Annotated in this window: 43 protein-coding genes and 2 riboswitches (1 of these 45 running past the window's edge); of the genes, 32 read left to right on the top strand and 11 right to left on the bottom strand. The window is 60.6% G+C overall.

All coding sequences use genetic code 11. From position 1 onward, the window contains the following. From tssB to tssH, 11 genes are all read left to right on the top strand, one after another. A protein-coding gene (gene tssB, locus ACNA0I_RS00215; RefSeq protein WP_415804052.1) for a type VI secretion system contractile sheath small subunit crosses the window boundary here: on the top strand, positions 1-5 show its end. It extends 553 nt beyond the left edge of the window; the window shows 5 of its 558 coding nt (coding positions 554-558); the start codon falls outside the window, past its left edge; its stop codon occupies positions 3-5. An 18-nt stretch (positions 6-23) separates the two neighbouring features. Continuing rightward, positions 24-1526: a type VI secretion system contractile sheath large subunit gene (gene tssC / locus ACNA0I_RS00210; RefSeq protein ID WP_415804051.1), complete on the top strand. Its 1503-nt coding sequence runs from the start codon at positions 24-26 to the stop codon at positions 1524-1526. A gap of 56 nt (positions 1527-1582) precedes the next feature. Next, positions 1583-2068 (top strand): Hcp family type VI secretion system effector, encoded by a 486-nt coding sequence (locus ACNA0I_RS00205; RefSeq protein WP_415804050.1) that lies wholly within the window; start codon positions 1583-1585, stop codon positions 2066-2068. 173 nt (positions 2069-2241) lie between these two features. Beyond that, entirely contained in the window at positions 2242-3057 is an 816-nt protein-coding gene (locus tag ACNA0I_RS00200; protein ID WP_415804049.1) for a type VI secretion system accessory protein TagJ, read from the top strand. Beyond that, positions 3057-3620, top strand: a complete 564-nt coding sequence (gene tssE / locus ACNA0I_RS00195; RefSeq protein ID WP_415804048.1) for a type VI secretion system baseplate subunit TssE — start codon at positions 3057-3059, stop codon at positions 3618-3620. The genes ACNA0I_RS00200 and tssE overlap by 1 nt, the downstream gene beginning before the upstream one ends. Next, entirely contained in the window at positions 3620-5524 is a 1905-nt protein-coding gene (gene tssF / locus ACNA0I_RS00190) for a type VI secretion system baseplate subunit TssF (protein WP_415804047.1), read from the top strand. Before tssE ends, tssF begins: the two co-directional genes overlap by 1 nt. A 32-nt stretch (positions 5525-5556) precedes the next feature. Then, positions 5557-6213 (top strand): DUF3540 domain-containing protein, encoded by a 657-nt coding sequence (locus tag ACNA0I_RS00185; RefSeq protein WP_415804046.1) that lies wholly within the window; start codon positions 5557-5559, stop codon positions 6211-6213. A gap of 51 nt (positions 6214-6264) precedes the next feature. Further along, on the top strand, positions 6265-7404 hold the full coding sequence (gene tssG / locus ACNA0I_RS00180) for a type VI secretion system baseplate subunit TssG (protein ID WP_415804813.1): 1140 nt from the start codon (positions 6265-6267) through the stop codon (positions 7402-7404). Continuing rightward, positions 7401-7925 carry a DUF2778 domain-containing protein gene (locus ACNA0I_RS00175; protein WP_415804045.1) on the top strand — a complete coding sequence of 175 codons (525 nt, stop codon included), beginning with the start codon at positions 7401-7403 and terminating at the stop codon, positions 7923-7925. Before tssG ends, ACNA0I_RS00175 begins: the two co-directional genes overlap by 4 nt. Next, the gene (locus ACNA0I_RS00170; protein ID WP_415804044.1) at positions 7915-8301 is read left to right on the top strand and encodes a DUF2195 family protein; all 387 of its coding nucleotides are present in this window, start codon (positions 7915-7917) and stop codon (positions 8299-8301) included. Before ACNA0I_RS00175 ends, ACNA0I_RS00170 begins: the two co-directional genes overlap by 11 nt. Before the next feature lie 98 nt (positions 8302-8399). Continuing rightward, positions 8400-11168, top strand: a complete 2769-nt coding sequence (tssH, locus tag ACNA0I_RS00165) for a type VI secretion system ATPase TssH (RefSeq protein WP_415804043.1) — start codon at positions 8400-8402, stop codon at positions 11166-11168. Positions 11169-11203: 35 nt separating this feature from the next. Here tssH and ACNA0I_RS00160 read toward each other — a convergent pair whose 3' ends face one another. Further along, positions 11204-12571: an FHA domain-containing protein gene (locus ACNA0I_RS00160; RefSeq protein ID WP_415804042.1), complete on the bottom strand. Its 1368-nt coding sequence runs from the start codon at positions 12569-12571 to the stop codon at positions 11204-11206. Between the two features lie 201 nt (positions 12572-12772). Between ACNA0I_RS00160 and tssJ the strand changes: the two genes are divergently transcribed. The 6 genes from tssJ to ACNA0I_RS00130 are packed head-to-tail and all read left to right on the top strand — an operon-like array spanning position 12773 to position 22116. Further along, positions 12773-13327 (top strand): type VI secretion system lipoprotein TssJ, encoded by a 555-nt coding sequence (gene tssJ, locus ACNA0I_RS00155; protein WP_415804041.1) that lies wholly within the window; start codon positions 12773-12775, stop codon positions 13325-13327. Positions 13328-13383: 56 nt separating this feature from the next. Beyond that, a complete protein-coding gene (gene tssK / locus ACNA0I_RS00150) occupies positions 13384-14718 on the top strand; it encodes a type VI secretion system baseplate subunit TssK (RefSeq protein WP_415804040.1) in 1335 nt (444 codons plus the stop codon). A gap of 20 nt (positions 14719-14738) precedes the next feature. Continuing rightward, positions 14739-16022 (top strand): DotU family type VI secretion system protein, encoded by a 1284-nt coding sequence (locus ACNA0I_RS00145; protein WP_415804039.1) that lies wholly within the window; start codon positions 14739-14741, stop codon positions 16020-16022. Then, positions 16019-19627 (top strand): type VI secretion system membrane subunit TssM, encoded by a 3609-nt coding sequence (gene tssM / locus ACNA0I_RS00140; RefSeq protein ID WP_415804038.1) that lies wholly within the window; start codon positions 16019-16021, stop codon positions 19625-19627. Before ACNA0I_RS00145 ends, tssM begins: the two co-directional genes overlap by 4 nt. 12 nt (positions 19628-19639) lie before the next feature. After that, positions 19640-20344, top strand: coding sequence for a type VI secretion system-associated protein TagF (gene tagF, locus ACNA0I_RS00135; RefSeq protein ID WP_415804037.1), 705 nt, complete (start codon positions 19640-19642; stop codon positions 20342-20344). 29 nt (positions 20345-20373) lie between these two features. Next, entirely contained in the window at positions 20374-22116 is a 1743-nt protein-coding gene (locus ACNA0I_RS00130; RefSeq protein WP_415804036.1) for a serine/threonine-protein kinase, read from the top strand. Between the two features lie 76 nt (positions 22117-22192). Here ACNA0I_RS00130 and ACNA0I_RS00125 read toward each other — a convergent pair whose 3' ends face one another. Continuing rightward, positions 22193-23023 carry a winged helix-turn-helix domain-containing protein gene (locus tag ACNA0I_RS00125; RefSeq protein ID WP_415804035.1) on the bottom strand — a complete coding sequence of 277 codons (831 nt, stop codon included), beginning with the start codon at positions 23021-23023 and terminating at the stop codon, positions 22193-22195. Between the two features lie 282 nt (positions 23024-23305). On the opposite strand from ACNA0I_RS00125, the gene ACNA0I_RS00120 reads away from it, so the two are divergent. Both ACNA0I_RS00120 and ACNA0I_RS00115 read left to right on the top strand, forming a co-directional pair. Then, complete coding sequence (locus ACNA0I_RS00120) at positions 23306-23833, top strand: META domain-containing protein (RefSeq protein WP_415804034.1); 528 nt, start codon at positions 23306-23308, stop codon at positions 23831-23833. 88 nt (positions 23834-23921) lie between these two features. Then, on the top strand, positions 23922-24677 hold the full coding sequence (locus ACNA0I_RS00115) for a sulfurtransferase (RefSeq protein WP_415804033.1): 756 nt from the start codon (positions 23922-23924) through the stop codon (positions 24675-24677). Between the two features lie 49 nt (positions 24678-24726). Here ACNA0I_RS00115 and metG read toward each other — a convergent pair whose 3' ends face one another. Both metG and ACNA0I_RS00105 read right to left on the bottom strand, forming a co-directional pair. Further along, positions 24727-26802 (bottom strand): methionine--tRNA ligase, encoded by a 2076-nt coding sequence (gene metG / locus ACNA0I_RS00110; protein ID WP_415804032.1) that lies wholly within the window; start codon positions 26800-26802, stop codon positions 24727-24729. A 218-nt stretch (positions 26803-27020) separates the two neighbouring features. Further along, positions 27021-27323 (bottom strand): hypothetical protein, encoded by a 303-nt coding sequence (locus ACNA0I_RS00105; RefSeq protein WP_415804031.1) that lies wholly within the window; start codon positions 27321-27323, stop codon positions 27021-27023. Between the two features lie 98 nt (positions 27324-27421). On the opposite strand from ACNA0I_RS00105, the gene apbC reads away from it, so the two are divergent. The 13 genes from apbC (at position 27422) to gcvP (ending at position 46456) form a co-directional block, all read left to right on the top strand. Continuing rightward, positions 27422-28528, top strand: coding sequence for an iron-sulfur cluster carrier protein ApbC (gene apbC / locus ACNA0I_RS00100; RefSeq protein WP_415804030.1), 1107 nt, complete (start codon positions 27422-27424; stop codon positions 28526-28528). Between the two features lie 3 nt (positions 28529-28531). Further along, complete coding sequence (locus ACNA0I_RS00095) at positions 28532-30397, top strand: autotransporter assembly complex protein TamA (protein WP_415804029.1); 1866 nt, start codon at positions 28532-28534, stop codon at positions 30395-30397. After that, positions 30394-34257, top strand: coding sequence for a translocation/assembly module TamB domain-containing protein (locus ACNA0I_RS00090; RefSeq protein ID WP_415804028.1), 3864 nt, complete (start codon positions 30394-30396; stop codon positions 34255-34257). Before ACNA0I_RS00095 ends, ACNA0I_RS00090 begins: the two co-directional genes overlap by 4 nt. 42 nt (positions 34258-34299) lie before the next feature. Beyond that, entirely contained in the window at positions 34300-34863 is a 564-nt protein-coding gene (gene dcd / locus ACNA0I_RS00085) for a dCTP deaminase (RefSeq protein ID WP_415804027.1), read from the top strand. 113 nt (positions 34864-34976) lie between these two features. Beyond that, complete coding sequence (locus ACNA0I_RS00080; RefSeq protein WP_415804026.1) at positions 34977-35423, top strand: hypothetical protein; 447 nt, start codon at positions 34977-34979, stop codon at positions 35421-35423. Positions 35424-35547: 124 nt separating this feature from the next. Continuing rightward, the gene (locus ACNA0I_RS00075; RefSeq protein WP_415804025.1) at positions 35548-37809 is read left to right on the top strand and encodes an Orn/Lys/Arg family decarboxylase; all 2262 of its coding nucleotides are present in this window, start codon (positions 35548-35550) and stop codon (positions 37807-37809) included. 130 nt (positions 37810-37939) lie between these two features. After that, entirely contained in the window at positions 37940-39169 is a 1230-nt protein-coding gene (locus ACNA0I_RS00070) for a BaiN/RdsA family NAD(P)/FAD-dependent oxidoreductase (protein WP_415804812.1), read from the top strand. Between the two features lie 196 nt (positions 39170-39365). Continuing rightward, the gene (locus ACNA0I_RS00065; protein ID WP_415804024.1) at positions 39366-39842 is read left to right on the top strand and encodes a DUF2753 family protein; all 477 of its coding nucleotides are present in this window, start codon (positions 39366-39368) and stop codon (positions 39840-39842) included. Positions 39843-39960: 118 nt separating this feature from the next. Continuing rightward, the gene (locus tag ACNA0I_RS00060; RefSeq protein WP_415804023.1) at positions 39961-40575 is read left to right on the top strand and encodes a superoxide dismutase; all 615 of its coding nucleotides are present in this window, start codon (positions 39961-39963) and stop codon (positions 40573-40575) included. Between the two features lie 37 nt (positions 40576-40612). Next, positions 40613-41506, top strand: a complete 894-nt coding sequence (locus ACNA0I_RS00055; RefSeq protein WP_415804022.1) for a ZIP family metal transporter — start codon at positions 40613-40615, stop codon at positions 41504-41506. Between the two features lie 140 nt (positions 41507-41646). Then, a riboswitch (glycine riboswitch) is annotated at positions 41647-41749 on the top strand. Between the two features lie 35 nt (positions 41750-41784). After that, a riboswitch (glycine riboswitch) is annotated at positions 41785-41898 on the top strand. A gap of 83 nt (positions 41899-41981) precedes the next feature. Next, a complete protein-coding gene (gcvT, locus tag ACNA0I_RS00050; RefSeq protein WP_415804021.1) occupies positions 41982-43082 on the top strand; it encodes a glycine cleavage system aminomethyltransferase GcvT in 1101 nt (366 codons plus the stop codon). Positions 43083-43143: 61 nt separating this feature from the next. Next, on the top strand, positions 43144-43521 hold the full coding sequence (gene gcvH / locus ACNA0I_RS00045) for a glycine cleavage system protein GcvH (RefSeq protein ID WP_415804020.1): 378 nt from the start codon (positions 43144-43146) through the stop codon (positions 43519-43521). Between the two features lie 61 nt (positions 43522-43582). Beyond that, positions 43583-46456, top strand: coding sequence for an aminomethyl-transferring glycine dehydrogenase (gcvP, locus tag ACNA0I_RS00040; RefSeq protein WP_415804019.1), 2874 nt, complete (start codon positions 43583-43585; stop codon positions 46454-46456). A gap of 119 nt (positions 46457-46575) precedes the next feature. Here gcvP and ACNA0I_RS00035 read toward each other — a convergent pair whose 3' ends face one another. The 7 genes from ACNA0I_RS00035 to ACNA0I_RS00005 all read right to left on the bottom strand — a co-directional run bounded on the left by ACNA0I_RS00035 (position 46576) and on the right by ACNA0I_RS00005 (position 57307). Continuing rightward, complete coding sequence (locus ACNA0I_RS00035) at positions 46576-48693, bottom strand: DUF945 family protein (RefSeq protein WP_415804018.1); 2118 nt, start codon at positions 48691-48693, stop codon at positions 46576-46578. 357 nt (positions 48694-49050) lie between these two features. Beyond that, complete coding sequence (locus ACNA0I_RS00030) at positions 49051-50529, bottom strand: M81 family metallopeptidase (protein WP_415804017.1); 1479 nt, start codon at positions 50527-50529, stop codon at positions 49051-49053. Between the two features lie 94 nt (positions 50530-50623). Further along, positions 50624-52285: an ABC transporter ATP-binding protein gene (locus ACNA0I_RS00025; protein WP_415804016.1), complete on the bottom strand. Its 1662-nt coding sequence runs from the start codon at positions 52283-52285 to the stop codon at positions 50624-50626. A gap of 4 nt (positions 52286-52289) precedes the next feature. Beyond that, a complete protein-coding gene (locus tag ACNA0I_RS00020; RefSeq protein ID WP_415804015.1) occupies positions 52290-53189 on the bottom strand; it encodes an ABC transporter permease in 900 nt (299 codons plus the stop codon). Between the two features lie 2 nt (positions 53190-53191). Beyond that, positions 53192-54133 carry an ABC transporter permease gene (locus ACNA0I_RS00015; protein WP_094823282.1) on the bottom strand — a complete coding sequence of 314 codons (942 nt, stop codon included), beginning with the start codon at positions 54131-54133 and terminating at the stop codon, positions 53192-53194. A gap of 15 nt (positions 54134-54148) precedes the next feature. Continuing rightward, the gene (locus ACNA0I_RS00010) at positions 54149-55714 is read right to left on the bottom strand and encodes an ABC transporter substrate-binding protein (protein ID WP_415804014.1); all 1566 of its coding nucleotides are present in this window, start codon (positions 55712-55714) and stop codon (positions 54149-54151) included. Positions 55715-55795: 81 nt separating this feature from the next. After that, the gene (locus tag ACNA0I_RS00005; RefSeq protein ID WP_415804013.1) at positions 55796-57307 is read right to left on the bottom strand and encodes a M81 family metallopeptidase; all 1512 of its coding nucleotides are present in this window, start codon (positions 57305-57307) and stop codon (positions 55796-55798) included. Between the last annotated feature and the right edge of the window lie 364 nt (positions 57308-57671).

Here is a 57671-nt window from a genome sequence, read left to right as displayed (position 1 = left end):
AATAAACGATAACGGAGATCGCGATGACTGCAGTAGCCAAACACGCAGATGCCCGCAGTACCGAAACGCTGGAGGCCGATGGCCTGTCCGCGTTGCTGAAGAAAGAATTCAAACCCAAGACCGAACAGGCCCGCGAAGCCGTCGAACACGCTGTTCGTACGCTGGCGCATCAAGCGCTGGAAAACAGCGGTGTGGCGGTGTCCGCCGATGCTTATCGAACGATTCAGGCCATCATCGCCGAGATCGACCGCAAGCTGTCGGATCAGATCAATCTGGTGATGCACCATGCTGATTTCCAGCAACTGGAAGGGGCGTGGCGTGGTTTGCATTATCTGGTGACCAACACCGAAACGGACGAGCTGCTGAAGATCCGGGTGATGTGCATTTCGAAAAAAGAACTGGGCCGGACCCTGAAGCGCCACAAAGGGGTGGGTTGGGATCAAAGCCCGATCTTCAAGCGTGTGTACGAAGAGGAATACGGTCAGTTTGGCGGCGAGCCGATCGGCTGCCTGGTAGGCGATTACCATTTTGATCACAGCCCTCCCGATGTGGAGCTGCTGAGCGAAATAGCGAGGATCTCTGCTGCTGCGCATTGCCCGTTCATCGCAGGCGCATCGCCCAATGTAATGCAGATGGATTCCTGGCAAGAGCTGGCGAATCCGCGCGATTTGACCAAGATCTTTACGAACACGGAATACGCAGCATGGCGCAGCCTGCGCGAGTCGGAAGATTCGCGTTATATCGGCTTGGCAATGCCGCGATTCTTGGCGCGCCTGCCCTACGGCGCGCGTACGAACCCCGTCGATGAGTTCGACTTCGAGGAAGACACCGACGGCGCGAATCACGATCGTTATGCGTGGGCGAACTCGGCGTATGCCATGGCCGCCAATATCAACCGTTCGTTCAAGTTGTACGGTTGGTGCACGTCGATTCGCGGCGTGGAATCGGGCGGCGCCGTGGAGAATCTACCGTGCCATACGTTCCCGACTGATGACGGTGGCGTCGATATGAAGTGCCCCACCGAGATCGCGATCAGCGATCGCCGCGAAGCCGAGTTGGCCAAGAATGGCTTCATGCCGCTCGTGCATCGCAAAAACTCTGACTTTGCGGCGTTCATCGGCGCACAGTCTCTGCAAAAGCCGCACGAATACTACGATGCCGATGCCTCGGCCAACGCCAAGCTGTCGGCACGCCTGCCGTATTTGTTTGCCTGCTGCCGTTTTGCGCACTATCTGAAGTGCATCGTGCGCGACAAGATCGGTTCGTTCCGTGAGCGTGATGATATGGAACGCTGGCTCAATGACTGGATCATGAATTACGTCGATGGTGATCCTGCGAACTCGTCCCAAGAGACCAAAGCGCGCAAACCGCTCGCGGCTGCCGAGGTCCAGGTGCAAGAGATCGAGGACAACCCCGGCTATTACTCCGCGAAGTTTTTCTTGCGGCCTCACTATCAGTTGGAAGGGCTGACAGTGTCGCTGCGTCTTGTGTCCAAGCTGCCATCGTTGAAAAAGAATGATGGTTGAGATGGGCATTTTTTTCAGGGCACTTCGTGCCGTGACAGCAACTTAGGGAGAGAGAAGTGTCTGTTGACATGTTCATGAAGATCGACGGTGCCAACGGCGAGTCGAAAGATGCCAATCACAAGAATTGGACCGATATCGTTTCGTTCTCGTGGGGTGCCACACAGCCCGGCAACATGGCTAGCGGTGGAGGCCTGGGTGCTGGAAAAGCCAGCTTTAACGACCTGCATGTCGTGGCGCGTATTGACAAAGCCGCTCCGGCTGTCATGAAGCATTGCGCCAGCGGCAAACACCTGAGCATGATTGAATTGTCGGTGTGCAAGGCCGGCGGCCAGCAGATTGAATACACGAAGATCACGCTGGAAGACGTACTGGTGTCGTCCGTGCAATTGACGGGCGAAATGAACCAGGAGTCCGTGACGGTGAACTACGCATTTCAAGCCGCCAAGGTCAAACAACAATACTGGGAGCAGACGGAACAGGGCGGCAAGGGCCCGGAAAGTGTGGTTGCTTGGGATATCAAGAAGAACCAGGAAGTTGGTTAAGGCGTCGGTACGGACCTGACGTCTCCTGGCGTCCGGTCCGTTCACGTCAATTCTTGCTCCCTTGAGCTGGCGCCACTGCGGGAAGTGTGTTGTGGTGGAGTCTCTCCGTTTTATGGCGACGGGCGATTTTCGGATCGACCGTCGACTTTGTTTTTTGTCTGCGGTGCTTTCTTATGATCAGACCTGCCGTTGCGTTGCGTGAAAGCAGCTTGTCCCAGCATCTGGAGACGATCCAGTCGCAGATACGCCGTCAACCGGCGGACGCTGACTTGCGGGCACAGTTGTTCCAGTTGATGGTTGTGCAGGGTGATTGGGGACGGGCATCCGAACAATTGAAGCTGTCGGCCCAGCTTAATACACAGGCTCAGCCTACCGCCATCTTGTATGAGCAGGCGATTGCTGCCGAGCGTCAACGCGAGCGCGTGTTGCTTGGCCAGGAGCAGCCCGCCGTGTTTGGCGAGGCGCCCTCGTGGTTCGCTGATTTATGGCGGGCCTTGAGTTGCGATGTCGATGCGCCGGAAGAAGCGGCGCAATTGCGTGACCGTGCCTATGAGGCGGCCGAATCGCGAGCCGGGACATTGACGGTGTCCATGGACGATGCTGCGGCGACCTTCGAGTGGATCAGCGACGGCGACAGCCGCCTGGGCCCGGTTTTTGAATTCATGTCGGCGGGGCGTTATGGCTGGCTCCCGTTTTCGGCGTTGCGCGAGGTGCGGTTGTTGCCCCCCGAAGGATTGTGCGATGTGGTGTGGGCGCAAGCGGAAGTGACGCTTGACGAAGGCCGCACGCAGTACGGCCTGATCCCGGCGCGTTATCCGGCTCTGCCGGGACAAGTGTTCGCCGACCTGCCGGATGGCGTGAAACTCGGGCGAATGACAGATTGGCATCCCCTGCAAGGCGAGATGTATGCCGGCGTGGGACAAAAAATGTGGATGACCGATCAAGGGGAATACGCATTGCTCGATATCCGATCGCTGGAGATGCGCTGATGGCAGTATCTGAGTCGACGGCGAGCCTGCGCCCTTGGGAGCAATTGCCACGCAGTGAACGTGTGGCTCGGGACCGTTTGCAGCCGTCGCTGTTGGATCGTTTGATGGATAACGATCCATCCAAACGGCAGGAGCCTCGCGAGGCCTCGATGCTGACCCATGAAGAACTGCGCATCGCTGTACTGCGGGATCTGCGGTGGTTGCTCAATACGGTCAACTTGCAAACCACGGACGACTTGTCGTCGTACCCGTCGGTGCCCGAGTCGACATTGAATTTTGGTGTGCGCGCCATGGCGGGCAAGCGCATGTCGGAGATCGACTGGATCGATGTCGAGGATTCGATTCGTAATGCGATTGCGGCGTTTGAGCCTCGTATTCTGGATTCGTCGGTTGAGGTGCGCTGTGTGACGGACACGGGCACTTTGGAACATCACAATGTGTTGAGCCTGGAAATCAAGGGCATGTTGTGGTGTGTGCCGCATCCCATGGAATTCTTGTTCCGCACAGATATTGATCTGGAAAGCGGTCATATGGATCTGCGCGACCTGGGGGGGCTTGCCTGATGGATTCGCGCTTGCTCGACTATTACAACCGCGAGTTGGTGTACATGCGGGAAATGGGCGCCGAATTTTCCCAGATGTACCCCAAGGTGGCCGGCCGTCTGGGAATGCACGGCACCGAAGTGGCGGATCCCTATGTCGAGCGGCTGCTTGAGGGTTTCAGCTTTCTGACTGCGCGCATCCATCTGAAGATGGATGCCGAGTTTCCGCGGTTTTCGCAGCGCCTGTTGGAGGTGGTGTATCCCAATTACCTGGCGCCTACGCCTGCGATGGCGGTGGTGCAGTTCTCTCCCAGCATGAATGAGGGCACGCTGGCCCGCGGTTTCGATCTGCCGCGAGGCACCTTGTTGCGCGGACGTGTGCCGCGCGGCGAGCAGACGCCGTGCGAGTTCATGACGGGCCACGCGGTGCGTCTGTGGCCGTTGCGTGTAACGCAGGCCGAGTTCACGGGGACGCCACCGGACCTGCCATTGGCACGCCTCGGATTGGGCGGACGCAATAGCCGCGTGCTGAGCGCTTTGCGAATTCGCATTGAGGTCTGCGGCGGAGTGCGTCTGGAAGACATGGACCTGGACCAGCTCGTGTTCCATCTGGCGGGCCAGGATCTGCAGATGCAGCGCCTGCTGGAAATCCTGATGGGCCATACTGTGGCGGTGTTGGGGCACGATACGCAGCGGCCGGTCAGCTGGATCAACAAGCTGTCGCCCTCGTCGGTACGTCATGAGGGATTCGATGACGATCAGGCATTGCTGCCGGCCGATTCCCGTGTGTTTCAAGGGTATCGTTTGCTGCAGGAGTACTTTGCGTTTCCGCGGCGCTTCCTGTTTTTCAGCGTGAATGACCTGAAACGCGGCCTGCGCACGGCACCTTTATCGGGAGGCACGCGCCGAGAGACGCGCAGCTTTGACCTGACATTTTTGTTCTCCGTCGCCGCGCCGGAACTCGAAGGCGCCATTGCGGCGGAACATCTGGCATTGCATTGTGCGCCGGTCATCAATCTGTTTCCCAAGCGTGCTGATCGTATCGCAGTGACGTCGCGCACGAGCGAGTACCACCTGGTCGTGGATCGTACGCGTCCGCTGGATTACGAGGTGTTTGGCGTGACGCAGGTGTTGGGCCATGCTTCTGCAGAACGGCCCGAGCAAGAGTTCCGGCCTTTCTACGGCACCCTGGGGTCCGACCCGGATGACTACGGCGCCTACTATTCGATGCGCCGCGAGCCGCGTTTGTTATCTGAGCAGGCGAAGCGCAATGGCACGCGAACGGGTTACATCGGCAGCGAGGTGTTTGTGTCGCTGGTAGATCGGAACGAGGTGCCGTTTTCCGGCCAGCTACGTCATCTGACGCTGGATACGCTGTGCACGAATCGTGATCTGGCGATGTTGTTGCCGTTGGGAACGGATACGGATTTCACCCTGCGCGTATCGGCGCCGGTGGGTGCAGTAAAGGTGCTGCATGGTCCCACCCGTCCGCACGCGGCGTTGGCAGAGAATGCGGCGACGTGGCATCTGATCAGCCACTTGGGCTTGAATTACCTGAGCCTGATGGACCTGGATGCGGAGCAAGGCGCCCAGACGCTGCGTGAAATGTTGAACGTGTATGGCAACCTGGCCGATCCGGTAGTGCGCAAGCATATAGGCGGCGTGCGACATGTGCGTGCCGATCCGATGCACCATCGCCTGCCCGTGCCCGGTCCCATTGTGTATGGACGAGGAGTGCGCATCAGTCTGCAAGTCGATGAGGCGGCGTTTTCGGGCATCAGCCCGTATTTGTTTGGCGCCGTACTGGAACAGTTTTTTGCTCGGCACGTATCGATAAATATGATGTCGGAATTGGTGTTGTCTACATTGCAGCGTGGCGATATCGCCCGCTGGAAGCCCCGCATGGGGGCACGGCCCGCCGTATAGGGCTGTCAAGGTTGAGTGAAAGGAGTCGTGCCATGAATACCGCTGCGAAACGTCAGTATCCGGTCTACGATCCGGTGCATTTGATTGGCACGGTGTTGCATCGTGATGACGACGGCGGTTTTGTTGTCGAGTGTGATGGACACCAATGGCGCACGCGCTTGGCCGCCAGTTGCTTGCTGATGCCGCAAGCGGGCGATCATGTGTTGATCAGCGGCCCGGAAGCGTCGCGCGTATATCTGATCGCCGTCGTGGAGCAGGCAGATCCGCAGCGTACGCAGCTCGAGGCGGTGGGCGATGTCGTACTGCGATCACGCACGGGCAGCGTGTCTCTGGAGGGAGCAACTGACGTGCATGTGTCTGGACAGAATGCGGTCACGATCGAAACCGCGTCACTGGCACTGCAGGCGAAAGAAGCCAGCTTTGTCACGGAAAAGATGAAATATCTCGGTGCCGAGGTGACGGCCACGGTAGGGGCTACACGCGTGGTCGGCAAGGTCTATGAGGCAGTCATGGACCGATTGTCGTTTCTCTCGCGTGTGACGTTCCGCGCGGCGGAGGAGGTCGAGCACGTGCGCGCCGGTTCCTTGGACTATCGCGCCGACAAGAGCGCGCGATTGCATGCGTCGTACACCATGGTGACCGGCGAGAAGCTCGTGAAGGTAGACGCCAAGCAGATTCATATGGGCTGACGGATGACAGACACGATGGCGCAAGCAGGGGTACAAGCGACGGCCGACGACATGTCCGGCTCGCAACCCGCTGCGGGCGAAGCGGGCCGGCAGGCGTCTGAGACCTCGCCACCCTCTGCGGCAGGCGTCCTGCCGGGCATGCCTGCCGAGTTCTGGCGGGCGCTGTCGCAGGATCCGTATTCCCACGATCTGTTTCATACTTTGCGCTGGATCGATGCGCGGGCCGGCGCTCGTTTGCCGCTGGGGCGCGATACGGTCGCGCGTAATGAACCCGTACGCTTGAGACAGGAACCCTCGATGGCTTTTGCACCATCGACTCTGGCTTCGGTCTCGTTGGGACGCGGAAGCCGGCCGCCGGAACTCTCGATCTACAGTTTTGGCCTGTTCGGTCCGAACGGGCCGTTGCCGCTGCATTTGACCGAGTATGCGCGTGAGCGCATGTATCACTATGGCGATCGAACATTGTCGGGTTTTGCCGATGTGTTTCATCATCGGCTGATCCTGTTGTTTTATCGGGCATGGGCCGACGCGCAGAGCACGGTCAGCCTGGATCGCAAGGAAGCCCGCTTTACCCGCTATGTGGCGAGCCTGCTGCATATGGGCATGCCCTCGTTGGCCAGACGCGATGCGGTGATGGATCACGCCAAGTTTTTCATGGCGGGCCATCTGCTGCGGCAAACCCGGAATCCCGAAGGGTTAAAGCAGATCCTGCAGACTTTCTTTTCCGTGCCGGTACGTATTGCGGAGTTTGTGCCTCAGTGGATACGGTTGGATCCGTCGCAGCGGCTGGGGCTGGGCGGCGCCATGGGATTGGGGCAGGACACCATTCTGGGGGCGGCGGTGCGCGACGCGCAGCACAAGTTCCGCATCGAACTCGGCCCGTTGACGCGAGCCGATTACACCAGTTTCCTGCCTGGCGGCCGGCGCGCCAAACAATTGCTGCATTGGGTCCGAGACTACATTGGTGTCGAACTGGCGTGGGATGTTCGGCCCGTGCTAAAGCGGCAGGACGTGCGGGGCGTCAAATTGGGCGAGCCGCAGCCCCTGGGCTTGTCGTCCTGGCTGGGTAAGCGCCGGGCGGAGCAAGGGGACGCCCGCGATTTATTACTGGATTACGAAGGCCGTGACCGTGCAAAGCGTGACGCACGCCAAGCAGCCGCAACATCACAACCCGAGGAGGTGAGATCGTGACGCATGACATGTTCTACGATGGTCAGGTATTGCATTGGCCAGGCCATGGAAAATTCCGTGCGACGAGCGGCATGCGCGGCTCACAGATTCCGTCTGAATCATGCACGCCGGACGCAGGCCCGGTGCCGCCCGGCTTGTACAAGATATTCCTGGCGGATCAGGGCGCGGCGCAAGATGACGGGCGCGGCGCTTGCGCGTTGCAGCCGGCGTGGGGAATTCAGACGATCCCGCGTGGCGCTGCTGCGGGGGCTTGCGAGCCATACTGGGCTAATTGGGGCGTCAATCGTGCGCGAATGGAGCCGGCCGATACGGCCACGCGTAACCGTTGCTCTCCGGTGCGCGGCGGCTTTTACCTGCATGATTCGACCAAGGGTTTCAGTCACGGATGCATTGAGGTCGATGGCCGCATTTTCCCGCTGCTGCGTACCTATGCGCGTGGCGGTAGAGGGCGTTCGACGATGATCATCAAGGTCGATTACGTAGCCGGCCGCGAGACCAATGGAGGCACGCTTGTCGAATAATGCACGATGCCTGGCGATGCTATTGGCAGCCGCCCTGACCGGCACGGCAGCACAAGCGGCCGGGCCGATCAAAGTCGAGAACGCCCTGGCGCAATGCGTCGCGTTGCAGCCGGGAGTGCGTACGACCACCGGACAGCAGGTGGTGACGGAGGCTACTCTGACTGTCAAGAAATCGATCGGAGAGTGCGGCTGCAAGTCTGCTATTGCGACGTATACCTCGCAGGTGGAGATGGAGGGAGGATATCGCAGCTTTTTGCAGCGCGGCGCCTTGTTGGTCAAGGAGTCGGGAGTGCAGCCGCTGACATTGGCGAGCAGTGCGCAGCTGCTGGGGGATCGAGGCGTGGTGCTATCGTTGGCTTGTGCGGGACCGGATTGACGTTGCTCAAGCATGGCGCTTGATTGATTTTCCTGTTTGATCCTGCCAGATTGTGCTGGCGGGCGGGTTCGTTTTCACGCTGGGTACTACACAACGATATGTCTGATATTGGCCGCATAGATTTGTTTGGCAAGCTCAATCCGCTGCTATACCAGGCGCTGGAGGGCGCGACCTCGTTTTGCAAGCTGCGAGGTAATCCCTATGTGGAACTGGTGCACTGGATACACCAGATCGTGCACACGCAGGATAGCGATCTGCATCGTGTCGCGCGGCGGTTTAATGTCGATATGGGGATGCTGCAGGCCGATCTGACACAGGCGCTGGATCAGCTGCCGCGTGGCGCGGGGTCGGTGTCCGACTTGTCCGAGCATATTGACCATGCTGTTGAACGAGCCTGGGTGCTCGGGTCGCTGCGCTATGGCGCAGGGCGCATTCGCGGCGGGCATTTGATCGCGGGGCTGGTAAAGACCTATGCCTTGCGTAATGTGCTGCTGGGGATGTCCGACCAGTTTTCGCGCATCGTGCCGGATGTGTTGCTGGAACAGTTGGATGACATCGTACGCGGGTCGCCCGAGGATGCCACGGCGCAACCGGTGCAGACTGATGCGGAGGGTCAGGCATCAGCCGAGGGCGGCGGCTCCGCATTGGCGAAATATGCGGTCGACTTGACTGCCAAGGCGCGCGCGGGCGAAATCGACCCTGTATCCGGACGGGACGAGGAAATTCGCCAGATTGTCGATATTCTGATGCGGCGTCGGCAGAACAACCCGTTGCTGGCAGGCGAAGCCGGTGTAGGCAAGACGGCGGTGGTCGAGGGGCTGGCGCTGCGTCTGGCCAGTGGCGATGTGCCGCCTCCGCTGCGCGAGGTTTCTCTGCTGTTGTTGGATATCGGGCTGTTGCAGGCAGGCGCCGGTGTCAAGGGCGAGTTCGAGCAACGTCTGCGCAGCGTGATCGACGAAGTGCAGTCCAGCCCGCGTCCGATCGTGTTGTTTATCGATGAGATTCACACGCTGGTAGGCGCTGGCGGTGCGGCAGGGACCGGTGATGCGGCGAATCTGCTCAAACCCGCATTGGCGCGGGGCCAGTTGCGCACGATCGGCGCGACGACGTGGTCCGAGTACAAGAAATACATCGAGAAAGACCCCGCGCTGACGCGGCGTTTTCAGGTGGTGCAGATCCATGAGCCGGCAGAGCCTCGTGCGGTAGGGATGCTGCGAGGGCTGGCAGCGACACTCGAGGCACACCATCAGGTGCTGTTGCTGGACGAGGCGATCGAGGCGGCGGTGTCGTTATCGCACCGATATATTCCCGCCCGGCAATTGCCTGACAAGGCGGTTGCCTTGCTGGATACGGCGTGCGCCCGGGTTGCCGTGAGTCAACATGCGGTGCCTGCTGCACTGGAGGACGCGCGTCGCCGTATCGAGGCTCTGGAAATCGAGCAGCGTATCGCCGTGCGCGAGGCGCACTTGGGTGCGGGAGCCGCAGACCGGGTGGATCAGGTCGCAACGGACCTCGAGCAGGCGCGTGGACAAGAGCGCGAACTGGTGCAACGCTGGGAGGCCGAGCGTGAGCTGGCCGAGCGGGTATTTGCGTTGCGGCAGGCGCTGGATGCGTCGAACACGCGCGATGGTGGGTCGACAGAGGCATCGGCTGGCGGTGCGGCTGGTGCGGGTGGCGCATCGACGGCGCGTACCGTTGCCGCGACGGATGCAGAGGGAACGAGTGCAACGGCTGCGGCTGAAGCATCGGCGCAGAGCCCGGTCGCCACGGCGGACCCTGCGCAATTGCGTGCCGAGTTGGCGCAGGCACAAGAGGAGCTGGCACGCCGTCAGGGCGAGCATGCGTTGATTTATCCTGCCGTGGATGCCGCGGCAGTGGCGTCGGTCGTCGCGGATTGGACCGGTATTCCCGTGGGCCGCATGGTGCGCGATGAGGCCCATTCGGTATTGCGTTTGGCGGATACGTTGGAACAGCGGGTCATTGGCCAACGGCATGGTCTGGAGGCGATCGCACGGCGTATTCAGACTTCCCGCGCGCGTCTGACCGATCCCAACAAGCCCGTAGGCGTATTTTTGTTGTGCGGCCCCAGCGGTGTGGGCAAGACCGAGACGGCATTGACCTTGGCCGAGGCCCTGTACGGCGGTGAGCAGAATCTGATCTCGATCAACATGAGCGAGTTTCAGGAATCGCATACGGTGTCTACGCTGAAGGGCGCGCCGCCGGGCTATGTGGGGTACGGTGAGGGCGGCGTGCTGACCGAGGCTGTACGGCGGCGTCCCTATAGCGTCGTGCTGCTCGACGAGGTAGAGAAAGCCCACGCGGACGTACATGAGATTTTTTTCCAGGTCTTCGACAAAGGCTGGATGGAAGACGGTGAAGGCCGCTATATCGATTTTCGCAATACCGTCATCATCCTCACCTCGAATGTCGGTACCGAGTTGATCAGCAGCCTGTGCAAGGATCCGGATCTGATGCCGGATGCCGATGGGCTGGCCTCTGCCTTGCGAGAGCCGCTATTAAAGGCGTTTCCTGCAGCATTGCTGGGGCGTCTGGTGGCGGTGCCCTATTTGCCGCTCTCTGACGAGATGTTGGCTCGGATTGTGGATCTGCAGTTTGAGCGGGTTCGCCAACGGCTGTGGGATAACCATGGCATTACGTTGACGGTCAGCCCCGAGGCGACGGCCCTGGTGGTAGCACGTTGCACCGAGGTTGAATCGGGCGGACGCATGGTGGACGCGATTCTGACCAACACGGTGTTGCCGCAGATCAGCCGCGAACTGCTGACCGCCTCAATGGATGGGCGCCGGGTGAACGCCGTCAGTTTGCAAGCGGCTGATGGAGAGTTTCAGTACGAGTACGAGTCGTAGCCCTAGCCCTGAGCGTTCGGGGCCCTCTCCGTGCGCTATTTGCGGCGGGGAGTGTCTGGCTTGCCGTCGGCTTCGTCGGAGGTGGGAGCAGGCTGCTGCACGCGCGCCGGGCGCAGGTAGCCGCCATATTCGCGCAAATGATCGCGTGCCGCCCAGCCTTGGGTATCGTGATCCTGCTTGTTGCGCAGGGCCTCGCTGACAGGGTCCAGGCGATGCGGGGCGAGCGGATCATGTGAGGGCAGGGTCGAGGGCGTTTGATCAGAAAATACGTTGTGCACGTCCTCGCCTTCGTGAGAATCCAGCAGGTCCAGAGGATCGCGCAGGGGACCTGAAACATTGGCATCGCCGCGCGGCAAATGACGCAGGGGATCTTCGGGATTGCGGGTTTGCGCGGATTCCATATCGAAGGGATGTGCGGAAACATCGGGTACGCTGCCGACGGGAAGGGTGCCCGGGCCGAACAGGTCACTGAAAACGTCGGTGGATGAGGTATCAGCTGACGATGCCGGAGCAAGCGGTTCGTCGAAAAGGCTTTCCTCGGCGACGGGGGGATTGTCCGCTGGTGCCGTCTGCGGGAAGGGATCCGTGGCCGGGGATTGCGCGAAGTGCGTTGTGGGCGGAGGCGGGGCAACGGGCTCAACGGCGGGCTGCGGCGGGACATCCTCGGTGAACGGGGCTGCTGCGACAGTCTCTGGAACAGGGGCTGTCGTGGTGGGGATATCGGCCGCAGATGAGGTGTCTGAGGTATCAGAGGGATGTGCGCTTTCGGGCTGAGCTGCGGTTTCTGGCTCGGGCTTGGCGGTGACGAGTGGGGCCGTCATTTCGGCAGCAGTGGTCATTGCCGCGGTTGCTGTTGCGACGGCGACAGGGGCCGATGTGGGGAGTGGCGGCGAGGCAGGTGCGGACGTAACTCGCGAGATAGGCGTCGGGTTTTCCCGAGGTGCTACGGATTTGGGCGTGATCGCTGCAGGGTCCAGTAATGGGCTTTCCAGCAGAGGGTCCGGTTCTGCCAGGAGCGGGTCCGGCGCTACGGCGTTCAGCGTCGCGAATCCGCCTGCCGATGCAGGGGCGTCCTCGACGGCGGGGGCAAGCGGGTCTTCAGCTTTGAGCGTATAGGATCCGATCACCAATTCGTCGCCGGGAGAAAGCGGCACCTCCTGGTCTCGCTGGATTGCGCGGCCATTGATGCTGACGCTGCTCATGCTGCTGAGGTTCACCAGGTAGCAAGCATCGTTGCTGATACGCAAGGCGGCTTGAATACGGCATATGCCGCGTTCAGGATCCGGCAGGATGAGGTGGTTGTCTGCCGACCGTCCCAGCGTGCCGCCTGGGGCTTCGAATACCGCGGACCACGGCGTGATGAAGCCGGAGTCGTTGGGATAATGCTGAACGGTGAGTTTCATGCAGAGATCTCCAGTGCAGGTTGTTCAATGATAACGACCCTTATAGGTGGAAGTGATGACGGGGAGTGATGAAAATTTATTGGCTCAAGGTTTTTTCGCCATGTGCGTAACAGTCGTAACTGTTTCTGTATTTACACGACAGTTTCTTATTTTTCGCTTGATATAGTCGGTTTATTCATAAGCTAGGGAGGCGAGCCGCGAATGATGGTGTTCCGTAATACCTCGACTGCGCTTGGGAGAGCCCTGCGGGCAGGGCTGCTGATGGTTTTCGCGCTGGTGATCGCGGGCTGTTCTTCCACGGCAAGCCGTGTTGCGGTGCCGTATGCGATTGAGTTGACGGCTGATAAGCAGGTTAACCCCGACATCAACGGGCGGCCTTCTCCTGTACAGATCACAGTCTATGAGTTGAGCTCGACCAGTGCGTTCAGCTCTCGCGATTTTTTTGCACTGCAATCTGATCCCCAGGTTGCGTTGGGCAAAGAACTGCTGAATTCGGATCAGGTGGTGCTGCGCCCCGGCGAAACAAAGACCCTGCAGTATGCTGGCAATACCGAGGCCCGCATGGTGGGTATCGTGGCGGCGTACCGCGATTTAGAGAAAAGCCAGTGGCGCCTGGCGGTGGAGTTGCCCGAGGCGCAGAAAACCAACATCTTCAAGGTATGGCAGTTTTCACCCAACGAAGAGACGATCAAGGTCTCTGTCAAAGATAACGAAGTGGTTGTCACGGATCGGGATAGATCGTGGTGGCCGTTTTAGGCGCACGGCTCGCGCTGCCCGCGGTCTGACTCCGCAACCCTATTGCAAGCATAACCATGGCAGAGAAGAACAAAGTCATTTGGTCAGAGGGGATGTTTCTGCGTCCCCAGCATTTTCAGCAATTTGAACGTTATCTCGATGGCGCGCTAAAGCAGCGCACCGCAGCGCTGCAGGGGTTTTTCTGGGGCTTCAGCCACCTGGTGCTGGATCGCGATGCGCTGGCGATCGGCAAGCTGGTGATGACGGAGGCCAGCGGCGTCTTGCCGGACGGTACGCCGTTCGACTTTTCCCATCCGGACGATGCACCGCAGGCGCTGGATGTGCCCGGCTCGGCGCAGGACGTGCGCGTCATGCTGGCTTTGCCGCGCGTGCGGCCTGGGGCCACTGATGTGCAGTACGAGGACGAAGCGGATTCGCTGGCGCGCTACCTTGTGCAAGAGGCGGAGGTCGCCGATTCGGGATCAGTGGGGTTGGAGCCTGCATTGCTGCAGGTGGGACGCCTGCGCTTGCGCCTGATGCTCGAAACCGACATGGGTGACGAGTGGCTGGGCCTGGGTGTGGTGCGCGTCATTGAGCGCCGTGCGGACAATCGGGTCGTGCTGGACGAGCGCTACATTGCGCCGTGGCTGTCGACGGGGACGCATCCCTTGTTGCTGGGCTTTGTGCAGGAGCTCTACGGCTTGCTGCAGGCGCGCAGCGAGGCGCTGGCGATGCGCCTGTCGCAACCTGGCCGAGGCGGCGTGTCTGAAGTCTCCGATTTCATGTTGCTGGAGACGGTGAATCGCTATATCGGGTCGCTATGGCACACACGCCAGTCGGCGTGGCTGCATCCGGAACGCCTGTTTCATGATTGGCTGATGCTGGCCTGCGACTTGGCGACCTATACCGCGGCAACGCGACGGCCTGAGGTCCTGCCCACTTATGAGCATGACGATCTGCAATTGACGTTCGGTACCCTGATGGATGAATTGCGCCGATCGCTGTCGGCGGTGCTGGAGCAGCACGCTTTGCAGATACCGCTGCAGGATCGTGGCCAGGGTGTGAAGGTGGCGCAGATTCCCGATCTGGAGTTGCTGCGCACGGCGGGGTTTATCCTGGCCGTGCACGCGGACATGCCGTCGGATACGGTGCGTTCGCGCTTCCCAGCACAGGTCAAGATCGGACCGGTAGAACGCATTCGCGATCTGGTGCATTTGCAACTGCCCGGTGTGACGGTACGGGCTTTGCCGGTGGCGCCTCGTCAGATTCCGTACAGCGCGGGCCACGTGTATTTCGAGCTCGACAAGGGCGGCGATTTCTGGAAACAGCTGGAGCGCACGGGCGCTCTGGCTTTGCATTTGGCGGGCGAGTTCCCGGGCCTATCCATGGAGTTCTGGGCATTGCGCGATTAGGGTAGCCCGCCGGAGATATCATGCACGCATCTGATTCTGCATTACCCGGCCCCATGGGGTCAGGCCTTCCAGAAGGGGGCGCTTCGGCCTCCGGCCGATTGCGGCCACACGAGTATGTGATCAGCGGCTCTAATCCATTGGTCGCTGCCGCGAATCCATTGCTGGATTTGATTCCCCAGATACGTGCGACTACGTCGCACCCGTCACCAGCCATGTTGCGCGAGCATCTGCTCGATGAGATTCGCCAGTTCGAGTTGCGTGCGCAGCAGGCCGGCATCCCTAACGAGACCATTCTCGGGGCACGATATTGCTTGTGCACCGCATTGGATGAGGCGGCTGCTCTGACCCCATGGGGAGGCAATGGGGTATGGTCGGCGCACAGTCTGCTCGTGACGTTTCACAATGAGACCTGGGGCGGGGAGAAATTTTTTCAGTTGCTGGCAAAACTCTCGCAGAACCCCGGTCAGCATCTGGATTTGCTGGAACTGCTGTACTTTTGCCTGGCGCTGGGGTTTGAAGGGCGTTATCGCGTCCTCGATAACGGCCGTTCGCAGCTGGAGACGCTGCGTCAACGCTTGCTGCGGATTTTGCGCGGTGCTCGAGGCGAATACGCGCTTGCCTTGTCGCCACATTGGCAGGATGTGCCGGCCCAGACCCAATTGCGGCGGTTGCCTGTGCCCTTATGGGTGTTCGGCGCGCTGGCTGCAGTATTGGCGCTGGCTATTTATTGGGCCTTGGCTTGGAGTTTGAGCCGGCAGTCTGATGTCGTGTTTTCGGCAGTGAACGGTTTGAGGCCACCTACGGTGCAGATCGCACCGACGCGCCAGCCAGCGTCTTCGCCGCGTTTGGCGGTGTTTTTGGCGCCGGAAATCCGGGATGATCTGGTGACTGTGCGCGATGAGGTTGACCGCAGTGTTGTCGTGCTGCGCGGCGACGGGTTGTTCGAGTCAGGATCGGCTGCAGTGAGAGACCAATACTTGCCGGTGCTGTCGCGCGTGGCCGATGCCATGCGTCAAACCGAAGGCGATATTCTGGTGCGTGGGTATTCCGACAATGTTCCGATACGCAGCGCGCGCTATCCGTCGAACTGGCATTTGTCGCAAGAGCGTGCGGACGCGGTCAAGGATCTGCTGGAGGCCCGATTGAATCAACCAAACCGCGTGCGGGCAGAAGGCCGTGGCGACGCCGACCCGGTTGCGCCCAACGATACTGCAGCAGGGCGCGCGCGTAATCGTCGTGTTGAGATCACGCTGATGGTGCCACCGGTGCCGCGAGGGGAAACTGTCGAGGGTGCGCGGCAATGATTCATAACGTGTTTAGTTTCCTCTTTAGCCGAGGGCTGTGGAATTTCTTTGGCTTGGTGGCGATTTCGCTGCTGATCTGGATTGCCGGGCCGCTGCTTGCCATTGGCACGACGCGTCCTCTGGAAAGCGAGATGACCCGCATCATTGTGATTGCGGTGTTGTTCGGGCTCTGGTTGTTGCGCATTATCTGGCGCAAATGGCGTGAGGGCCGATTGAATGCGCAGCTGCTAGGTCAACTACGCAAGCCTGCTGCTAAAAAGAAGGTCGAGCCCGAGCCTGGCAATCCTGAGATTCGCCAGCTCGAAGAGCGTTTCAACGAGGCCGTGGAGTTGTTGCGCAAGACGCGCTTTGATGGCGATAAGCGACGGTTCTCGTTGTCTCGTTTTTCCAAGCAGCATCTGTATCAACTGCCTTGGTATGTCATCATCGGTGCGCCAGGGGCGGGCAAGACGACGGCGTTGGTGAATTCAGGCCTGAATTTCCCGCTGGCGGATCGTTTTGGCAAGGTCGCGCTGCGTGGGGTGGGCGGTACACGGAATTGCGATTGGTGGTTTACCGACGATGCCGTGCTGCTGGATACGGCCGGCCGCTACACCACTCACGAAAGCGATGCGACGGGTGACGAAGAGGAATGGAAAGGATTCCTCGGCCTGTTGTCGAAGTATCGCGGCCGTCAGCCGATCAATGGCGCCATGCTGACGATCAGTGTGGAGGATTTGCTCGCCGCGTCGGACGCGGAGCGTGCGCAGCATGCCGCGGTGTTGCGCCGTCGCTTGCAAGAGCTGCGTGAGCAGCTTGGTATTCAGTTTCCGGTGTATGTGCTGGTGACGAAAGCCGATTTGCTGTCGGGTTTCGAGGAGTATTTCGGGTCCTTCAGCCGCGAGGATTTGTCGCAGGTGTGGGGCTTTACCTTGCCCTATACCCGGACTCAGGAAGCCGATTTCGATTTGTACGAGGCATTTCATACTGAATATCAGTTGTTGCAGCGCCGCTTGCATGATGCATTGCCCGAGGTGCTGGCGGCTGAGACGGATCCAGCCCGGCGGGCGTTGGCCTATATGCTGCCGCAGCAGTTTGCCGGGTTGCAGACGGTGTTGGGACAGTTCCTGAGTGATGTGTTCGCGACGTCGAAATTCGAGGCACGGCTGGTGCCGCGCGGTGTGTATTTCACCAGTGGCACGCAGGGCGGCGAAACGTTTGACCAGGTAACGGGCTATCTGAAGCGCTACCTGCGTATTGATGGTGGCGCGGCACAGGCAACGCCAGCACCGGAGGAAGACGGACGCAGCTATTTCTTGAAAGGCGTGCTGCAGGACGTGATCTTTCGCGAGGCCGGCCTGGCAGGCCGGAATTTGCGCTGGGAACGCCGCTATCGGCGTTTGCATTGGGCGGGTTATGGGTTGATCACGGTGTTGTTGATTGCCTTGCTGGTCGGGTGGGGTATCAGCTATCGCAATAACAAGACGTATGTCGCCGAAGTCGAGCGTCGTGTGCCTACCGTAGAGAAGCTGGGACGCGACATCAAGATTACGCGTGCAGGCGATGTGCTGGGGTTGATGCCCTTTCTGGATAGCTTGTGGTATTTGCCGCGCGATGCGAGCTTTGAGTTGGATTCGCCGCCCTTGACGTATCAGTTTGGCCTGTATCAAGGTCAAAAAATGCAGTCTGCAGCCCAAGGGGTGTATCGAAATACGCTAGAGCAAGTACTGTTGCCACAGATAGCACGTCGCGTAGAAAGTGCATTGCGTACGTCGGCGCCGAATGACCTGGAATTTTCGTATGAGGCCTTGCGTGCCTATCTGATGCTGTATGAACCTGATCATTATGATGCAGAGTTCATGCATGCCTGGTTGCTGTCGGATATGCAAAAGACCTTGCCCGAGGGCTATACGCGGCGTCAGTATGATTTTATGTCGTTGCATTTGCGCAATCTGGTGCAGGGCCGTGTGTTGTCCTCGCCGTTCCCGCGTGATGACGAGCTGGTGACTCAGATGCGTCAGAGACTGGCGCATTACACGTTGGCGCAACGCTCGTATAGCCGTCTGCGCCGATTGCTGTCCAATACCGATCAAGGTCCGGAGCAGACAGCAGTGACGTTGGGTGGGCCTCAGGCCAGTTCCGTGTTTGTGCGCAAGAGCGGCAAGCCCCTGACGGACGGGATCCCATCGCTGTACAGCTACGATGGCTATTGGAAGGTTTTTAATCAACGGGTGAATCGGGTTGCCGAGTTGCTGCGTCAGGATGATGCCTGGGTGCTGAATATCGCGCCGCCTGGGGCCTTGGATCAGGCAGCCCAGCAGCAGTTGATCGTCGATATCAAGCGGTTGTACATGAACGACTATGTACAACAGTGGGATGCCTATCTGAATGATCTGAAGCTGGCGCCAGCGACATCGCTGCTGCAGAATATTCAGATTGCCCGCACCTTGTCAGCGCCGGACTCGCCGTTGGTCAAGCTGGTGCAAGGCGTCGCACGCGAGACGAATCTGCTGCGCGATACGGGTGACGGACGCTCGCTCATGGATCAGGCCCGTGAGCGCGTGAGCAGCACACGCGATGCGTTGGAGCAGATGTTTGGTCCCACAGGGCCCAATTCGGCCGTCCGTAGCGACGCGACGGATGACAAGCTCGAGCGGATCGTGGACCTGCATTTTGAGCCTTATCGTCGCCTGGCTCAGAGTGAAACGCAGGGTGGTCCGCCGCTGATTACGGCTACGACGGGTTTGATCAACGACCTCTACACGTATCTGACTGCCGCAGATGCGGCGCTGCGCAGCGCCAGTCCCGCGCCCAATTCGGATGTCGTGACCAAGCTGCGCGCGGAGGCGGGACGATTGCCCGAGCCGATACGTGACGTGCTCAATACGATGTCGGTGAATGCTTCCGATGAGATCTCCGGTGCATCGCGCCAGCGCATGGGCGAGACGATGTCGGCGACCATCGGATTGTTTTGCCGGCAATCGATTGCGGGGCGTTATCCGTTTGCCCGCAGTTCGTCGCGCGATGTTGCGCCGAACGATATGGCGCGGCTGTTCGGCCCCAACGGGATGATGGACGAATTTTTCCAGAAGGAATTGGCCACACAGATCGATGTGTCGGGTTCGCGGTGGCGATTCAAACCCGGTATCGACGGCGAAAAAGGTGAGCGCGCGTCGTATCTGGATTCGTTCCAGCGTGCGGGGGTGATTCGCGATGTGTATTTCATGGCGAGCAGCCCGTTGCCGTCTTATCGAGTCGCGATTCGTCCGATCGAAATGGATGCGCAGATTACGCAATTCGTGATGGATGTGGATGGCCAGGCCGTGCGCTATGCTCATGGTCCGCAGATCGCAACCACGGTGCAATGGCCGGGGGCGAGAGGATCGAATCAGGTGCGCATTGAACTGACGCCGCAGACGGGGGGCGCAGGTCTGTCTGCTTCGGGGCCTTGGGCGTTGAACCGGTTGCTGGACAAGGCGCAATTGAGCCGCGGCCCATCGCCTGAGATTACGATAGCGACATTTGATATTAACGGCCGCAAGGTCGTGTTGGAGATCACTGCGAGCAGTGCAAAAAGCCCTTTCAATCTCGCCGAGATGCAGGGTTTTGCCTGCCCGGGCCGCTAGATGAGACTCGCCATGGACGACGCAAGAGGACAGTTGGGGTGGTACGGCAAGATTCCCGCGTCGGGGGACTTTGTTCATCGTCGCTTGTCGCGTGAGCTCATTGCCTGGTGGGACCGATGGCTGCAATATGGATTGGCGGCGATGAAACAAGCGCCCGATGACAGCGTGGCTCGCAGTTTTGCATCGGCGCCAATTTGGAATTTCGCAATACCGGCCGGGCCGAGTGGCGGCGGCGCGCAATTGGGATGTCTGGCGCCGAGCCGGGATAGAGTGGGGCGAGCCTATCCTTTGTGCGTGATCATGCCGATTGCCGAGAATGACTATCACAGCAGCATTCTGGATGGCGCGAGCGACTATTACCGCAAGATCGGCGCGAGCATCCTGACAGCAGTGCGCCATGGTTGTGCAACGGAACAGTTTGATCGCGAGCTGCAGACGATCCAGATACCGGGGGTCTTGCAGCCGGTGGCCCGCTCCAGCGGCAGCGACATCATGGATATCTTGAATGCGGGTCTGGAGACGGCGGCCGAACCGGTGGCAGCGCGCAGTTTGACGGCGTGGCCCGATTTGCCTTTTTGCTTTAACCCCAGTTCGCATACCAGTTATTGGTGGACGAATCAGATTGATGGGGCTGCATTACAGACGTATATACACGGCGGGGCTTTCAATGCCACGTTGTTTACCCGATTGTTTGCATCGCTGCCCGCGTGGCGCTAGCGACGTAGCAGGTGTCTGGAGTTCCGAGCATGAGTGCGACCACCCCTTTGCCCAAGCGCGATGCGTCTGCGAGCGATGCTCCTGGATTGCGATCTTTGAATGTAATTGCCGCTGCTGCCAACGGCGGCGTTCCTCAGGCGCGGATCCGCAGAGTGTTGGCCGATGTCGCCGAATCGCTCAAGCCATTGCATGCGCAAGGCGGTGTGCATGGCGGCATCGCCATGAGCACCATTGGTCTGGATGCATCGGGCAAGGCTCACTTGTTGATTCCGCCGCTGACGCCCGCGGCCGATGCGGAGAGCGCCGCCCGTATCGACGGTTATGCGGCCTTTGAGCAATACACCGATGATCCAGATTCGCCCTGCGGGCCTTGGACAGATATTTATGCCTTGAGCGCGGTGGCGCACACGATGCTGGTGGGAAAGGCCCCGCCGTCAGCGCTGGAACGCTGCATCAAAGACGTGTCTGCTCCCTTGGCGGGTCGCGATATCGGTGCTTACGATCCGGAGTTTCTCCAGGCAGTGGATCGCGGATTGTCGATGAGACCATCCGCGCGGCCTGCGAGTATCGAGTCGTTTGCTCGCGCGTTCGGCTTGGAGCCGGCCGTGTCGGCCGTTGCGCCCGCGGCAGCGGCAGTTGCAGGATCGACGCAAGCGCCTGAGTCAGTCTCGACATCTTCACATCAGCCAGAGCCCGAGTCGCAGCCGCAGTCAGAGACGCAGGCGCCCGTTGCATCTGCCGAGACCAGCGATGCATCTGCCGCACTGCCTCCGGTGGCTCCGGCGGTGACAGGACGGGCCAAGTCGGGGCCGCGTGTACCGTTGCTTGTTTTATTGGGGGTTTTGGCAGCGATAGCGCTGGCGGTCTATATGTGGTTGCGTCCCGATGGTCTGCTGTCTGCTTCCAACGGGCAGAAACCCGCGCCCAGCGCTGGAATCGAGCCGCCTCCTGCGCCGGCCAAACCAGAGCCGCCGGTCCCGACGCCACCCGCCTTGTCCGATCTCGGACGCAGTGCGCAGCCAGGCGAGGGGACTGAAGGGACTGCGTCTGGCACTTCGCCCGCGGCTACGCCGGACCCCTCTGCGGTCACGAGTTCCGGCGCGCCACCGACAGCAGGCACCGCGAATGGCGAGGACGGACAGACCGGGGCTATCAATTCTGGCTCATCCGTTAGTGCTGCGGGGACGGCGTCAACGTCTGCCGCTGCGACACCAGAAGGGGCGATTGCGCCGCGTGTCTTATCGAATCCCGGCAGTGACTTGAGCCCGGGGGCTGCATCGGGCTCTGAAACTGCACCCAGTGCTCAGGCGCCGTCGAATACCGGTGCGAGTGTGGCAGGGACGGGTACGGACCCAGGCGCGACGCCAGATGGCGCTTCGACCTCGATCCCTGCGACGCCGCCCGCGCCCGGAACGTCTCCCGATGCAGCAAACGCCTCGACAGTTACGGATGGCAACCAGGCCCTCAGCCAGGATATCGACGCTGCTGCGCAAGCAAAGGCCGCTGCAGAAGCGAAAGCCGCCGCAGACGCCAAGGCGGCAGAGCAAGCCAAGACTGCAGCCGCACAGGTGGCGGTGCGGATCAGCGTGCGCCCCTGGGGTGAAGTGATCATCGATGGCCGTTCGCGGGGAATCAGTCCGCCGTTGGGCCAAGTCATGCTGGCGCCAGGCCGGCACCAAGTCACGATTCGCAATCCTGCATCGAGCGATTATCAGACGACTATTAACGTCACGGCTCGTGGTTCAGCCGGTATTTCTCACGTCTTTGAGTGACGGCGGATGCTCGTGTTGGCGCCGCAGCGGCGCTAACACGAGCGCCTGGGTTTTCGAAGCCGGCGTGCTATTGAGCTTAATCGGAGTCCGTCATCGTTCCCTCGAAATCGGGAATATCTGCGTCGACGAGCAGATCGGCAGTGAACATATAACCCCAACCGTGCACCGCTTTGATGGGCAGGCGCACTCGCTGAGCGGCCGCTTTGCGCCGCATGCGGCTGATCATGACGTCGATAAAGCGCCCACGGCGATCGCTTTCGGAGCCTTCGCCTGCGGCAGTGTCGAGGCTCAACGCATCGCGGCTGATCCGTTTGTCGGGTTCGTGGGCAAATCGCAGCAGCAAGCTGCGTTCGGCGGTGGTCAGAGAAAGTGTCTGTCCACTGGGTGCCATCAACGCCCAGCCTTTGCTGGTCAGGCGCCATCCGCCCGAGGGGGACGGAACGGATTCGGCTGAAGCGTACGCAGAGTCGGGCGCCGTTGCGGTGGGAGTCAGCGTTTGGGCCGAAGCGGCATCCGCCGGAGCAGGGGCTTGCGTAGTGTCGGGCATCCGACGCATGAGAGCCTGAAACACGGCAGCCAATTCCAGGCCGTTGATATAGGTGTCCAGACAAGCATCGGCGCCGCTTAACAGCGTGCGCACCCGAGCATCGCTATTGGGAAATTGTGCGAGGGCGACGATGCCGATACCAGGGCGCATGACGCGCAACTGCGCTGCTGCAATATCGATAATGGCCAACGGACCTGCGAGCACTACTAAGGGAATGGCCTGCTGGGACAGGTGCAGATATAGCTCTGATAGTCCAGAATAACGATGTATCTGAAATCCCAGGCGCGATAACTCAGTGATCTGCTGTGGATAGGCGGTGTCGTCGCCAGTAAGAAAAAGGACGTCCGGCGATGTGTTCATGATTCCGTTCCGAATAGGGCGTCGAGACCCATCAATAATAGGGCCGTGCCCGGTCAACCCCGGCGAGGGACTTGTTTGTGTTGTGGCTCAGGACGAGCCGTGCAAGATGCACGCGGCAAATCTGAGCTAATGTCCAATTCGCGCGAATCAAGGATAGATCGCCAGGCTGTAACAGACGAGATGTGAAGGGCAATCTTGTGTGACGCTGTGTGTCATATGGCGCGAGGCGGGCCGAAGTCCGCGTTACAGTTAATGAGTGTACAAATAGGTTGGAGTGCAAAGATGTTCACTTGGTTGCATGTGCGTAATGTGATATTCGCCGGTTTACTCGTCGGGACGGCCGGATGTGCCGGCACAACCGGCCATGCCACGGCAGAGGGGGCTGCGGCCAGCAACGCGGCCACCAGTGCGGATTCGTTGGCTCAGACCAGCTGGGAGTTGACCCGCTGGGTGAACGCGACAGGAGATCAACGGGCCATTCCGCATGGTGACAATGGTGAGCCTATTCAGTTGGTATTTTTGGCCCAAGGCCAAACGTATCGGGTCAATGGGTTTTCTGGTTGTAATCGCTATATGGGCGATTATCGCTTGCAGGACGGGAAACTGTCGATTTCTGTGCAGGGGGCGACTCGCATGGCATGTGCGGCGCAGGATCGCGCCCAACTGGAAGCCTCGTATTTGCGAGCCCTGTCGGATATTCGGTCTTTTACCCTGGATAGTGGCGGTGCGCCACGTCATTTGACATTCAATGTGCGCAATGGGGATGTGCTGGAGTTCGTGCGCAGACAGGACCCGCCGACGCCGCAATAATTTACCCGGGTAAAATTCTGAAAAACGTCATTTCCGGCGGACTCGTTTACTATTACGCCGCTCCGCTTATGCCGTTGTTTCATTTGCCATGTCTTCCGTCGTCAATATTGCTGCTTACAAATTTATCCCTTTGCAGGGCCTCCCCGATCTGCGGGCGCAGGCGTTGGCTCAGGCTGAAGCGGCAGACCTGAAAGGCACTGTGCTGTTGGCCGAAGAGGGTATCAATCTCTTTTTGGCTGGGTCTGCCAGCGGTATCCAGGCGTGGCTGCAATGGCTGCAGTCGGACTCGCGCTTTGCTGAATTAGAGGTGAAATTCAGCTATTCGGCGCATGTTCCATTTCGCAAGATGCTGGTCAAGATCAAGCGCGAGATCATCCGCATGGATCATCCGGCGATTCAACCGCGAACCGGGCGCGCGCCCGCCGTCGCGCCGGTGACGTTGGCCCGTTGGCTGGATCAAGGGGTGGACGACGAGGGGCGGCCGGTGGTGATGCTGGATACGCGCAATGCCTTCGAGGTCGACGAGGGGACTTTTGACGGAGCCATCGACTGGCGCATTGACCGGTTTACGCAGTTTCCCGATGCGGTGCAGACGAACCGCGATAGTCTGCTCGGCAAGACGGTGGTCAGTTTCTGCACAGGGGGCATTCGCTGTGAAAAAGCAGCCTTGTACATGGCAGAAGCCGGGGTCGAGCATGTGTATCAGCTCGATGGGGGCATCCTGAAGTATTTCGAAGAAACCGGCGGCAAAGGGTTTCGCGGCAATTGTTTCGTGTTCGACGAACGTATCGCGCTGGATCCGGCGTTGGCACCGGCCCCGGCGCCGGACGATTCAGCCGGATAGGACCGTTGACGCGGGTGCGCCGGGAAATCCCGGCGTCCCGCGCGATGTTTTAACGCACGCGCATGCCCGGCTTGGCGCCGGGCCAGGGCTCCAGGACGTAGATGCCGGCATCGACCTTGTCATCGGCATGACTGCCGGCCAGGACCATACCCTCGGAGACGCCGAATTTCATCTTGCGTGGCGCCAGGTTGGCGACCATGACGGTGAGTTTGCCGACCAGATCTTCGGGTTTGTAGGCCGATTTGATGCCGGAAAACACATTGCGATGACGGCCTTCGCCGACGTCGAGCGTGAGTTGCAGCAGCTTGGTCGAGCCTTCGACGTGCTGGCAATCGACGATCTGCGCAATCCGCAGGTCGATCTTGGCAAAGTCGTCGATGGTGATGGTGTCCGCGATGGCTTCGCCACCCGGCATGGGAGCGACGGGCTCCGGCGCCGCTGGCGGTTCGAAGAGCTGATCCAGCATGGCGGGGTCTACACGTTGCATCAGGTGCTTGAAGGGCGCCACATGTTGCGGCAGCGCGGCCGCGTCGGCCCAGGTGTAGGACTGCTGGGCGCCGAACAGCTCGCGTGCCACACGATCGGTCAAGGCGGGAAGAACCGGCGTCAGCATGACGGACAGTGCTTTGAAGCCAGCCAGCGAACGCGAGCAGATGTCTTGCAGCGCGGCCTTTTGCGCCGCGTCAGCGGTGCCGATGCCTTTGGCCAGAACCCAGGGCTGGGCTGTATCGAACGCCTGGTTGATGCTGTCGGCATAGCCCATGATCTCGCGAATGGCGCGGTTGTATTCACGGGCCTCGAAGGCGGCACGGATGGTCTCTGCCTGGGCCGCAAAGCCGGCCGAGAGCGCATCGGTATCGCCGGTGTAGGCCAACGCACCGTCAAAGTGCTTGGTGATGAAGTTGGCGGCGCGGCTGGCGATATTGACGTATTTGCCCACCAGGTCGCTATTGACGCGCGCGATGAAGTCATCGGGGTTGAAATCGATGTCTTCGACCTTGGCATTGAGCTTGGCGGCGATGTAGTAACGCAGCCATTCCGCATTCATGCCGATTTCCAGATAGCGCAGTGGCGAGATGCCCGTGCCCCGGCTCTTGGACATTTTTTCACCGCTGACGGTGATAAAGCCGTGCACGTTCAACGAGTCAGGTGTCTTGCGGCCGGCGAATTTGAGCATGGCCGGCCAGAACAGGGCGTGGAAATAGATGATGTCTTTGCCAATGAAGTGCACTTGTTCGGTGCTGCCCTGCGGGTCCAGCAACGCGTCGAAATCCAGCCCTTGTTTGTTGCAATAGGATTTGAGCGAAGCCAGGTAGCCCACCGGGGCGTCCAGCCAGACGTAGAAATATTTGCCCGGTGCATCGGGGATTTCGATACCGAAATAGGGGGCATCCCGCGAGATATCCCAATCGCCCAGTTTGGCTTCGCCGTCGTTGCCTCCCAGCCATTCGCGGGTCTTGGCCTGAACCTCGGGTTGCAGGTGCTTCAGGCCCATGGCGTTGGTGCCGGTCGTCCAGCTTTGCAGAAACTCGACGCAGCGGGGGTCGGACAGCTTAAAGAAAAAGTGTTCGGATGATTTCAGGACCGGCGTGGCACCGGTCAGGGCCGAGTAGGGGTTGATCAGTTCGGTCGGGGCGTAGACGGCGCCGCAGACTTCGCAGGAGTCGCCGTATTGGTCCTTGGCATGGCACTTGGGGCATTCGCCCTTGATGTAGCGGTCCGCCAGGAACATGCCCTTGACTGGATCATAGAACTGCTCGATGGCGCGCGTTTCGATCAGGCCCTGTGCTTTGAGTGCACGGTAGATGTCATGCGACAGGGCGATGTTTTCGTCCGAGTCGGTCGAATGCCAGTGGTCGAAACGGATATGAAAGCCGTCCAGGTAGCGCGGGCGCTCGGCAGCATAGCGGGCCACCAGGTCGCGCGGCGAGATCCCTTCTTTTTCGGCCTTGAGCATGATGGGCGCGCCATGCGCGTCGTCAGCCCCCACGAAATGCACGGTGTGACCCGCCATACGCATCGAACGAACCCAGATATCGGCCTGGATGTATTCCATGATGTGGCCGATATGGAAGGATCCGTTGGCATAGGGAAGCGCGGTCGTGACGAACAGAGTGCGAGACATATCGTGGATGACGTTTGAGGACTAGAGTGGCGCTATTTTACCGGCCCTGTCAGGGTCATGCGGCAGAGGTAGAAAAGCGATGCCCCCGCCTTGGCTCGTGCCAGGACAGGGGCTGGTGATTGGTGCGCCGGACGCGGGGCGCTGTGACGCGGCCCGGAAACGTGGGCTACGCCAGAGGCACGGTACGCTGTTGGCGCGCGCCGTGCAGGTGGCCGGGGTCAGTGGATCTCTCGGGCCTCGACGTCGATGACCTCGCCGCGCGGCGTCGCAAAGGGCGGCGCGGAACGAGTGGACGACGATGCGGTCTGGCCACTAGGCCGAAAAGCGTTCGGGCGGCCGTTTGTCCGCTGGCTCCAGTAGGCACGTACGCCGAAGGGCTTGCCACGGACCTTGGCGACGAGATACAGGATACCGATCGCGATGGCGGTCGATATCATGAAAGCCAGCGCCATGGCCATGCCGAACAAAGCCAGCACAGCGAACGCTACGGCACGAAGAAATCGGGAAATTGTGTCGATCATGATCATCCGATGCAAAACAGGAGAAAAGGTTCCCTTGTATCCGCTATCCTTGCGGGTAGCGGCGAGCGCAAAGCTCTCCTGCCTATGGAATTAGAGTAATGAGTATAACGATAGCGCAAGTTCGCGAGGTGTTGCGAGCAGTTACAGATTCGGCAGGTCCCTCCGACCGGGCGGCGGGGCGGGCATTATCGACGTTTGTAAGAGACAGTGACATTAACGTGGCCGGCGAGTCGGTGGCGCTCACTCTGACGTTGGGATACCCCGCGGCGTATGCCGCCAGTCGCGTAGAAGAGGCGGTACGGCAGGCGTTGATCGCGGCTGGGGCAAAGCAGGCGCAAGTGACGGTGAATTGGTCCGTTACGCCTCATGCCGTGCAGCGTGGCCTGAAACCGTTGCCCAACGTGCGTAACATCATCGCGGTAGCCTCCGGTAAAGGCGGCGTCGGCAAAAGCACGACAGCAGTCAATCTGGCCCTGGCATTGGCTGCGGACGGTGCCCGGGTAGGAATGCTCGATGCCGATATTTACGGTCCCAGTGTGCCCACCATGCTGGGGATTTCGGGCCGTCCGGCTAGCCATGACAACAAGACGATGGAGCCGCTGGAGGGCCATGGCCTGCAGGCGAACTCGATAGGCTTTTTGATCGATGCCGACGCCCCCGCCATCTGGCGAGGTGCGATGGTGACGCGAGCTTTCGAGCAGATGTTGCGGCAGACGAACTGGGGCGATCTGGATTATTTGATTATCGATATGCCGCCGGGGACGGGCGATCTGGCCCTGACTCTGGCTCAAAAGGTGCCGGTCGTGGGCGCGGTGATCGTGACGACGCCACAGGACCTGGCGTTGCAGGATGCCCGTAAGGGGTTGCGTATGTTCCAGAAGGTCGACGTCCCGATTCTGGGAATTGTGGAAAACATGGCCGTGCATATTTGCACGCAATGCGGTCATGCCGAACATATTTTCGGCGAAGGCGGCGGCCAGCGGATGGCGCAGCAGTATCAGACGCCCTGGCTCGGCAGCCTGCCGCTGACGATGCGCATTCGCGAGCAAACGGATTCGGGCCGCCCCACGATGGTGTCGGATCCCGACAGTGAAGCTGCCCGGCATTACCGCGACATCGCGCGTAAGCTGGCCAGAGCGGTTGCGGCGCTGCCGCGTGACATGGCGGGCAAATTGCCTTCTATCGTCGTACAGCCGCCGACCTGACATATGCGGGTCTGGGTTGCACTGTTACTCGTAGGCCTGCTGGGCGTGATGGGCAGCGCTCGCGCGCAGGGACCGGAGGTCATTATTGATCCTGGGGGCGTACCGCCTGCGGCACTGACTTCTATCACCGAGGCGGTTGCCGCGATTACGCGTCTGGCCGAGGACCAGGACGGTGGCGAGATCAATCGGCTGCGGCGGCGCGCGCGTGATGCCGCGTTGGCTGCGTTGGCCACACAGGGGTATTTCACGCCTACTGTCACGCTCGAGGCGGGAACCGATGTTGGCGGTGAGACCTGGGATATCACGATTCAGCCCGGCAAGCGCGCAGTGGTGGCTGCGGTGGATCTCAAGTTCACAGGGCGCGTGACCCGCCCCGAATACGCGGCGCGCATCGAGGAACTGCGCAAGAGCTGGTCCTTGGCGGTCGGACAGCCCTTTATTAATAGTGATTGGAACAAGGCCAAGGCGGCGCTGTTGGATTCGGTGTCGTCGCGTGATTTCATGCTGGCCTACATGACAGCGTCGGAGGCGGCTGTGCACGCCGACACGGCGGAGGTCTATCTGGCGGTCACTGTCGACAGCGGGCCGCTGGTGCGTATGGGGCCGCTCAAGACACAGGGTTTCAAGCGGGTGCCCGATTCATTGGCGCGCCGTTATGTGCGCTATGACGAGGGCGAGCCCTACAGTCAGGACAAGCTCGATAATTGGCAGCAGGACCTGCAGGCTACCTCGTTTTTCCGGGGAGCCTTTGTGACCTTGGGGTCAGCGTCGGACCAGACGCGCTCCTCGGGTGCGGACGATCTGGCGGCAGCGACGCCGGGCGGGGATCCGGCCGTATCAGGCGGACCCGCGGCGGCGCCCGCCCCATCGCGCGATTCCGACGGTGTCGTTACCTTGCCGGTTGATGTGCGCGTGGTCGAAGGGCCTGCTCGCCGCCTGAGCGCATCCATCGGCGTGGACGACGACGTGGGCGTGCGTGGTGAAGTGACATACCAGCAGAACGTTGTGTTCGGTTTGCCAGTGACCTTGGAGAGCGGCATCAGCCTGGACCGGCAGGAGCAGCGCGCCTACGCTGATTTCCATTTGCCACCTGATGAAAAAGGTCAGAAGGACTCGGTTGGCGTATTGGCGAGCCATTCGGATATCCAGGGACTGGACGTCCGTCGTGTTGCCCTGGGGGCGACGCGGTTGCGCGAACGCAAGGGCGCGGGCGACAGTCGGGTCGAATACGAAAACCGTTGGGGCGCATTGTTGGCCTATGACAAGGTAAAAATCGATGGCGGCGACGAATACGATTTGCCCACGGCAACGCTGACATCGGAATGGCTGCGGCGGGATGTCGATAGCAAATATGATCCGCGTGAAGGCAATTTGATTGCCATCGGCGGCGGGGTCGGGGTGGTACTGGATACTGGCAAGCCGTTCTTCCGCGCCCGCTTGCGTGGCCAGAAATGGTGGCCTATCGGCGAACGCGATGTGTTGACACTGCGTGGCGAGGTCGGCCGCATCTGGTCTGATTCGAAGACCCGGGTGCCGGATGATTTCGGGTTCCGTACCGGCGGCGCCCGTACGATTCGGGGTTACCGCTACCAGAGTATCGGTGTGGAGCAAGATGACGCGGTGGTAGGGGCACCTACGTTGGCCGTCGCGAGTATTGAATACGACCATTATTTTGACGAGCGTTGGGGGATGGGCGTATTTGTCGATGCGGGCGATGCTGCCGAGTCTTTCGGCGAGATGGAAATGCATGTAGGGTACGGGGCCGGGCTGCGGGTGCGCACGCCGGCGGGCCCCATTTTTCTGGATCTGGCGTACGGTCAAAAAGAGCGTGACCTGCGGCTGCACTTTTCGTTGGGGATCGCGTTTTGAAGGGCCTGCGAGCGCTGTTGCGTCACCTGTTGGTGTGGTGGTTGCCGCTGCCGATTGCGTTGGTGGTGCTGCTGTGCGGCTTTGCATTGTGGCTGACAGGCACGCAATCGGGAACGCGCACGTTGCTGGGCGCGGTGGCGCAGCAGTTTGACGGACGAGCAGAAGACGTCAACGGTACGATCCTCGGCAAGTTGCAGGTCGGACGTCTGCAGTTGGTGTTCCCGGGAACGGCTGTCGATTTGGCGGATCTGCGTCTGGATATACGGTGGAGCGCCTTGGGGCAGCGTTTGGTGCATGTACAGGAGTTGTCTGCGGGCACAGTACAGGTGGCGTTGACGACGACGCCGGACGAGCCGGAGCCGATGGTGGTTGATGAGCCTTTCGTCATGCCGGACTTGCCTGTGAAATTACAGGTTGACCGGTTTGCCGTGGGCAGTCTGGACGTGACGATGGACGGCGAGCCCTTGCCTGTCGCAGTGAGTGACGTTGGCGTCAGCCTGGGCGCGGATCAAAAGGGCGCCAGCTTGAGTCTGCACAGCTTGCATGTGGCGCACGATCAGGTGTTTGCCGATATGCACGGCAAGGTCGAATTGTTGGGGATGGCTCAACCATGGCCGTTGCAGGCAGCGCTGGATATCCAGGCTCAGGGACGGGGGGACGATTCTCCGCTATGTGCCAGCCAGATGCTGGCCGCGAAATCCGATAAGGCTGCCGGAGCGAAAGCAGCGGCGTCAAAAAACGCTGCGACGAAGGCATCCAACTCGAAAGCCGCAGCATCGAAGGCGTCTGCCTCGAAGGCAACTGTCTCGAAAGCGGCGGGATCGCGAGACGCCGGGCCAAAAACTGCAGACTCAACGGACGCAGCACCAACGGCCGCAGCTTCCGCTGCATCGACGGCCATCTGCGCAGCGACGGTGCAGCTTCAGGCCGAAGGTTCGCTCCAGCAGATGGATGTACGCCTGGATGGCGCAACCGCTGATGGCGCGTTGAAATTGTTGGCGCAGGCCGGCCTGGAGCTTGACCAGCCATTTCCCCTGCGCACGGCCAATGTGAATATGCGCTTGGCGGATCAGTCGGGCGTCGTCGTAACAGTGGATCGTCAACCTTTACCATTACAGCCCGGTATAGATCGGGTCGTGGCGACGCTGGATGCCGAGCGGCTGAATATCGGCGATTTTGTCGGTGACGTGATTCCGCCTGCGTTGTTGAGCGCGCGTATGGCCGTCGATGCGCAGGTCGAAAATGTCTATGACTTGAAACACGCGTATGTGCAGGCCACGATTTCCAAGGACAGCCGTTGGAATAAGCAGGTATTGGCCGGGAGTCTGACAGGCCGCATTGATGCGTTGCAGGAGGCGGAGTCTAAGGCAACATCTGGATCGACATCGACATCGACATCGACATCGACATCGACATCGACATCGACATCGGCACCAGAGACGTCCGCCTCGCATGCCGCTGATCCCCTGGCTGGCTTCGAGCTTCGCGATCTGCTGCTCGATCTCACCGTGGGTCCGAATCGCGTAAAAGCCCAGGGCGGATTGAGCCGGGGCGAGGGCACGCTGACGTTGGACGCCGATACGCCGCGGCTGGATGCGTTCTGGCCGGATCTGCCGGGTGGCGCGTCGCTGAAAGCCAAGCTGGCCGGACGGCTGGATCAGCATCAGGGACAGCTTTCGGCCCGTTATACGCCCGGGGATTCCCGCGCCGATACATTGGGCCGGGCACCGATGCAGGCAGATCTGGCTTTTAGCGGCGGTTGGGGGCCGGGACGTCCCACACCTGCTTCAGGGACTACACCCGCTGCGCAGACGAACACACGCTCTGGACCCGCGGAAAACGGCGCTGCGGGCCTCATCGGTTGGCGCGGCAAGGTAGAACGCTTGACGGCGGAATCGATGAAATTCGCAGCGGCATTGCAGCCTGTGACGTTGTCGTTCCTGCCTGATGCCAAGGCCCCTCATTGGCAATGGGACGTGGGGGCGACGCAGCTGACCATGACCTTGCCGGACAAACAGCGTGCCGTGCTTTCGCATCAAGGATCGCGTGGCGGCCAAGGACGGTGGCAGACGGCTGGCCGTGCGGATAATCTCGTGATTACCGCGTCCATGTTGCGCCAGATCATGCGGGCGCTGGATCCCGCAGCGGCCGAAGCCCGCCGACAGCGTGTCAATGCCCGTCCATCGGAGGGACAGCGCCGCATTGCGCTGGATGCCGCGTGGGATCTGAAATTCGCAGGGGCTTTGTCGGGCACCGCGCGTGTCGCCCGCCGTGATGGCGATTTACGCATTCCCGGGGACCCTCCGATTCCGCTGGGACTGACCAATCTCGCGATCGATGTCAAAGCGACGCCGACCAGCGGCAACGCCAGCCGCCTGGATGCGACGCTGGATGTCCGTACTCAGAAAATGGGCACGGTATCTGGTTCAGCCTCGGCGGTGCTGGTGAGCGGCGCAGGCGGCGCGATGGCCTTGGATGCCAAACGCCCGATTCGCGTCAATCTCGATGCGGATATTGCCGATCTGACATGGGTAGACCTGTTTGTTGGCGACACCATGGAGATCCGTGGCAAAGTCCAGGCGAAGATCGACGCGCAAGGTACGCTCAATGGCAAATGGACTACGGCGGGAACGATCCGCGGTGAAGCGTTGCGCCTGGTCCGCATCGATGATGGCGTGCGGCTCATCGATGGCACGCTGAATGCGCGTCTGGACGGGACGCGCCTGGTGTTGGACTCGTTGAAATTCCCGGCCTCGCTGCGAGTGATGCCGGACGAGTGGCGCACGAAGGAATGGGTGACCGAGAATCCTGACGCCAAGAACGGCTATGCCGAGGCCTCGGGACAGTGGGATTTGCAGGCGATGCAAGGCGCGATTCATCTGAAGCTGCATCGGTTCCCCGCGTTGCAGCGTTCCGACCGCTATGCCATGGTGTCGGGGACCGTCGATGTCGATGCACAATTGCCCCGCTTGACGATTACCGGCGATCTGACCGCAGATGCGGGCTGGTTCAGCCTGGAGATCCTGCAAGGCGTTCCGAGCCTGGATGAGGATGTCCATGTCATTAAAGCCGGTGAGACGGATCAGGCTGCTGATTCGCCGATACAGATGTCCATGACGCTGAAATTCGATATGGGGCCGCGTTTCTACATTACGGGTATGGGGCTGGATGCGGGCTTATTGGGTTCGATCCAGATTCATATGGCCGACGGTCGCCTGACGGGTATCGGAGCATTGCGCACGCGAGGTGGTGGCATCGAGGCATATGGCCAAAAATTACGGCTGCGGCGCGGCACGCTCACGTTCCAGGGGCGATTGGATAATCCGCTGCTGGATATCGAGGCGTTGCGTACCGGCGATCAGGTCGAGGCCGGCGTCAAGGTAGGGGGGACGGCACAGCGTCCCAGGATCGATCTGGTGTCGTATCCGGATGTCAGCGATGTTGAGAAATTGTCCTGGCTGGTGCTGGGCCGCGGTCCCGACGAGAGCGGCAATGACGCTGCTCTGATGTTGTCGGTCGGTGCAGCGTTGCTGGGCGGCGGACAGCCGTTTTACAAGCAGTTCGGGCTGGACGACGTGAGTATCCGCTCTGGCGCTATCGGCAGCTCGGGGAGCTTGCTGCCGGATCGTACCGTTGCCAGTGCGGTCAACGCAGACAGCGACAGCGATCTGGCGACGCAATTCCTGGTGGCGAGCAAACACTTTGCCAATGGAATCACGCTGAGCATCGAACAGGCGATGGCAGGGTCGGAAACCGTGGGGCGTGCCAGCTATCAACTGTCTCGGCGCTGGTCGTTGGACCTGAAGGGCGGGGCAGTGAACGGGTTAGCATTGGTGTACCGGACGTTCTTTGCCGATTGAGGCGATAAAATACCTGCTAACCAACCTGAGCAAGTTATTACCATGAGCATTAAAAGCGACCGCTGGATCCGACGCGCGGCCGAGGCCGGCATGATCGAACCTTATGAGCCCGGCCAGGTTCGCACGGCCAATGGCGGCCGTATCGTGAGCTATGGCACCAGTAGCTATGGCTACGACGTGCGCTGCGCGAACGAATTCAAGATCTTTACCAATATCAATTCCACCATCGTCGATCCCAAAAATTTCGACGAGAAGTCCTTTGTGGATTTCACGGGCGACGTGTGCATCATCCCGCCCAATTCGTTCGCCCTGGCGCGTACGGTGGAGTTTTTCCGCATCCCACGCAGCGTGCTGACCATTTGCCTGGGCAAGAGCACCTATGCGCGCTGCGGCATCATCGTCAACGTCACGCCGCTCGAGCCGGAATGGGAAGGCCACGTCACGCTCGAGTTTTCCAACACCACGCCGCTACCCGCCAAGATCTATGCCGGCGAAGGCTGCGCGCAGATGTTGTTCTTGGAAAGCGACGAGGTCTGCGAGACGTCGTACCGTGACCGTGGCGGAAAATACCAGGGCCAACGTGGGGTGACCTTGCCGCGCACCTGACGGCGCGCGGCTTGGCGAGGCCTGATTTGTGTTGCTTTTTTGCAACTTTACGTGGGTGGCCGGAATATAATGGAGTTTCCTTATCGCGCGGGTTGCCGGCGCAGGAGCCTACGATGTTCGGTTTCCTCAAAAACCCCCAACATGTGGACGAAGATGCGCAAGATGAGTTCGTCGAGCGCGTCAATGCAGCGGCCGAGGACTTTTTGACGGCAGTGTCTGATCAGTCCGCCCTGGACTACTCCCTCCAAAGCATCGACGCTTTGGATTCGGTACTGGGCGACGCTCATCAAGGGCGCCTCACGCTGACTCCGATGCAGACCGTTGGCGCTGCCGCCTATTTGTACGAGGTGGCTCGGCGGCACTTTGGCGGTTTGTATGAGGTATGCGACGACGAGGATCCGGTGGTTCTGGTGACGGGCGAACCCGAATTCGACGTGTGCCTGTGTGCGATCGCCAAGGTTGAGCGGCGGATTCGCTATGGCCAGACCGAATCATTGCCGGCCTTTTTTCAACGCTATGTCGGCGCGGTGAACACGCGTGCCTCCGTGACGATCAGCTAGTGTCATTGCTCGATCGGCGCAGTCCAGATGTAAATCTCCCTGCCAGGTTGACGGGATGTCAACCTGCTGCCTCCTTATCGCTGTACACTCGCGTCCGTTTTGGCCTTGCCTCAGGAGCGCCCGCATGAAATTCCGCTTCCCTATTTTTATCATCGACGAAGACTACCGTTCCGAGAATGCCTCGGGTCTGGGGATTCGTGCATTGGCGACGGCGATTGAGGCCGAGGGCGTAGAGGTGATCGGGGTCACCAGCTACGGTGATCTGAGTTCCTTTGCGCAACAGCAGAGCCGGGCCAGCGCATTCATCTTGTCGATCGACGACGAGGAGTTCGACGTCGACTCGCCCGAGGATGTGGCCAGCGCGATCAAGAATCTGCGCAGCTTTATCGGCGAATTACGTTTCCGTAATGCCGACATCCCGATTTATCTGTACGGTGAGACGCGCACCTCCGAGCATATCCCCAACGATATTCTGCGTGAGCTGCATGGCTTCATCCATATGTTCGAGGACACGCCCGAGTTCGTGGCGCGTCACATTATCCGCGAGGCGCGCAGCTACGTCGATGGCCTGCCGCCGCCGTTTTTCCGTGAGCTGGTCAATTACGCGCAAGACGGTTCGTATTCCTGGCACTGCCCGGGGCACTCTGGCGGCGTGGCATTTTTGAAGAGCCCGGTGGGGCAGATGTTCCACCAGTTCTTTGGCGAAAACATGCTGCGCGCCGATGTGTGCAACGCTGTGGACGAACTGGGTCAACTGCTGGATCACACCGGCCCGGTGGCCGAGTCCGAGCTGAATGCGGCGCGTATTTTCCACGCGGATCACTGCTTTTTCGTGACCAACGGCACGTCCACATCCAACAAAGTCGTGTGGCACGCCAACGTGGCCGCGGGCGATGTGGTGGTGGTGGATCGTAACTGCCACAAGTCGATTCTGCATGCGATCACCATGACTGGCGCGATCCCGGTGTTTCTGCGTCCGACGCGTAATCACCTGGGCATCATCGGCCCGATCCCGCTCGAGGAATTCGACCCCGAGAACATCAAGAAGAAAATCGAGGCCAACCCGTTTGCACGCGAAGCGGTCAATAAAAAACCGCGCATCCTGACGTTGACGCAAAGTACTTACGACGGCGTGATCTACAACGTCGAGATGATCAAGGAAAAGCTCGGCGATTACGTCGACACCTTGCATTTCGACGAGGCGTGGCTGCCGCACGCCTCGTTTCATGAGTATTACCAGGACATGCACGCCATTGGTCAGGACCGTCCGCGTCCGCACGGACCAATGGTGTTCGCGACGCACTCGACCCACAAGCTGCTGGCCGGTATTTCCCAGGCGTCGCAGATCATTGTGCAAGAGTCCGAGTCGCGCAAACTGGATCGCAATATCTTCAACGAAGCCTATTTGATGCACACCTCGACATCGCCGCAGTACGCGATCATCGCCTCGTGCGACGTGGCGGCGGCGATGATGGAGCCCCCGGGCGGCACCGCGCTGGTCGAAGAAAGCATACGCGAGGCGATGGATTTCCGTCGCGCGATGCGCAAGGTGGAATCCGAGTTCGGCAAGAACGATTGGTGGTTCAAGGTCTGGGGACCGAATCGCTTGGTGTCCGAAGGCATCGGCAATCGCGATGATTGGTTCCTGGAGGCCAATGATCACTGGCATGGCTTCGGCGAGATGGCCGACGGCTTTAACATGCTGGACCCGATCAAGGCGACCTTGGTCACCCCCGGATTGGACATCTCGGGCAGCTTTGGCGAGACGGGTATCCCCGCTGCGCTGGTGTCCAAGTATCTGGCCGAACACGGCGTGGTGGTTGAAAAGACCGGTTTGTACTCGTTCTTTATCCTGTTCACCATCGGCATTACCAAGGGCCGTTGGAATACGCTGTTGACCGCGTTGCAGCAGTTCAAGGACGACTACGATCGCAACCAGCCTTTGTGGCGCATTCTGCCCGAGTTCTGCCGCGGTCATCGCCGCTACGAGCGCATGGGTTTGCGCGATCTGTGCCAGCAGATCCACGAGGCCTATCGCGCCAACGACGTGGCGCGTCTGACGACCGAGATGTATCTCAGCGACATGGTGCCGGCGCTCAAGCCCTCGGATGCGTTCGCACGCATGGCGCACCGCGAAGTCGAGCGCGTGGAAGTCTCGCAGCTGGAAGGGCGTGTGACCGGCGTGTTGCTGACACCGTACCCGCCGGGCATTCCGTTGCTGATTCCGGGCGAACGTTTTAACCGCACCATCGTGCAGTACCTGCAGTTCGCGCGTGACTTCAACGAGCGTTTCCCGGGATTCGAAACCTATATCCACGGCTTGGCCGAAGAGACCGCGCCCGATGGCAGCAAGCGGTATTACGTGGATTGCCTGATCGAAGAGTGAGCGCGATGTTTGCGACTGCCGTGCTGGACTCGGTGCACGGCAGGCTCCGTGATGTCGGCGTGGACAGCTGTCCATCGCTGGGGAGCCGCCTGTGTTTGACGTAGCCATCATCGGCGCGGGCGCTGCAGGCATGATGTGCGCTGCCGTGGCAGGACAACGTGGACTGCGCGTTGTATTGATCGATCACGCCGAGCGTTTGGCGGAAAAAATCCGGATCTCTGGCGGCGGCCGCTGCAATTTCACCAACCTGGGGGCCGGGCCGGCAAATTTCTTGTCTGATAACCCGCACTTTTGCCGGTCGGCATTAGCGGGCTATACGCCGCAGGACTTTCTGGCACTGTTGCGCAGCCATCGTGTGGCGTGGCATGAAAAGCATCGCGGACAGTTGTTCTGTGATGACAGCAGCGAATCGATCATCGAGATGCTGCGCGCCGAATGTCAGACAGGACGCGTGCATTGGCGCATGCCGTGCAGTGTGAACGAGATCAGCCGCTCCGAGGCGGGCTATACCTTGCGCACCAGCCAGGGCGAGATCCGCGCTGCCAAATTGGTTATTGCGAGCGGTGGAATGGCCATTCCCCAATTGGGCGCCACGGATTTTGGCTTGAAAATCGCTCGGCAATTCGGCTTGAAAGTCGTCGAGCCGCGTCCGGCGTTGGTGCCGCTGACCTTCGATGCCGCGCAGTGGAAGCCTTTTGCCGAGTTGTCCGGGGTGGCGCTGGAGGTCTCTCTGGTCACAGGCGCCGGCCGTGCGCGTGGCGAATTTCTGGAGGACCTGCTGTTCACGCATCGCGGTTTGTCGGGGCCGGCAATTTTGCAGATCTCCAGCTTTTGGCAACCCGGCGAGGCCATCGTGATCGATCTCGCGCCGGGCCGTGACCTGGCGGCCGAATTGATCGCAGCCAAGCCGGGTAACCGGCAGCAGTTGCATACGGTCCTGGGCGCACTGTGGCCCAGGCGCCTGGCCGATCAATGGCTGGGCTTCGCGGGACAATCAGGACACGCAGGGCATCAGGCCGCCGGGCAAACCAGGCAAGCCGGGCGGCAAGCGGTCAGCCCTGCCGGCAAGAGCGAATTGGCCGAACAGCGTTTAGCTGACATTCCCGATAAAACCTTGCGCTCCCTGGCCGACGGCATTCATCAATGGCGTCTCGTTCCCAGCGGTACCGCCGGATATAAAAAGGCCGAAGTCATGCGCGGTGGCGTCGATACGCGCGGGCTGGATCAAAAGTCCATGCAGGCGCGCACCGTGCCTGGCCTGTACTTCATTGGCGAGGCGGTCGATGTGACCGGCTGGCTGGGCGGCTATAACTTCCAATGGGCCTGGGCCTCTGGCGTGGCGTGCGGCCGCGCGTTGTGAGGACGCGGCTGGCATAGGTGTCGAGGCCGCGCCGCATCAGACAAATTTTTTCCAACTTCAGAATCCGTCACGCCAGACTGGTTCGAATCTGAGCACCATGAGCGTGCTCAGGACACGTCGCGTTGTTTTATTAAATAAAAATGACTATCATTTAGGTTGTCTTTATTGATTAATTTCATCCTGACGGAGAGTCTCGATGGTCCATATTCAACCCAGGCCTGCCGCAGTACCGCCTCCTGCGACGACGTCTTGCCTTGGCGTATGGCAGCGGACGACGTTGCGGGGCAATCGTGCCTATGAGCGGGGTGATCATGCTGCAGCGTTGACCCAATACCGCGCGGCCTTGAGTCTGGCCGATACCTTGCCGGGGCAGTCGGATGATGTCGAAGCCGCATTGGCTGCGCTCGTCGTGTCGCATCACAACCTGCTGACGCTGTATGAGTTGACCGCCCAGCCTGAACTGGCCGCCGCTCACGCCTGTCGGGCACATGAATTGCTGCATGAAATGGCGTTGGATCCCGCCTTGCCGGAGTGTTGGCGTGAGGCTGCCTGGCGTCATGGGCGTGCGACTTATGCGGAGCTGCTGCAGTTTTTACAGCGTCATCCGGGTCATGAGCGCGCCTGCCGCGCCGCCGCGCTGGTATGGCGCGATGCGACGCAGCCGCCGCACTAAATCTCAACGGAAATATTGAGCGTCTCAGATTGCTGTGTGAGGCGCCATGTCCCTCATGACTGCCGATTCGCGTTGGCAGCCGAACCGCTCCTCCGGGAGCTCGAACAGGAGATTTGCCATGCCCTATACCTTGCCCGATCTGCCCTACGCCTACGATGCGCTTGAGCCGCACATCGATGCGCAGACGATGGAAATTCACTACACCAAACATCACCAGACCTATATCAACAACTTGAATGCCGCGCTGGAAGGCGCTGGTCTGTCGAGTGACGAGCCGGTCGAAAAGCTGATCACCCATATCGACAGCCTGCCCGAGGCCGTGCGGGGCGCCGTCCGTAATAACGGGGGCGGCCATGCCAACCACAGTCTGTTCTGGACGGTCATGTCTCCCAAAGGCGGCGGCCAGCCCCAAGGCCGCGTGGCGGCCGCGATCGATGCCGATCTCGGTGGCGTCGAGGCATTTCGCGACGCCTTTACCAAGGCGGCCCTGACCCGTTTTGGCAGCGGCTGGGCCTGGCTGAGCGTCACGCCGCAAGGCAAGCTGGTGGTGGAAAGCTCGGCCAATCAGGACAGCCCCCTGATGCAGGGCAATACCCCGGTGTTGGGCCTCGATGTCTGGGAACACGCGTATTATCTGAAATATCAGAACCGTCGCCCGGAATACATCGGCGCGTTTTTCAATGTGATTGACTGGGCCGAAGTGGCCCGCCGTTACGAGGCCGCCTTGGCCTGAGTACCGGTTTGTGCTGCATCCTTTGCGCAGGTTGTTGATGAACACATTCAGCCGTCACCGTATTCGCCCGCAGCTGACCAGCGTCAGTGTCTGGACACTGGCTGTCCTGGTCGCGTGTCTGGGCGCTTATGCGTTGTGGGAATATCTGTTGCCGCGCGCGCCCCACGTCGCCAATGCTTTGGCGGGTGGCTTGCTGGCGGCGGGCGCGACGGCGCTGGGCACGGTGCCGGTGATGTTCTCGCAAACCCTGTCCGACAAGGTGCAGGATACGATGTTTGGATTTGGCGCAGGCGTCATGTTGGCGGCCTGCGCTTTTTCCCTGGTGGCTCCAGGCCTCGAAGCCGCCGGCCAGTTGGGGCATGGACCCTGGGGATCAGGGTTCATCGTCGGCGGCGCTATTTTGTTGGGTGCGGCGGTGTTGTTGACGATGGATCGTCTCTTGCCTCACGAGCATTTCATCAAAGGCAAAGAAGGCATCGAGGTGCATCGTTTGCGCCGCACCTGGCTGTTTGTGTTTGCCATTGCGCTGCATAACCTGCCCGAAGGCCTGGCCATAGGCGTGGGGTATGTGGGGAACGACCCGGTGCAAGGCAGTGCGCTCGCGACCGGGATTGCGATCCAGGACGTGCCCGAAGGGCTGGTGGTCGCGCTGGCGTTACTGTCGGCGGGCTATAGCCGGGCGTTTTCCGTGGCGCTGGGCATGTTGTCGGGGCTCGTAGAGCCCTTGGGGGCTGTCGTGGGAGCCCTCGTGGTCGGCTGGTCCGCGGAGTTGCTGCCCTGGGGGCTGGGCTTTGCGGCGGGCGCCATGTTGTTTGTCATCAGTCATGAAATCATTCCAGAGTCCCATCGCAAGGGCCACGAAGTGTTTGCGACCGGGGGGCTCATGATCGGTTTTGTCCTGATGATGTTGCTGGATACGGCGCTGGGGTAAATCAGCTCTCACGCTGCGCCTGAGGCAGGTTGCCCCGGCCCGGCGGGGCTTTTTAACGTCCAACCGCTTCGAGGATGGAAAACCGGCACGCCGCCGCTAGTCGGCACCCCGCTTTTCGCGGTATGCTTCACTCCGCTGTCATGTTCGTCGCGGGAGAGAGCGGCCCACCACCACGGTATAGGGTCGCCGCCGAAGGCGCAATTCGCCCGGAATCGCTCAGGTAACCCATACCGCGACGCATCAGTTTCCTGCCTGGCCGTGTGCCGAGGCGGGGGCTGACACAGCACTCTGGAGAGACCTGGCGCCGCGGATTCCGTGCGTAGCCCAGGCGCCGAAGGTGCAAACCCGCACAACGCGGGGCAACTCTCAGGCAAAAGGACAGAGGGGCGGAAAATCCAGCTGGTTTCTGGCGCTTTCCGCATCCAGACCGGCATTCCGTAACCTCGAGGCGATGCCGCCACTCTGGAGCCTGTTCATGTCCGCTGTTCTTCAACGTACCCCCTTGGCCGAGACCCATGTCGCCGCTGGCGCGCGCATGGTCGATTTTGGCGGCTGGGATATGCCGTTGGCGTACGGATCGCAACTGGAAGAACACCACGCCGTGCGCCGCGACGCAGGCATGTTTGACGTGTCGCACATGTTGAATGCCGATGTCGCCGGTCCCCAGGCAACCGAATTTCTGCAGCGTCTGGTGGCCAACGATGTCGCCAAACTGACAGTCCCGGGCAAAGCGCTCTATACCTGCATGCTGAACCCGCAGGGCGGCATTGTGGACGATTTGATCGTCTATTTCTTTGCCGCGGATCAGTGGCGTGTGGTGGTCAATGCCGGCACGGCCGACAAAGACATTGCCTGGATGCGCCGCGTGGCGGCCGCCGGGCGGTTCGACGTGACGATTACGCCCCGCCGAGATCTGGCTATGGTGGCGGTGCAGGGCCCCAACGCCCGTGCCAAAGTCTGGGCTGCGCGTCCGGCATGGCAGGCTGCTACCGAGCCGCTGACTCCCTTCGTGGCCGCTGTAGTGGCCGACGATACCTTGGTGGCGCGTACCGGCTATACCGGCGAGGATGGTTTCGAAATCGTGCTGCCTGCCACCGAGGTCGTGGCATTGTGGAACGATCTGGCCGCTCAGGGCGTGCGTCCCTGCGGTCTGGGCGCGCGTGACACGCTGCGCCTGGAGGCCGGCATGAATCTCTACGGCCAGGACATGGACGAATTGACCCAGCCGAATCAGGCAGGATTGTCGTGGACGGTATCCCTGAAAGACGCCTCGCGCCGTTTTGTCGGCCGCGATGCACTGGAGCAGTTCGCGACGCCGTGCGCATTCGTGGGGCTCAAGCTCCAGGACCGTGGCGTGATGCGTGCCCATATGGCGGTGCGCACGCCGCAGGGTGCGGGCGAGCTCACCAGCGGCACCATGTCGCCGACCTTGGGCGTATCCGTGGGTTTTGCCCGCGTTCCCCTGGGCGTCGAACCCGGTCAGACGGTCGAAGTCGAGATCCGCGGCAAATGGGTGCCCGCCCTGGTAACCAAATTACCATTCGTGCGTCACGGCAAAGCCGTCGAACACTCGTAAACTGCCGCCATGCGCTGGCAGGGGTGCCGGCGCAGGTGCGACCCAATTTTTAGGAGCTTTTATGAGCCTGCCCACCGATCGTAAATACACTGAGTCCCATGAATGGGTGCTCGCCGAAGGCGACGTGTTCGTCGTCGGCATTACCGACAACGCCCAGGAACAATTGGGTGATCTCGTCTTCGTTGGCGATGTCAACGTAGGCGCCAAGCTCAAGGCCGGCGAGACCGCAGGCGTGGTTGAGTCGGTCAAGGCTGCCTCCGATATCTATGCACCCGTGACGGGCGAGATCGTGGCCTTTAACGAAGAGCTGGAAAACACGCCGAACCTGATCAACGATTCGCCCTATACCGCCTGGATCTACAAGATCAAGCCGGACAACGCCGCTGACGCCGACAAACTGTTGGACGCCGCCGGCTACGAAGCCGTCGCCAACGGCTGATCTGGCTGACGCCGCGCGGGCGCTGCGCCCGCGCGGCCATTTTTCTGTACCGAGACCTCTCATGTCGCGCGCTCTAGATACCCATTCCGATTTCATTCCTCGTCATATTGGTCCCTCGCTGGGGGATCAGGAAAAAATGCTCGCGGCCGTTGGCTGCGATAGTCTGAACACCTTGCTTGACGAGGTCGTGCCGCCCGCGATTCGCAGCCGGGCGCCCTTGGCGTTGCCTGCCTCGCGCAGTGAGCCCGATGTGCTGGCCGAGCTCAAGGCCATCGCTGGCCGTAATCGCATTTACCGCAATTACATCGGTCAAGGGTATTACGGCACGCACACGCCGAATGTGGTGTTGCGCAACGTGCTGGAGAATCCGGCTTGGTACACGGCGTATACGCCTTATCAACCCGAGATCTCGCAAGGCCGCCTGGAAGCCCTGTTGAACTACCAGACTATGGTGGCGGACCTGACGGGCCTGGATATTTCCAATGCGTCGCTGCTGGACGAGGGGACAGCGGCTGCTGAGGCCATGACGCTGGCGCGCCGTGGTTCCAAATCGGCCAGCCCGGTGTTCTTTGTCTCGGCGCATTGCCATCCGCAAACGATCGAAGTCGTGCGCACGCGTGCCGAAGGCCTGGGTATCGAGATCGCCATAGGCGATGAGGCGCAAGGTTTGCCGGAATGCTTTGGCGTACTGCTGCAATATCCGCATAGCCTGGGCGCGGTCAGCGACTATCGTGCGTTGGCCGAGGCGGCACATGCACAAGGCGCCGTTGTCGCGTGCGCGACGGACTTGCTGGCGCTGGCGTTGTTGACGCCCCCGGGAGAGTGGGGCGCGGACATCGCCGTCGGCTCGTCGCAGCGCTTTGGGGTGCCGTTTGGTTTCGGCGGCCCGCACGCGGGTTTCATGGCCTGCAAAGACGCCTTCAAGCGCAATATGCCGGGCCGTTTGGTCGGCGTGTCGAAAGATGCCCAGGGCAATCCGGCATTGCGCCTGGCATTGCAGACGCGCGAACAGCATATCCGCCGCGAGAAAGCGACGTCGAATATTTGCACGGCGCAGGTGCTGCTGGCCGTGATGGCGGGCTTGTACGCCGTGTGGCACGGTCCCGAGGGTATCCGTCGCATCGCCACGCGCGTGCAGCGCTACACGGCGATTCTGCGCACGGCGCTGACGCAGTTGGGGGTCAAAGTCGTCAACGACACGTTCTTTGACACGCTGCTGCTGGAAACAGGGGCGGCGACGCCAGCGTTGGTAGTGGCTGCCGAGTGCGAACACATCAACCTGCGCCGCGTCGATGGCGCACGCTTGTCGGTCTCGCTGGACGAGACGGTGACTGCCGCCGATTTGCAGGCTCTGGTGAATGTCTTTGCCGCGGGCCTGGAAAAAGACGACGTGGCGCTGGATATCGACGCCCTGGATGCCAAGGCTGCGGGCGGGATTCCCGCGGCGGTGCAACGTGAGAGTGCGATTCTGTCGCACCCCGTGTTCTCCAGTGTGCAATCTGAAACCGACATGCTGCGCTATCTGCGCAAGCTGTCCGACAAAGACCTGGCCCTGGATCGCAGCATGATTCCGTTGGGCTCGTGCACGATGAAGCTGAACGCGACGGCCGAGATGATTCCCGTCACGTGGCCCGAGTTTGCGCAGATCCATCCGTATGCGCCGGTGGACCAAAGCCAGGGCTATCGCGAATTGGTGCAGCGCCTGTCTGACGCGCTGTGCGAAATCACCGGATATGACGATATCAGCCTGCAGCCGAACTCGGGCGCGCAGGGCGAATATGCGGGCCTGCTGGCGATCCGCGGTTATCACCGCGCCAACGGCCAATCTCAGCGCGATGTATGTTTGATCCCCGCCTCGGCGCACGGCACCAATCCCGCATCCGCCCAGTTGGTGGGGATGAGTGTGGTCGTCGTGGCCTCTGACGCCAACGGCAACGTCGATATCGCAGACCTGCGCGCCAAGGTCGAGCAGGTGGGCGATCGCCTGGCTGCTTTGATGATCACCTATCCGTCGACACACGGTGTGTTCGAAGAGGCCATCACCGAGATTTGCGATCTGGTGCATCAGGCCGGTGGCCAGGTATATCTGGATGGCGCCAACATGAACGCCATGGTCGGTGTCGCCCAGCCCGGGAAGTTCGGTTCCGATGTCTCGCACCTGAACCTGCACAAGACGTTCTGCATCCCGCACGGCGGTGGCGGGCCGGGTGTCGGTCCGGTGGCCGTGCGTTCGCATCTGGCGCCGTATTTGCCGGGCGTGTTGAATGCGCAAGGCAAGCTGGATGTCGAATCCGAGGTCGGCCCCGTGTCCGCAGCACCGTTTGGCTCGGCCAGCATTTTGCCGATCTCGTTTGCCTATATTGCGCTGATGGGAGCCGATGGCCTGCGTAGCGCGACCGAGATGGCGATCCTGAATGCGAACTATCTGGCAGCACGATTGCGTGATCATTATCCGGTGCTGTACGCCGGCCGAAATGGCCGTGTCGCGCACGAATGTATTCTGGACGTTCGTCCGCTGAAAGACACGACGGGTATCAGCGCCGAGGACATCGCCAAACGCTTGATGGACTATGGTTTCCACGCGCCTACGATGAGCTTTCCGGTGGCAGGAACGCTGATGGTCGAGCCGACCGAGTCCGAAGGCCTGGCGGAACTGGATCGCTTTGTCGATGCCATGATCTCCATCCGTGAAGAGATCGCGCAAATCGAACGCGGTGAGCGTGATCGCGACGACAACGTGCTGAAGAATGCTCCGCACACGGCGCAGATGCTGTTGGCTGAGGAATGGCACCACGACTATCCCCGTCAGCAGGCCGCGTATCCGGTCGAGTCGCTGCGCGAGACCAAGTACTGGCCGCCTGTGGCGCGCGTGGATAACGCCTACGGTGATCGCAATCTGGTGTGCGCTTGCTTGCCCATCGAGGCCTATGCGTGACCTCGTAGTGTGACGATGGCGCTGCGCGGATAGCGCGCCAACGTAAAAACGCCCGCCGATTGATAGTCGGCGGGCGTTTTTGTTTAGCGATGCCAGCGGGGCCGGCATCATGTCAGTGCTTATTTACGAGGCGCCTCTTTCATCGTGTCGGTGAACATCGACACATTGGCCAGGAACATCTGTACTGTGAATTCCACATTGTCTTGGCCTACGCCACCGTAGGCATTTACATCCATTTCCATGGTGGCGACTTTGTTCTCGGTATCCCAATAGGCGCGCGTCAGGCGGTTGTTCTGGTTCCATTCGTTGAGCACGCGCATCGGCACGGGGTAAGGCGTGGCGACGGTGAGGCGCATTTGCATGTCGGTGCACGAGGACTCGGTGTCGCAATCGTTGAACAGGATCTCGACGCTTTTGGCGCCTTCGTTGTTGCCATCGATCGTCAGCACGGGCGTGTCGTAATCCGAGGTGCCGAGTTCGTAGTCGAAGCCCGTGTCACTGACCATCTGGCCGATCTGGGCCGGGTCCAGCGAGTTCAGCAAGGTGTTTTCGCTGTCCTCGCCATAATCGTGGTCGTCGTCCTCGACACTGCTCAGCAGGGCGCCAAACAGCTCGTCGGCGGGGACTTCTTCACCATTCAGGTTGGCCTTGCCGTCGGCATAGTGGAACGTGCTCACGACGTTGTCGCCATCGGTCTTGGCGATGCCGAACATCTCGGCCATACCGGCCATGGAGGTCACTTGGTCAGCGGCTTCTTTGGCAGCGGCTGCAGCGTCTATTCCTTCGCCTTGCAAGTACTGTGCGGCCAGGCCTTGCACCATGGGCTTGGAGACGGTGACCTTCATGTCGATCAGCTTGACGGATTGCTGCAGCAGTTGCTTGGCATCGTCTGGCAGTTCCTTGCCTGCGACCAGGCCGGCGGGCTTGGTCAACTCGATGGCCAGGTTCAAGTTGCTTTTGCCTTTGGCGGTCTCCCAGACGAAGGGATCGACGCGCATGGTCGGGTTGGCGGCCAGCAATTGGATCGCCTGGTTGACGAGTTCGATTGCCTGCGCGCCGTCCGCCTTGCTGTCTTCGGTACCGTCGGCGACCTTGGTCAGCATTTCGTTATAGAGATCGGACAGTGCTTTTGCGGCTTTGCCGTCGATCTTGTCGAATTTGATCGTGGCATGGCCTTTACCGAAATCGCTGCCATTGACGGCGATCTGGCCGATTTTATAGTCGGCTGCGACGTTGATGGTGGTGTCTTGTTCGGCGATTTTCGCGGTGTAGGCCAGATCCTTCAGTTCGATCTTGGTCTTGACGGTTGCCGCTGGGGGCTGAGCAGGCTGTTTAGGCTGGGCGGGCTGTTCGGGTTGCGCCGGCGTCTGGCTTTCTGCGCTCGGATTCTGCGCAGCATTGGCGGCCTCGTCGGCGGCTCGTGCAGCTTCTTCCGCCGCTTCTGCTGCGTCGGAGGCGGCGTCCGCGTAGGGGTCCTGCGGCTCTTCGACCTCGATCATGATGTTATCGAATTTGGCACCAGAACTGCCTACGCCAAAGCCGAATTTGCCCTGCTGGCTGTCGACGTCCACCGTTATGCCGGTGATATTCGCATTGACCTTCTGGCCTTCGTCGTCCTCGGACAATTGCAGAGCCAGTTGGTTGACCTTGCCGGTGCCGACGGCGTGTTTGGTGGCGCGTACAAAGCTGCCTTCGAATTGGGCGCCGCTGAACTTGACGGACTGGTCCGTTTGCGCAGCGTACTCGATAGGGGCAATCGTGGCCGTGCCGACGCCGTCACCGTTGTAAGACAGGACCGTGTCACCGACCAACGGCGAGACGCCCTTGGTCAGTTCGAACAAGGGTTTGACGAGATCATTGGAGGCGACTTCGCTGTGAACGAAAGCCAGCTTGGGCAGCCATTGGCCACGGGCCAATGCGCCTTTGGGGAAGGGGCCGTGTTCAATGCGGCCGACAATTTCCACCATGCCTTTGGGGGGCGCTTCTTCGCCCGGGACTTTGGTCAGTTGGATGCCATAGCGGACGTCGCTGCTGAAAAAATGACGGTCGTAGGAAATCTGGCTGATCGTGACACCAAAGCCTGTGCTGCCCAATGCGCTGGCCAACTCTTTGTTGAGTTCCGTCAGGCGCACAGGCTCTTCTGTTTGGATGCGCTTGCCGGTGTACCACGTGGCGCCGAGCCAGCCTGCGACTGCGATGACGACCACGCCCGTCGTGATCCCTACTACCTTTTTCATTTTTTCGTCCATTTATTGTTTGCATGCTGACGGGACGGCGATGGTGCGCCGTCCCGTCAGGAGCGATAGCCGCCCGCGGTGAGTATAACGAGGTGTAGTCAGCGCGTTCTGGGAACTACATTACAAGTCGTGTCTATGGTAAACAAATAACATCTGGCCTGACTACAGGTGTCTCGCCGACGACGCTAAGAGAGCGGTGGGAGTATAGCGAATGGACTTTGGGACAACGAGGCCGGCGTGAGCGCTGGAATCGTAGGTGGTACAGGGGGGCACAGCCTGCTTTGATGCCCCCCCGAAAATCGGACCCACGGAGCACACGGGCGCGAACCTGTCGGTGTTGATGTCATGCGTTTTCGTTTACAGCGGGTCTAGAGGATAAATCGGGCGCCGCACGTGCTTGAATTCCAATTGGCTGTAGTCGGAGGTAGTGACGCCCACCCCGGTGCATTCGATGATCTCGCTCGCCAGATCGGAAAAGCCGGCTCGCCAGTGAACGCGGCTTTTCAGGACCACATAGTTTTTCTGCAAGGGATCTATGCCCGCCGAGAGCAGGCAGTTGATGTCAAAGGGTTCCTGGTGGCGCGAGATCAAGACGATTTCGACATTGCCCGTGTCGAAGACGACGGTCAGTCCGGTGTCGTTGCGTACGCCGCGATACATGGGGCCGCGGTTCAGGTAGACGCCGTCAAAGATCAGCTTGACGCGACCGGTGACAGATAGGGTCCGACTTTGCTGTTTGAGGGCGGGCATGGGCATTTTGCCGCCCAGGTTTAAGGTGATCTCGGTACCTACCCCCGCGGCGGCGGCTTGTTGGGCGGCCTCGGGGTCGCACAGCGCGTAGAAGGCGACGTTTTTCAGGTCCTGGCGCAGGATCTCGGCGAGGACTTCGGTGGTGTCCATCGTGCCGCCCGAGCCTGTATTGTCAAAATGATCCAGCAAGACGACAGGGCCTTGTGCGATGGCCTTCGCGCGGGTGATGGCGGGAGCCAGGGGCTCGCAGTGAAAGACCCATTGTTCGCGTGCGTTCCACGCGGTGTCCAGCAACTCGTCCCGATAGCGTTCGGCGGCAGGCAGGTCGCCGTCGGTGCAGATGACGGCGCTCAGGCCCGCCTCGCCAATGTCTGCATGGGGAAAACCGACAAATACAGAAGCAGCGAGAACGGCATCCTGCGATTCCAATGCTTCGCAGCGTTGCTGCAGCGACTTATTCGGCTCGGCATGGGTGCCCTGGCACATGATGTGAGGCAGCATGGGTTTGTTGGCCCATGTCATCACGGGGCGAATTTCGCCTTTCAGCGTGCGTGCAATCGTATCGGCCGCACGGACGCCCGCGGCGCGAATGTCAACGTGAGGGTACGTATGAAACCCGGTGACGACGGTGGCATGGCGCACGATGTCGTCGTAGATGTTGGCATGCATATCCAGCGTGACGCCCACCGGTGTGTCGGGGTCTATCTCGCGCAGACGGCGCAGCAGATTGCCCTCGGCGTCTTCGACGCCCTCTGCCACCATCGCGCCGTGCAGATCGAGCAGGATGGCGTCATAGCCGCCGCGCCGCACCTCGTCCAGAATGAGTTCGCACAAGCGTGCGTAAGTATCTGCATCAGTGGGGGCGCTGGGCCACGATTCCGCGGCGACGGGGATCGTGATCTCGGCGCCTTCGCGGCGTGCGATCTCGATATAGCCTCCCAGGCCGCTATCGGTATTCTCGTAGGCACGAACGGCGCGCTCGCCTGCCAGGATCTCCGGGCTGCCGCGAAAGAATCGCTCCAGCGGCGTGGGCACAGGAGAAAAGGTATTGGTTTCATGCTTGATCATTGCCAGTAGCCAACGCATGTCGAAGTCCTTATTAACCTATCAATGAAGAGAGAGTCGAAGTCAGCGAGAGATGACAAAACCGGAAAACCGCTATGTCCTTCGGCCGTCATCGTCACGCAGCGGCCAGCGGCCGAAAATGCTGAAAATCCCATCCGCGCCCGGGCGCAGCATCGATCAGGGCGCGGGTGTAATCGTGTGTCGGCTGCGTGAGCACGGTTTCGGCCGCGCCCGTTTCTACGACCTGCCCGCGTTGCATGACCAGAATGGTGTCGCAGATTTGCGCCGCGACCCGCAGGTCGTGCGTAATGAACAGCACGCCCACGCCGGTGCGTTGGCGGATTTGTTCCAGCAGCCCTAATACTTGGGCCTGCACCGAGACATCCAATGCCGAGACGGCTTCGTCGGCAACGAGGACTTCGGGTTCCATCACCAAGGCGCGGGCGATGCAGATGCGTTGCCGCTGTCCGCCGGAAAACTGGTGGGGATAGCGATCCATGGCATCAGCATCGAGCCCGACGATGCGCAATGTATCGACGGCCTTTGCGGTGGCTTGATCACGTGGAGTGCCGAAATTCAGCAGGCCTTCGATAATGGATTCGCCAATTTTGCGGCGTGGATTCAGCGAACGATAGGGATCCTGAAAAACGATTTGAATACGCTGGCGTACCGGTCTGAGTGCAGTGCCCGACAGCACGGCGATATCGTCGTTGCCCATCAATACTTTGCCAGTTGTGGGCTCGATCAAGCGCATGATGCAACGCGCGACCGTGGATTTTCCGGAGCCGGATTCGCCCACGATACCCAGGATCTCGCCCTTGTGCAGTACCAGATTGACGTCTTGGGCGGCAGGCACTTGGCGCAGACCGCCGGACCAGAATGAACGTTTGTCGATGTAGGTGCGCCCCAAACCCTGTACCCGCAACACCGGATCGCCTGTCGGCGCGTCGCGACGCAATGGGACCAGGCTGGGCACGGACGATACCAAGCGGCGGGTATAGCTTTGTTCGGGGCGCGCCAGAATATCGTCGCGTGTGCCGGACTCGATCAGATCGCCTCGATTCATGACCACAATGCGGTCGGCGATTTCCGCGACGACGCCAAAATCATGCGTGATGAACAGGACCGCGGTCTGATGTTCGGTCTGAAGCTCTTTGATCAGCGCCAGGATTTGTTTTTGCGTGGTGACATCCAGAGCCGTGGTCGGCTCGTCGGCGATCAGCAGGCGAGGCTCCAGAATGAGCGCCATTGCGATGACGATACGCTGGCGCTGACCGCCGGAGAGTTGATGCGGGTACGAGTCATAAATGCGCTCGACGTCTGGCAGATGTACCGAACGGAACATGTTCAGTACTCTATCGCGCCGCTCGGCGCGCGACAGCCGGCGATGCAGCCGCAGAACCTCATCGACCTGGCGGCCCACAGTGTGCACGGGGTTGAGCGCGGTCATGGGTTCTTGGAACACCATGGCCATGCGGGTGGCGCGCATCTCGCGCAAACGCTGCGGCGTAGCGCTGAGGATGTCCTCGCCTTCGACGCGAATGGCGCCGCTGGGTTTGAGCGCGCCGGGCGGCAGCAACCCCATGATAGCCAGTGAACTGACCGATTTGCCCGATCCTGATTCGCCGACTACGCAGACGGTTTCGCCTGCCCGCACGTCCAGGCTCAGATTGCGGACGACCTGTTTGCTGGTGCCGGCCACTGTCACAGACAGATTGCGAATGGCCAGGACGGCGTCCGACGTGTCTCCGGCAGGGGGGTACGGGGAATAGGGCATGACGTTAGATCCTGCGCACCATTTTGGGGTCGAGTGCGTCGCGCAATGCATCACCCAGAATGTTGACACTGAGCACCGTGAGCGACAGAAACAGGCCGGGGAACAGAATTAGGCCGGGCAGCATCCGAAAGTACATGCGGCCCTCGGACATGATGTTGCCCCAGGACGGAATTTCCGGTGGAATGCCTGCTCCCAGAAAACTGAGAATGGCCTCTGTCAGCATGGCCGAGGCGAATACGTAGGTGCCTTGCACGGTGAGCGGAGCAATCGTGCTGGGCACCATATGCCGCCACAACAGCAGCGGCAATGGCGTGCCCAGAGCCAGCGCGGCCTCGACGTAGGGCTCGCCGCGTACGCTGAGGATCTGGCCGCGCACGAGGCGTACGACGCGAGGGATTTCAGGAATGGTGACGGCGACCAGGACCGTGGTCAGACTCGCACCCGTGACGGCGACCAACGAGATCGCCAGCAAGATCCCCGGGATCGCCATGATCGCGTCCATGACGCGCATGATGAATCCATCCAATCGACGGAACCAGCCTGCGAGCAGGCCGATGACCAAGCCTAGGGCGACACTGATGACGGCGGCGCCCAGACCGGTAATGAGCGAGACGCGTGCGCCGTACACGATGCGAGACCAGAGGTCACGGCCAAACGCGTCTGTTCCCAGCAAGGTTTCGGTAAAGGGCCGTTTGAGTCGCTGGCCAGGATCCAGGGCAGTCGGGTCGACCGTCCCTAGCCAAGGAGCCAACAGCGCGGCCGCGGCGATGACGAGCAGAATCGCCAGCGCCAGCAGCACAGGCCAGCTTTTGAATCCCTGCAGCACCCGATGCCATGCCGTGGATCGTGGCGCTGTGTCGGGTGCCTGAACGGCAGGGGCGGCGACGTTGGGCGGGGTGGCCATGGTCAGTACCTGATGCGCGGGTCGAACAGCGTATAGGCGCAATCGACGACCAGATTGATGAACACATATACAAAGGCAAAGAACAGCGTCAGCCCTTGAATGACCGGATAGTCGCGCGCCAATACCGCCTCGACCACCAGACGTCCCAGGCCCGGGATGTTAAACACCGACTCCGTGACGACGACGCCACTGATCAACAAGGCGATGCCTACGCCGATCACCGTGGCGATGGGCACGGCCGCATTGCGCAGCGCATGTCCCAGCAATACGCCGGTTTCGCCCAGGCCTTTTGCTCGAGCAGTGCGGATGAAGTCTTCGCCCATGACTTCGATGACACTGGTGCGGGTGATGCGCGCAATCAGCGCAATGTAGATGGTGGAAAGCGCCAGCGCAGGCAAAATCAACCGATGGAGAAAGGGCCAGAAACCGCTGGATAACGGCGTATAGCCCTGCACCTTGAACCAGTTCAGTTCGATCGCAAAACCCCAGATCAATAGATAGCCTGTCACGAAGACCGGTACGGAAAATCCCAATACGGAAAATCCCATGACCATGCGGTCGAGCAAGCGGCCCTGTTTCCAGGCAGCCAGAATGCCCAGGGGCAGCGCTACGATCAGGGTGAACACCAGTGTCAGAACAGCGAGGCTGAGCGAGGGTTCCAGACGTTGCCCGATCAGCTGCCGCACAGGCACTCCCGACATCAATGAAGTGCCGAAATCGCCCTGTACGAGGCGGCCAGCCCATAGAAAGAACTGTTTGAACAACGGTTGATCCAGCCCCATCACCTGGCGTATCTGCTCGATGCGTTCAGGAGTGGCGCCGTCGCCGGCCATGATGACAGCCGGGTCGCCGGGACTCAGGCGCAAGATGGCAAAGACGACCACGGCCACCAGGATGAGTACCGGAATGGTGGCCAGCAGTCGGCGCAGAATAAAAGCCAGCATGACAGGGCTACCGGATCAAGGGGCTTTCTTGACGTTCCAGAACGCCATGATCGGTGCGTGCACCAGCCCACTGAGTTTGACAGAGTACGCGGTGGGAACAGACATCTGACCGAGCGGCACATACAGGCCTTCGTCGATACCGATGCGTTGCGCTTCGTCGGCGATTTTCTTTTGCTCGGCCGGATCGGAGGTCAGTGCGAATTTGGTGCGCAGGGCTTCGATTTCCGGGAAATTCGGCCAACCGAACCAGGCACTGTCGCCATTGGCCGACGCAGGGGCGGAGCGTACCGGATCCATGATGTCGGTGGCGTACCAGTTGGTGTTGTGGATGTTCCAGCCGCCAGCATCCGGTGCGGCCTTCGATGCACGTCGAGTGGCGACGCTTTGCCAGTCCATGGCGGCCAGGTTCACGTTAAAGCCGGCTTTGCGCAGCGCCTCCGCCATGACGACCGGTTGCGGACTGAGGGTGCCGACGTCCGTCGCGTGCATGAGCAGGACAGGGGTATTGTCGTAACCGGCTTCTTTGAGCAGCGCTTTGGCTTTGTCAATGTTCGACGGTACGACGATGTCTTTGCCGATATCGCTTTCAAACGGCGTGCCGCAGCCCCAGAGCGAAGCGCAGGTCTGGTAGTACTTCGGATTGCCTACCAGTGCCTTCATGACGTCTTCCTGGCCGATCGCGTACATGGCGGCCTGCCGGATCTTTTTATTGTCGAAGGGTGGGTACTTGAAGTTGAAGCGATACATCGTGAAATAGCCCACCGGACTGAGCGACTCGACCTTGAATTCGTCGTTGCCATCCAGCATGGGCAGCAGGTCATACGGGAACTGTTCGACGTAGTCGAGCTCGCCGCCCAAGAGTGCGTTCGCCGTCGTCAGCGCATCGGGCATGACGTCCCAGACGACTTTGTCGACGTTGACGACTTTGCCGCCGGCCAATCCGCTGGCGGGTTCTTTGCGCGGCACGTAGTCCGTGTTCTTGACGTAGACCGTTTTGACGCCGGGTTTGAATTCGGCGACTTTGAACGGGCCGGAGCCTGTCATGTCGGTGATGGGCTTGCCAATAGGCGTCTCCGCGATGCGCTTGGGCATCATGAACGCCGCGGTGCCGGTGGGTTTGGAAAGCGCGCGCAAGGCCAGGTCCGTGGGCTCGGTCATGACGATGCGAAAGGTCTTGTCGTCGACCACATCAATGCTGGAGACGAACTTCAGCAGCGTGCGGCCCATGCCGTCGCCGGCAGCCCAGCGTTTGATCGAGGCTACGCAATCCTCGGCTTTGACAGGCTGGCCGTCATGCCATTTCAGGCCGGGCCGCAGCGTCATCGTGTACGTCTTGCCATCACTCGACACGTCCCACTTGTCCAGCATTTGCGGCTGGACCTTGTTGTTTGCGTCGGTCGCCAGCAAGGTGTCGTAGATCATGTAACCATGCCACGTCGTGATGTACGCGGTGGTCGCATGAGGATCGGTTAATCGCAGCGGCGAGTGCATCACCGCGCGAATGGCGGTTTCTGCATGGGCGCTTCCCACTGCGAAGAGCGCAGCACCGGCCAGGGCGGCCGCACGAACAAACTTCAACATGAAAATCCCCTTTTCTTTCCGTTGTTGGGCGAGCCGAGAGCCGCCGCATGACCGTATACGCCGCGAAGGCAGCATATACGGTCAGAGTGTTGCCGTGCGGGCCGCAAAGGCGGGACCGCAAGGCGCCATTCTGATGCCATGGCGTAGCCGTGTCCATGGCTGCTGTGCTGCATCCATCAGCATCGATCCAGGCGCAGCACATACCAGGATGGTCTGCGCAATCTGGGTGAAGTCTGCCCGGAAATGGGCGGAGCTTTTCAGTACGAGGATGGCCTGGCGCGTGGGCTCGATGCCGGCAAAGCGGAACATCTCCTGATCCGCCATCTGGACTTTGTTGGACGCGACCACAATGCGTACGTCATTCAGGCGCAAGCAGGCACTGGGGCCGAGGTCCATGTGAAAGCCGCGGTAAAACGCGCCGTGAGTGTCGAACCGGCCATCGGAAATTTTTTCGACGATGTAGTCGGCTTCGAGAGGCTCGTCGTCGGGGATGCCCGAATGCCCGCCCAACGCGAGGCGTACCGTTTTGCCTTCGCCCGCATGGTGTGCCGCGAGCGCCGCCGCGGGGTCGACGATCAGGCCGATGGCTGCGTTGGTGGCGTTGTGGCGTATCAGGGCACGCAGAATGCCGGTGGTGTCTGAGCTCCCACCTGCGCCGGGGTTGTCCTGGACGTCGGCAATGATGATGGGGCGAAGGCTGTTGTGCGCCAGGGAGATGGCCATTTGCACGGCTTCGTCCGCGTTCAGTATTTTGCCGCCAAAGTCGGCTTCGGCGTTGAGGACGGCGCGTTCCATGGCATCTGCTGCAGTATCGGCGTCGGCCTGCGTGTCGCCATAGGCCCAGACGGTGGGAGCGCATTCGGGAAAGTCTGCGGCTGGAAAGCCCGTGGCAAAGGACAAGCTGATCGAGGAATCGCGAGACTCGAGATCCTCCAGCCGCTGATACAGGCTGTTCGAGGGCTCGATGTCGGTGGATTGCCAGCACAGCGATATCAAATAGGGAATGCTGCGCAGGGCGACGTAGGGGCGAGGCATGCCATGCAATCTGCGGTCGAGCAGTTGTGCTGCGCGTTGGCCGGTTTCGGCCATGTCGATGTGCGGATAGGTGCGATAGCAGATCAGGCTGTCGGCCTGCGCGATCATGGCGCGCGTAACGTTGGCGTGCAGGTCCAGGCTCGCGACGATGGGAACGTTCGGCCCGACGAGCGCGCGTACGCGGCGCAGGAGTTCGCCTTCGCCATCGTCGAGATGTTCGGCCACCATGGCGCCGTGCAGATCCAGATAGACGCCGTCCAGGGGAAGTGCTTGTTCCAGACCGTTGAGGATCATGCCGCTGATACGCTCGTAGGCGTCGCGGGTGACGTGTCCGGAGGGACTGGCTGCAGCCCAGGTGGTGGGTAGGAGTGTGTGGGCGCGCATGGCATCGATGAAGCCTGCGATCGGGATGTTGGCGCCTGCGACGGCATCAAACAAGGCTGGACCGGATACTAGTTTGGGCCAGCCGCCGCCTTTGTCGGCGAATTCTTCCCAGGTGGCGCGTGAGGGTGCAAAAGTATTTGTTTCGTGCTGGAACCCGCCTATCCCGATACGCATCGGTACGATCCTTCTGTAGTGGGCGTGCGTTGGTGGTAGTTGACTATAAGGATTCTGCGGAAGATGCAAGGGATGGGCAATCAGGCTTTGCCCGGATGTTTGGGCGAGGCGTGCCTGTGAGATGGGGGGGCGTTTCAGTGAGGATGTTTGTTTTTGTAATTGGCGTTTGTTTTTAGTGTTGGAGTTTGTTTTAGACGATGGCGTTTGTTTGTTTTTTTATGGTGATGCTTTTGGGGTTTGAGCTGTGGGGAGAGGGCTTTTGTCTCTAGCTCGTTTGTTGTTCTCGGCTCATCGGCTGTTCGTTCTTAATACGTCGGTGCGGGGGGATAAAGGCTGACAGGGCTTCGCGGGACCGGCCTGGGCG

Origin of the sequence: Bordetella muralis, assembly GCF_965139205.1 — a bacterium.
In the GTDB taxonomy this organism is placed as follows: Bacteria; Pseudomonadota; Gammaproteobacteria; order Burkholderiales; family Burkholderiaceae_B; genus Bordetella_A; species Bordetella_A muralis.
The sequence above is the reverse complement of the archived record's forward strand: the minus strand, read 5'-3'. Positions and strand labels throughout refer to the sequence as shown.

Bases quoted from the DNA above. Each gene is read 5' to 3' on its own strand.
- ACNA0I_RS00200 (WP_415804049.1), top strand. From the start codon at position 2,242: ATGATCAGACCTGCCGTTGCGTTGCGTGAAAGCAGCTTGTCCCAGCAT.
- ACNA0I_RS00160 (WP_415804042.1), bottom strand. From the start codon at position 12,571: ATGAAACTCACCGTTCAGCATTATCCCAACGACTCCGGCTTCATCACG.
- ACNA0I_RS00030 (WP_415804017.1), bottom strand. From the start codon at position 50,529: ATGCGTTGGCTACTGGCAATGATCAAGCATGAAACCAATACCTTTTCT.
- ACNA0I_RS00020 (WP_415804015.1), bottom strand. From the start codon at position 53,189: ATGGCCACCCCGCCCAACGTCGCCGCCCCTGCCGTTCAGGCACCCGAC.
- ACNA0I_RS00015 (WP_094823282.1), bottom strand. From the start codon at position 54,133: ATGCTGGCTTTTATTCTGCGCCGACTGCTGGCCACCATTCCGGTACTC.
- metG (WP_415804032.1), bottom strand. From the start codon at position 26,802: ATGTCTCGCACTCTGTTCGTCACGACCGCGCTTCCCTATGCCAACGGA.
- gcvP (WP_415804019.1), top strand. From the start codon at position 43,583: ATGTCGCGCGCTCTAGATACCCATTCCGATTTCATTCCTCGTCATATT.
- ACNA0I_RS00075 (WP_415804025.1), top strand. From the start codon at position 35,548: ATGAAATTCCGCTTCCCTATTTTTATCATCGACGAAGACTACCGTTCC.
- ACNA0I_RS00065 (WP_415804024.1), top strand. From the start codon at position 39,366: ATGGTCCATATTCAACCCAGGCCTGCCGCAGTACCGCCTCCTGCGACG.
- tssE (WP_415804048.1), top strand. From the start codon at position 3,057: ATGGCAGTATCTGAGTCGACGGCGAGCCTGCGCCCTTGGGAGCAATTG.
- ACNA0I_RS00070 (WP_415804812.1), top strand. From the start codon at position 37,940: ATGATGTGCGCTGCCGTGGCAGGACAACGTGGACTGCGCGTTGTATTG.
- ACNA0I_RS00115 (WP_415804033.1), top strand. From the start codon at position 23,922: ATGTCTTCCGTCGTCAATATTGCTGCTTACAAATTTATCCCTTTGCAG.
- ACNA0I_RS00025 (WP_415804016.1), bottom strand. From the start codon at position 52,285: ATGCCCTATTCCCCGTACCCCCCTGCCGGAGACACGTCGGACGCCGTC.
- tssF (WP_415804047.1), top strand. From the start codon at position 3,620: ATGGATTCGCGCTTGCTCGACTATTACAACCGCGAGTTGGTGTACATG.
- tssM (WP_415804038.1), top strand. From the start codon at position 16,019: ATGATTCATAACGTGTTTAGTTTCCTCTTTAGCCGAGGGCTGTGGAAT.
- gcvT (WP_415804021.1), top strand. From the start codon at position 41,982: ATGTCCGCTGTTCTTCAACGTACCCCCTTGGCCGAGACCCATGTCGCC.
- apbC (WP_415804030.1), top strand. From the start codon at position 27,422: ATGAGTATAACGATAGCGCAAGTTCGCGAGGTGTTGCGAGCAGTTACA.
- ACNA0I_RS00035 (WP_415804018.1), bottom strand. From the start codon at position 48,693: ATGAAAAAGGTAGTAGGGATCACGACGGGCGTGGTCGTCATCGCAGTC.
- ACNA0I_RS00005 (WP_415804013.1), bottom strand. From the start codon at position 57,307: ATGCGTATCGGGATAGGCGGGTTCCAGCACGAAACAAATACTTTTGCA.
- dcd (WP_415804027.1), top strand. From the start codon at position 34,300: ATGAGCATTAAAAGCGACCGCTGGATCCGACGCGCGGCCGAGGCCGGC.
- ACNA0I_RS00120 (WP_415804034.1), top strand. From the start codon at position 23,306: ATGTTCACTTGGTTGCATGTGCGTAATGTGATATTCGCCGGTTTACTC.
- tssH (WP_415804043.1), top strand. From the start codon at position 8,400: ATGTCTGATATTGGCCGCATAGATTTGTTTGGCAAGCTCAATCCGCTG.
- ACNA0I_RS00145 (WP_415804039.1), top strand. From the start codon at position 14,739: ATGCACGCATCTGATTCTGCATTACCCGGCCCCATGGGGTCAGGCCTT.
- tssC (WP_415804051.1), top strand. From the start codon at position 24: ATGACTGCAGTAGCCAAACACGCAGATGCCCGCAGTACCGAAACGCTG.
- ACNA0I_RS00105 (WP_415804031.1), bottom strand. From the start codon at position 27,323: ATGATCGACACAATTTCCCGATTTCTTCGTGCCGTAGCGTTCGCTGTG.
- tssJ (WP_415804041.1), top strand. From the start codon at position 12,773: ATGATGGTGTTCCGTAATACCTCGACTGCGCTTGGGAGAGCCCTGCGG.
- ACNA0I_RS00185 (WP_415804046.1), top strand. From the start codon at position 5,557: ATGAATACCGCTGCGAAACGTCAGTATCCGGTCTACGATCCGGTGCAT.
- ACNA0I_RS00010 (WP_415804014.1), bottom strand. From the start codon at position 55,714: ATGTTGAAGTTTGTTCGTGCGGCCGCCCTGGCCGGTGCTGCGCTCTTC.
- ACNA0I_RS00060 (WP_415804023.1), top strand. From the start codon at position 39,961: ATGCCCTATACCTTGCCCGATCTGCCCTACGCCTACGATGCGCTTGAG.
- ACNA0I_RS00080 (WP_415804026.1), top strand. From the start codon at position 34,977: ATGTTCGGTTTCCTCAAAAACCCCCAACATGTGGACGAAGATGCGCAA.
- gcvH (WP_415804020.1), top strand. From the start codon at position 43,144: ATGAGCCTGCCCACCGATCGTAAATACACTGAGTCCCATGAATGGGTG.
- ACNA0I_RS00055 (WP_415804022.1), top strand. From the start codon at position 40,613: ATGAACACATTCAGCCGTCACCGTATTCGCCCGCAGCTGACCAGCGTC.
- ACNA0I_RS00130 (WP_415804036.1), top strand. From the start codon at position 20,374: ATGAGTGCGACCACCCCTTTGCCCAAGCGCGATGCGTCTGCGAGCGAT.
- tagF (WP_415804037.1), top strand. From the start codon at position 19,640: ATGGACGACGCAAGAGGACAGTTGGGGTGGTACGGCAAGATTCCCGCG.
- tssK (WP_415804040.1), top strand. From the start codon at position 13,384: ATGGCAGAGAAGAACAAAGTCATTTGGTCAGAGGGGATGTTTCTGCGT.
- ACNA0I_RS00095 (WP_415804029.1), top strand. From the start codon at position 28,532: ATGCGGGTCTGGGTTGCACTGTTACTCGTAGGCCTGCTGGGCGTGATG.
- ACNA0I_RS00125 (WP_415804035.1), bottom strand. From the start codon at position 23,023: ATGAACACATCGCCGGACGTCCTTTTTCTTACTGGCGACGACACCGCC.
- tssG (WP_415804813.1), top strand. From the start codon at position 6,265: ATGTCCGGCTCGCAACCCGCTGCGGGCGAAGCGGGCCGGCAGGCGTCT.